Annotated in this window: 50 protein-coding genes and 1 pseudogene; 25 read left to right on the top strand and 26 right to left on the bottom strand. The window is 62.0% G+C overall.

Annotation, left to right across the window (positions count from 1 at the left end; all coding sequences use genetic code 11):
- The coding region (locus ASR47_RS02400; protein WP_150127648.1) for an integrase core domain-containing protein at positions 1–614 on the top strand (614 nt) is incomplete at its 5' end.
- On the opposite strand, the gene ASR47_RS02395 is transcribed toward ASR47_RS02400, so the two are convergent.
- A complete protein-coding gene (locus ASR47_RS02395) occupies positions 568–2,091 on the bottom strand; it encodes a TonB-dependent receptor (protein ID WP_082988683.1) in 1,524 nt (507 codons plus the stop codon). The genes ASR47_RS02400 and ASR47_RS02395 overlap by 47 nt on opposite strands.
- Positions 2,092–2,340: 249 nt before the next feature.
- Between ASR47_RS02395 and ASR47_RS02390 the strand changes: the two genes are divergently transcribed.
- The 5 genes from ASR47_RS02390 to ASR47_RS02370 all read left to right on the top strand — a co-directional run bounded on the left by ASR47_RS02390 (position 2,341) and on the right by ASR47_RS02370 (position 6,336).
- Positions 2,341–2,985: a hypothetical protein gene (locus ASR47_RS02390; RefSeq protein WP_150127647.1), complete on the top strand. Its 645-nt coding sequence runs from the start codon at positions 2,341–2,343 to the stop codon at positions 2,983–2,985.
- Positions 2,986–3,094: 109 nt separating this feature from the next.
- Positions 3,095–4,051 (top strand): 2-hydroxyacid dehydrogenase, encoded by a 957-nt coding sequence (locus ASR47_RS02385; protein ID WP_065306162.1) that lies wholly within the window; start codon positions 3,095–3,097, stop codon positions 4,049–4,051.
- A gap of 13 nt (positions 4,052–4,064) precedes the next feature.
- Entirely contained in the window at positions 4,065–5,255 is a 1,191-nt protein-coding gene (locus ASR47_RS02380; RefSeq protein WP_065306161.1) for a low temperature requirement protein A, read from the top strand.
- Positions 5,252–5,611, top strand: coding sequence for a hypothetical protein (locus ASR47_RS02375; RefSeq protein WP_150127646.1), 360 nt, complete (start codon positions 5,252–5,254; stop codon positions 5,609–5,611). The genes ASR47_RS02380 and ASR47_RS02375 overlap by 4 nt, the downstream gene beginning before the upstream one ends.
- A complete protein-coding gene (locus ASR47_RS02370) occupies positions 5,608–6,336 on the top strand; it encodes a hypothetical protein (protein ID WP_065306159.1) in 729 nt (242 codons plus the stop codon). The genes ASR47_RS02375 and ASR47_RS02370 overlap by 4 nt, the downstream gene beginning before the upstream one ends.
- A 7-nt stretch (positions 6,337–6,343) precedes the next feature.
- Here ASR47_RS02370 and ASR47_RS02365 read toward each other — a convergent pair whose 3' ends face one another.
- Both ASR47_RS02365 and ASR47_RS02360 read right to left on the bottom strand, forming a co-directional pair.
- Positions 6,344–7,441 (bottom strand): serine hydrolase domain-containing protein, encoded by a 1,098-nt coding sequence (locus ASR47_RS02365; protein ID WP_082988682.1) that lies wholly within the window; start codon positions 7,439–7,441, stop codon positions 6,344–6,346.
- 69 nt (positions 7,442–7,510) lie between these two features.
- Positions 7,511–8,410, bottom strand: a complete 900-nt coding sequence (locus ASR47_RS02360; RefSeq protein ID WP_065306157.1) for a DUF535 family protein — start codon at positions 8,408–8,410, stop codon at positions 7,511–7,513.
- A 251-nt stretch (positions 8,411–8,661) separates the two neighbouring features.
- On the opposite strand from ASR47_RS02360, the gene ASR47_RS02355 reads away from it, so the two are divergent.
- Positions 8,662–9,225: a hypothetical protein gene (locus ASR47_RS02355; protein WP_065306156.1), complete on the top strand. Its 564-nt coding sequence runs from the start codon at positions 8,662–8,664 to the stop codon at positions 9,223–9,225.
- Positions 9,226–9,236: 11 nt separating this feature from the next.
- On the opposite strand, the gene ASR47_RS02350 is transcribed toward ASR47_RS02355, so the two are convergent.
- Positions 9,237–10,256, bottom strand: coding sequence for a DNA-binding protein (locus ASR47_RS02350; protein WP_245714239.1), 1,020 nt, complete (start codon positions 10,254–10,256; stop codon positions 9,237–9,239).
- Between the two features lie 221 nt (positions 10,257–10,477).
- Between ASR47_RS02350 and ASR47_RS02345 the strand changes: the two genes are divergently transcribed.
- Together ASR47_RS02345 and ASR47_RS02340 are read left to right on the top strand one after the other, a co-directional pair.
- Entirely contained in the window at positions 10,478–11,497 is a 1,020-nt protein-coding gene (locus tag ASR47_RS02345) for a site-specific integrase (protein WP_082988680.1), read from the top strand.
- A gap of 61 nt (positions 11,498–11,558) precedes the next feature.
- Entirely contained in the window at positions 11,559–12,719 is a 1,161-nt protein-coding gene (locus ASR47_RS02340) for an acyltransferase family protein (protein WP_065306154.1), read from the top strand.
- Here ASR47_RS02340 and ASR47_RS02335 read toward each other — a convergent pair.
- The 5 genes from ASR47_RS02335 to ASR47_RS02315 form a co-directional block, all read right to left on the bottom strand.
- Positions 12,703–13,140, bottom strand: a complete 438-nt coding sequence (locus ASR47_RS02335; protein WP_065306153.1) for a PaaI family thioesterase — start codon at positions 13,138–13,140, stop codon at positions 12,703–12,705. The genes ASR47_RS02340 and ASR47_RS02335 overlap by 17 nt on opposite strands.
- Positions 13,127–13,666: a MarR family winged helix-turn-helix transcriptional regulator gene (locus tag ASR47_RS02330; protein ID WP_082988679.1), complete on the bottom strand. Its 540-nt coding sequence runs from the start codon at positions 13,664–13,666 to the stop codon at positions 13,127–13,129. The genes ASR47_RS02335 and ASR47_RS02330 overlap by 14 nt, the downstream gene beginning before the upstream one ends.
- A 75-nt stretch (positions 13,667–13,741) precedes the next feature.
- Positions 13,742–14,296, bottom strand: a complete 555-nt coding sequence (locus ASR47_RS02325) for a hypothetical protein (protein ID WP_065306152.1) — start codon at positions 14,294–14,296, stop codon at positions 13,742–13,744.
- 52 nt (positions 14,297–14,348) lie between these two features.
- A complete protein-coding gene (locus ASR47_RS02320) occupies positions 14,349–14,870 on the bottom strand; it encodes a hypothetical protein (RefSeq protein ID WP_065306151.1) in 522 nt (173 codons plus the stop codon).
- 27 nt (positions 14,871–14,897) lie between these two features.
- Positions 14,898–15,779 carry a LysR family transcriptional regulator gene (locus tag ASR47_RS02315; protein WP_065306175.1) on the bottom strand — a complete coding sequence of 294 codons (882 nt, stop codon included), beginning with the start codon at positions 15,777–15,779 and terminating at the stop codon, positions 14,898–14,900.
- A gap of 109 nt (positions 15,780–15,888) precedes the next feature.
- Here ASR47_RS02315 and ASR47_RS02310 point away from each other — a divergent pair, with 109 nt between their 5' ends.
- Positions 15,889–17,397 (top strand): MFS transporter, encoded by a 1,509-nt coding sequence (locus tag ASR47_RS02310; protein WP_065306150.1) that lies wholly within the window; start codon positions 15,889–15,891, stop codon positions 17,395–17,397.
- Here ASR47_RS02310 and ASR47_RS02305 read toward each other — a convergent pair.
- From ASR47_RS02305 to ASR47_RS02295, 3 genes are all read right to left on the bottom strand, one after another.
- Complete coding sequence (locus ASR47_RS02305; protein WP_217270519.1) at positions 17,390–18,418, bottom strand: alpha/beta fold hydrolase; 1,029 nt, start codon at positions 18,416–18,418, stop codon at positions 17,390–17,392. The two genes, ASR47_RS02310 and ASR47_RS02305, sit on opposite strands and share 8 nt — an antisense overlap.
- A 38-nt stretch (positions 18,419–18,456) precedes the next feature.
- Positions 18,457–19,890 carry an alpha/beta hydrolase gene (locus tag ASR47_RS02300; protein WP_082988676.1) on the bottom strand — a complete coding sequence of 478 codons (1,434 nt, stop codon included), beginning with the start codon at positions 19,888–19,890 and terminating at the stop codon, positions 18,457–18,459.
- Positions 19,891–19,972: 82 nt separating this feature from the next.
- Positions 19,973–21,355 carry an aminotransferase-like domain-containing protein gene (locus tag ASR47_RS02295; RefSeq protein ID WP_065306170.1) on the bottom strand — a complete coding sequence of 461 codons (1,383 nt, stop codon included), beginning with the start codon at positions 21,353–21,355 and terminating at the stop codon, positions 19,973–19,975.
- 122 nt (positions 21,356–21,477) lie between these two features.
- Here ASR47_RS02295 and ASR47_RS02290 point away from each other — a divergent pair, with 122 nt between their 5' ends.
- Positions 21,478–21,720, top strand: coding sequence for a hypothetical protein (locus tag ASR47_RS02290; RefSeq protein WP_065306149.1), 243 nt, complete (start codon positions 21,478–21,480; stop codon positions 21,718–21,720).
- A 68-nt stretch (positions 21,721–21,788) separates the two neighbouring features.
- Here ASR47_RS02290 and ASR47_RS02285 read toward each other — a convergent pair whose 3' ends face one another.
- Together ASR47_RS02285 and ASR47_RS02280 are read right to left on the bottom strand one after the other, a co-directional pair.
- Positions 21,789–22,370, bottom strand: coding sequence for a hypothetical protein (locus tag ASR47_RS02285; RefSeq protein ID WP_065306148.1), 582 nt, complete (start codon positions 22,368–22,370; stop codon positions 21,789–21,791).
- 2 nt (positions 22,371–22,372) lie between these two features.
- Positions 22,373–24,685: a heavy metal translocating P-type ATPase gene (locus tag ASR47_RS02280; RefSeq protein WP_065306147.1), complete on the bottom strand. Its 2,313-nt coding sequence runs from the start codon at positions 24,683–24,685 to the stop codon at positions 22,373–22,375.
- A gap of 97 nt (positions 24,686–24,782) precedes the next feature.
- Here ASR47_RS02280 and cadR point away from each other — a divergent pair, with 97 nt between their 5' ends.
- The gene (cadR, locus tag ASR47_RS02275; RefSeq protein WP_065306146.1) at positions 24,783–25,214 is read left to right on the top strand and encodes a Cd(II)/Pb(II)-responsive transcriptional regulator; all 432 of its coding nucleotides are present in this window, start codon (positions 24,783–24,785) and stop codon (positions 25,212–25,214) included.
- Between the two features lie 9 nt (positions 25,215–25,223).
- Here the strand turns inward: cadR and ASR47_RS02270 are convergent, their stop codons facing one another.
- The 4 genes from ASR47_RS02270 to ASR47_RS02255 all read right to left on the bottom strand — a co-directional run bounded on the left by ASR47_RS02270 (position 25,224) and on the right by ASR47_RS02255 (position 28,029).
- Complete coding sequence (locus tag ASR47_RS02270) at positions 25,224–25,607, bottom strand: hypothetical protein (protein WP_065306169.1); 384 nt, start codon at positions 25,605–25,607, stop codon at positions 25,224–25,226.
- Between the two features lie 96 nt (positions 25,608–25,703).
- A complete protein-coding gene (locus ASR47_RS02265; protein ID WP_065306145.1) occupies positions 25,704–26,255 on the bottom strand; it encodes a DUF4142 domain-containing protein in 552 nt (183 codons plus the stop codon).
- Between the two features lie 109 nt (positions 26,256–26,364).
- Complete coding sequence (locus ASR47_RS02260) at positions 26,365–27,018, bottom strand: SMI1/KNR4 family protein (RefSeq protein ID WP_065306144.1); 654 nt, start codon at positions 27,016–27,018, stop codon at positions 26,365–26,367.
- 87 nt (positions 27,019–27,105) lie between these two features.
- The gene (locus ASR47_RS02255; protein WP_065306143.1) at positions 27,106–28,029 is read right to left on the bottom strand and encodes a LysR family transcriptional regulator; all 924 of its coding nucleotides are present in this window, start codon (positions 28,027–28,029) and stop codon (positions 27,106–27,108) included.
- A gap of 102 nt (positions 28,030–28,131) precedes the next feature.
- Between ASR47_RS02255 and ASR47_RS02250 the strand changes: the two genes are divergently transcribed.
- From ASR47_RS02250 to ASR47_RS02245, 3 genes are all read left to right on the top strand, one after another.
- Entirely contained in the window at positions 28,132–29,568 is a 1,437-nt protein-coding gene (locus tag ASR47_RS02250; RefSeq protein ID WP_065306142.1) for an amidase, read from the top strand.
- A 109-nt stretch (positions 29,569–29,677) separates the two neighbouring features.
- Complete coding sequence (locus ASR47_RS27320; RefSeq protein WP_171898873.1) at positions 29,678–29,848, top strand: LbetaH domain-containing protein; 171 nt, start codon at positions 29,678–29,680, stop codon at positions 29,846–29,848.
- 11 nt (positions 29,849–29,859) lie between these two features.
- Positions 29,860–31,401 carry an FAD-dependent oxidoreductase gene (locus ASR47_RS02245; protein ID WP_065306140.1) on the top strand — a complete coding sequence of 514 codons (1,542 nt, stop codon included), beginning with the start codon at positions 29,860–29,862 and terminating at the stop codon, positions 31,399–31,401.
- Here the strand turns inward: ASR47_RS02245 and ASR47_RS02240 are convergent, their stop codons facing one another.
- The 3 genes from ASR47_RS02240 to ASR47_RS26335 form a co-directional block, all read right to left on the bottom strand.
- Positions 31,402–31,824, bottom strand: a complete 423-nt coding sequence (locus ASR47_RS02240; protein WP_082988673.1) for a DUF2061 domain-containing protein — start codon at positions 31,822–31,824, stop codon at positions 31,402–31,404.
- 1,165 nt (positions 31,825–32,989) lie between these two features.
- Positions 32,990–34,291, bottom strand: coding sequence for a hypothetical protein (locus ASR47_RS02235; RefSeq protein WP_065306139.1), 1,302 nt, complete (start codon positions 34,289–34,291; stop codon positions 32,990–32,992).
- Between the two features lie 165 nt (positions 34,292–34,456).
- A complete protein-coding gene (locus ASR47_RS26335; protein WP_245714238.1) occupies positions 34,457–34,780 on the bottom strand; it encodes a hypothetical protein in 324 nt (107 codons plus the stop codon).
- A 181-nt stretch (positions 34,781–34,961) separates the two neighbouring features.
- Here ASR47_RS26335 and ASR47_RS02230 point away from each other — a divergent pair, with 181 nt between their 5' ends.
- The 5 genes from ASR47_RS02230 to ASR47_RS02210 all read left to right on the top strand — a co-directional run bounded on the left by ASR47_RS02230 (position 34,962) and on the right by ASR47_RS02210 (position 40,053).
- Positions 34,962–35,441: a hypothetical protein gene (locus ASR47_RS02230; protein WP_065306138.1), complete on the top strand. Its 480-nt coding sequence runs from the start codon at positions 34,962–34,964 to the stop codon at positions 35,439–35,441.
- On the top strand, positions 35,390–35,728 hold the full coding sequence (locus tag ASR47_RS02225) for a hypothetical protein (protein WP_150127645.1): 339 nt from the start codon (positions 35,390–35,392) through the stop codon (positions 35,726–35,728). Before ASR47_RS02230 ends, ASR47_RS02225 begins: the two co-directional genes overlap by 52 nt.
- Before the next feature lie 114 nt (positions 35,729–35,842).
- A complete protein-coding gene (locus tag ASR47_RS02220; RefSeq protein ID WP_065306136.1) occupies positions 35,843–37,747 on the top strand; it encodes an ATP-dependent nuclease in 1,905 nt (634 codons plus the stop codon).
- Entirely contained in the window at positions 37,744–39,411 is a 1,668-nt protein-coding gene (locus tag ASR47_RS02215; protein ID WP_065306135.1) for a UvrD-helicase domain-containing protein, read from the top strand. Before ASR47_RS02220 ends, ASR47_RS02215 begins: the two co-directional genes overlap by 4 nt.
- 141 nt (positions 39,412–39,552) lie before the next feature.
- Positions 39,553–40,053, top strand: a complete 501-nt coding sequence (locus ASR47_RS02210; RefSeq protein WP_065306134.1) for a DUF488 domain-containing protein — start codon at positions 39,553–39,555, stop codon at positions 40,051–40,053.
- Here ASR47_RS02210 and ASR47_RS02205 read toward each other — a convergent pair.
- Positions 39,992–40,819, bottom strand: a complete 828-nt coding sequence (locus ASR47_RS02205) for a hypothetical protein (protein WP_065306133.1) — start codon at positions 40,817–40,819, stop codon at positions 39,992–39,994. The genes ASR47_RS02210 and ASR47_RS02205 overlap by 62 nt on opposite strands.
- A gap of 684 nt (positions 40,820–41,503) precedes the next feature.
- Here ASR47_RS02205 and ASR47_RS26330 point away from each other — a divergent pair.
- The 5 genes from ASR47_RS26330 to ASR47_RS02185 all read left to right on the top strand — a co-directional run bounded on the left by ASR47_RS26330 (position 41,504) and on the right by ASR47_RS02185 (position 46,483).
- On the top strand, positions 41,504–42,166 hold the full coding sequence (locus ASR47_RS26330; protein WP_082988671.1) for a response regulator transcription factor: 663 nt from the start codon (positions 41,504–41,506) through the stop codon (positions 42,164–42,166).
- Between the two features lie 338 nt (positions 42,167–42,504).
- Complete coding sequence (locus ASR47_RS02200; RefSeq protein ID WP_245714237.1) at positions 42,505–42,846, top strand: PepSY domain-containing protein; 342 nt, start codon at positions 42,505–42,507, stop codon at positions 42,844–42,846.
- Positions 42,843–43,313 (top strand): DUF2271 domain-containing protein, encoded by a 471-nt coding sequence (locus ASR47_RS02195; protein WP_065306131.1) that lies wholly within the window; start codon positions 42,843–42,845, stop codon positions 43,311–43,313. Before ASR47_RS02200 ends, ASR47_RS02195 begins: the two co-directional genes overlap by 4 nt.
- A gap of 10 nt (positions 43,314–43,323) precedes the next feature.
- Positions 43,324–45,543 carry a PepSY domain-containing protein gene (locus ASR47_RS02190; protein WP_065306130.1) on the top strand — a complete coding sequence of 740 codons (2,220 nt, stop codon included), beginning with the start codon at positions 43,324–43,326 and terminating at the stop codon, positions 45,541–45,543.
- The gene (locus ASR47_RS02185) at positions 45,527–46,483 is read left to right on the top strand and encodes an FAD:protein FMN transferase (protein ID WP_065306129.1); all 957 of its coding nucleotides are present in this window, start codon (positions 45,527–45,529) and stop codon (positions 46,481–46,483) included. Before ASR47_RS02190 ends, ASR47_RS02185 begins: the two co-directional genes overlap by 17 nt.
- Before the next feature lie 16 nt (positions 46,484–46,499).
- Here ASR47_RS02185 and ASR47_RS02180 read toward each other — a convergent pair whose 3' ends face one another.
- The 4 genes and pseudogenes from ASR47_RS02180 to dnaK form a co-directional block, all read right to left on the bottom strand.
- The gene (locus ASR47_RS02180) at positions 46,500–49,049 is read right to left on the bottom strand and encodes a cation-translocating P-type ATPase (RefSeq protein ID WP_150127649.1); all 2,550 of its coding nucleotides are present in this window, start codon (positions 49,047–49,049) and stop codon (positions 46,500–46,502) included.
- A 55-nt stretch (positions 49,050–49,104) separates the two neighbouring features.
- On the bottom strand, positions 49,105–49,884 hold the full coding sequence (locus tag ASR47_RS02175) for a L,D-transpeptidase (RefSeq protein WP_150127644.1): 780 nt from the start codon (positions 49,882–49,884) through the stop codon (positions 49,105–49,107).
- A 44-nt stretch (positions 49,885–49,928) separates the two neighbouring features.
- Positions 49,929–50,582, bottom strand: coding sequence for a BON domain-containing protein (locus tag ASR47_RS02170; RefSeq protein ID WP_065306127.1), 654 nt, complete (start codon positions 50,580–50,582; stop codon positions 49,929–49,931).
- A 77-nt stretch (positions 50,583–50,659) separates the two neighbouring features.
- Positions 50,660–52,151: pseudogene (dnaK, locus tag ASR47_RS02165) on the bottom strand (molecular chaperone DnaK); the annotation flags it as partial.
- Between the last annotated feature and the right edge of the window lie 168 nt (positions 52,152–52,319).

Here is a 52,319-nt window from a genome sequence, read left to right as displayed (position 1 = left end):
TCAAGGACTACGAGCCCGGCTTTTTACATATGGATATCAAGTACTTGCCGCAGATGCCTGACGAAACAGAACGCCGTTACCTGTTCGTCGCCATCGACCGCGCCACGCGCTGGGTCTTCATGGAGATCTATGCCGACCAGTCCGACAGCAGCAGCACCGACTTCCTGATCAAGCTCAACAAAGCCTGTCCGATCGCCATCGTCAAGCTGCTCACCGACAATGGCAGCCAGTTCACTGACCGCTTTAGCAGCAAGAAAAAAGACCCGGAAACGGGCGACCGGATTCCCAGCGGCAAGCACGCGTTTGACGTGCTATGCAAACAGCTGGCGATCGAACATCGCCTGATCCCGCCACGTCATCCGCAGACAAACGGCATGGTGGAACGCTTCAACGGCCGCATCAGCGAGGTCGTCAATCAGACCCGTTTCGCGTCCAGGGCCGAGCTCGAATCAACATTGCGCAATTACCTGAAAATCTATAACCATAACATCCCGCAGCGCGCTCTCAACAACGAAACGCCGATTCAGGCAATGAAGAAATGGCAGGCAAAAAAGCCAGAATTATTCGTTAAACGTGTTTATAACCAGGCGGGTCTTGACACTTATTTGCCTTGAATACGATGCTGGCTAATGGTGTCGTGGCACTTTCATCATATGCTGGGCCGGATTGCACCGCTGTACCATAAGCATAGCCAATATCCTTGATTTGCTGCCGGCGCACGCCAGCCGTCAGCAACAGCGTGTCGTCCAAAAATGCCATGGTATCGGCCAAGGCATAGCTGTTGAGGATGGTTTTTTGCGTGACGCGCGGGTCGCTCATCACACCGCCAAGATAAGGCGTCCCTGGGATAGCTGTATTGACTGGTGCGTAAATATTAGTGTTTAAGGCATCGCCAATGGCATAAGCATTCTTGGCTTCATTCCAGTGCCCAGACCAACTCGCGACCAAGGTATGCTTGACACCTGCCAGACGGACCTTGCCACGCACACCCAACTCTCCGGTTCGAATTCCCTGCTTTCTGGCATTGTCAAAACGGGAGAAAGCAGCATTGCCATTGACATCGCTCAGCGCCGGATTGGCCAGGCTGTTCGATTCGTGCGTCTTGCGCCCGCCAAACGCGGCCCAGGCCACCACATCTTTCGCCACGTCATATTCAGCGCGCGCCGTGCCGAACACGTCGCGTTCCTTGGAAAAACTCCAGGGCTGGGCAAAGTTGCGCGAGGCGTCGGGCGCCGATGGCAGGGCCGCCACGCTTGATGTCGCCACCGACGGGCGTGGCGCGTCGAGGTCGAAATTCTGGTAGCCGGCGTCGGCCGACAGGCGAAAACCGCGGCCGCGATAGTCGAGGCCGACGGCGAACATGCCGACGTCGTGGTCTTCATGCTCGATGCCGGTCTCGCCCTGGCGCTTGGCGGCGTTCACGCGCACGCCCAATTCCTGCTGTTCGCCGTAGCGGCGCGCCACGTCGATGGCGGCGTAGCTATGGCCGCCGGTTTCCACGCCGACCGTCACTTCCGTCAGCGGCGTATTGCCGGCGCGCTTGGGCATCAGGTTGATGGCGCCGCCGACGCCGCTGCCGCCAGGGGCCGCGCCATTGAGGAAAGCGCTGGCGCCACGGAAGACTTCGATCCGTTCCAGCAGTTCCGGCGATACGTACTGGCGCGGCAGCACGCCGTACAGGCCGTTATAAGCCACGTCGTCCGAGTCCAGCGCGAAGCCGCGGATCATATAGACTTCCTGGAAGTTGCCGAAACCGCGCGACATGCGCACGGCCGGATCGCTTTGCAGCAGGTCGCCCACGCTGCGCGCCTGCTGGTCGGAAATGAATTGCTGGGTATAGCTGGTGGCGCCGAACGGCGAGTCCATCATGTCGACCGAACCGAGGATGCCGATCCGCCCGCCGCGCGCCACCTGGCCACCCGCATAGGCGCGCGACAGCCCTTCGGCCGAGGCGTCGGCCGAGGCGCTGATCACCACGCTGGGCATGGTTTGCGCATCGCCGGCGGCAGGCGTTTGTGCCTGGGCAGCGGCACTGGCCAACAGGAATACGGCCAGGGCGACAGGAGTGGGAGCAAGGCGAAAGGTAGGCATGGCGGCGATTGTTTAAATGATAATGAGAATGATTATCATTATAGGATAGTCCGTGACATTGTGTGAGAGATGGTCGAAAATGTTTGATCTTTGTACAAAAAGTACAGACATGCACGCAACAGTGCCGCCGGCAGGGCGCAATATCGGCAATGAAAAGGTGCGCCAGACGATACCTTGTCGAATTTCTAATTCCCAATGGAAAGTATGCCTAGAATGGCGAACCGCGCTCTCGCGTTCCAAGGACTTCGCATGCCGCCATCCACTGTTCTTGCTCGCAGTATCAGCCTGAAAGGCGCCGCCGTGGCGCTGATCCTGGCCATGCACGGCCTGGGCCTGTATTTCCTGCTGTTGCCGGCCAGGCAGTTCCAGCACTATACGGAGGTGGCCTTCATGACCCTGATGCCGCCGCGGCCCATGCCGCGCGCGCTGCCGATGATCGTTCCCCAGCCCGTGACGGCGCCGGTACGCAGGGGCAGATCATTGCCGCCAGCTACGGTTGCCAAGCCCGGGACCCCGGGCGAGGCGATCACGGCCGTGCCGGAGGCCACCGTTCCGGAGAGCGCGCCGCCAGCACCGGCCGGCGACCTGCGCACCCGCGCCTTGCTGGCCGCCGGCGGCGTTGACAAGAGCTTGCGCGGCGAACTGAAGCAAGACAAACCCTGGCTGGCGGCGCCTGCACTGTCCGGCGACAGCAAATTCGCGGCCTTGGTCGCCAGCGCCTGGCGCGGCGGTCCTGCGGTCAAACTGGAAGACTACCTGACGGCCGACGGCCGGCCAGGCACGCGCGTGGTCACCGCCACCGGCGCCGCCTGCTACGCCATGCAGGCCAATCCGCTGGCCGGCGCCGACCCATTCAATACGGCTGGCAAGGTCAAACAAGTGCCGTGCCCATAGGGTCCGCCAGACCTTGGTGGCGGCAGGGTTTTAGGGCCGGCCAGCCCCGGGCGGGCGTCAAATATGCTAAGTTGCGTCTGGCTATGACACCGACCCATTCAGGACACCCATGCTTCCCGACATATTGATACTTGCCACCAGCCCTACGGCCGCCGTCAACGAGCAGCTGGAACGCAGTTACACCTGCCACCACGCCTGGCAGGTGGCGCCCGAACAGCGCGCCGGCTGGCTGCGCGAGCGCGCCGGCCGTATCCGCGCCGTCGTCACCACCGGCGCGCTGGGCTTGAAAAGCGAGGAGATGGCGGCCTTGCCGGCGCTGGAAATCATTGCCGTCACTGGCGTCGGCCTCGATGGCGTCGACCTCGATGCGGCCCGCGCGCGCGGCATCGCGGTCACCACCACGCCCAATGTGCTGACCGACGACGTGGCCGACGTGGCGCTGGGCCTGCTGCTGGCGACGACGCGCCATATCGCCTTGCTCGACCGCTTCGTGCGCGATGGCGGCTGGGAGCGGCGCGAGCCGGTCAAGCCGGCGTCCAGCCTGCGCGGCAAGACGGCCGGCATTTTCGGCTTTGGCCAGATCGGCCAGGCCATCGCGCTGCGCCTGGCCGCCTTTGGCGTGCAGGTGCGCTACTACCAGCCGCGCGCCAAGCCCGGCGTGCAGGCGCCGCGCGCCGCGTCCCTGCTGGCTCTGGCGCAGGAAAGCGATTACCTGATCGTCTGCGCGCCCGGCACGCCGGCCACCCGCCACGCCGTCAATGCGCAAGTGCTCGATGCGCTGGGCCCGCAAGGCACCCTGGTCAATATCGCCCGTGGCGCGCTGGTCGATGAGGCGGCGATGATCTCGGCTCTGGCCGAAGGGCGCCTCGGCGCGGCGGGCCTGGACGTGTTTGCCGACGAACCGCGCGTGCCGGCCGCCTTGCGCGCCTTGCCCAACGTGGTGCTCACGCCCCATGTCGGCAGCCTGACGGTGGAAACGCGCCATGCCATGGGCCAGCTGGTGCTCGACAATCTGCAGGCGCATTTCGCGGGCCGGCCACTGCCGACGCCCGTACCATTTAAATAAAAGAAAGAAACTGATGGAATTGAAAACATCGCTGCTGCGCACGCGGGGCAGGGCCGATAGCGGCAAGGTCAGCATGATCGAATTGTTTTTCGACCTGGTGTTCGTGTTTGCCGTCACCCAGCTGTCGCATGCGCTGCTGGAACACCTGAGCGCCCTGGGCTGGCTGCAGACGAGCTTGCTGCTGATGGCGGTCTGGTGGGTCTGGATCTATACCTCGTGGATTACCAACTGGCTCGACCCCGAACGCATGCCCGTGCGCCTGTGCCTGTTCGTGCTGATGCTGGGCGGCTTGCTGATGTCGGCCTCGATCCCCGAGGCGTTCGGCACACGCGGACTCGGCTTTGCCGGCGCCTATGTGGCGATGCAGGTGGGCCGGCCGCTGTTCGCGCTGTGGGCGGTGCGGGGCGAAGACGTGGCGCGGCGCCGCAATTTCCAGCGCATCGCCCTGTGGGCGGCATTTGCCGGCGTGTTCTGGCTGCTCGGCGGCGCGGCCGATCCTGCCGTGCGCATCTACTGGTGGGCGGCGGCGCTGCTGGTCGACCTGGCCGGACCATGGCTGCTGTTCAAGGTGCCTGGCCTGGGCAGTTCGAGCACCGGCGACTGGGATATCGATGGCAGCCATATGTCCGAGCGCTGCGGCCTGTTCGTCATTATCGCGCTGGGCGAATCCTTGCTGGTCACGGGCGCCAATTTCGCGGGCCTGGAGTGGACCGCAGCCAACTGGACCGGCTTTATCTCGGCCTTGCTGGGCAGCGTCGCCATGTGGTGGTTGTATTTTGACAAGGGCGCCGAACTGGGCCATGCCCTGATCGCCGGCTCGAAAGATCCGGGCCGCATCGCGCGCCGCGCCTACACCTACATCCATATGCTGATCATCGGCGGCATCATCGTCAGCGCCGTGGCCGACGAACTGTCGCTGCTGTATCCCGACGAAACCAGCTTTGCCGGCATCTGTGCCATGCTCGGCGGGCCGATCCTGTATTTGCTGGGCAACGCACTGTTCAAATGGGTCAGCAGCGAGCGCAGCACGCCGCCGCTGTCGCATGTGCTGGGCATCCTGATGATCATGGCGCTGATACCGATGGCTTTCGGCCGCCTGTACACGCCGCTGATCCTGGCCTGCATCACCACCGGCGTGCTGGTCCTGGTGGCGATCTGGGAATATATGGCGCTGCGCCGTCCGCCGCCGGAACTGGACCCGTGAACGATTTCCCTTATCTCTTGCAGCCGCTGCGCGTACCGGGCGGCTGGACCATCTCGGTCAACACCCTGTTCGAGGTCGAGCCCGGCCCGGACACCATGCAGTGGTTCAGCAGCGCGCTGCTGCTGTGGGGCCATTGCCGCGACAGCGGCTACTGCTTCAATTCGCATTTCGAGCCCGAGGACGATCCCGACGGCGAGTTCGTGCTCGAGTTGGGCAAGGTGAGCTACGACCGGCACGGCAAGGCCGTCAAGGGCGGCGAGGTCTTCCTCGGCGACTACCGCACGCGCAGCAAGGCTGATTTCGTGGCGCGCGTGGAGCAATTCATGGCGCGGCCGGCGCGCGGGCTGGCGGCATGACCAGGGTCAGCCTCAATTATCTGCTGCTGTCGCTGTTCATTTTGCTGTTCGGCACGACAGGCGGCGCCGCCATGACGCGCAAGCTGGCCAACCGCAATGACGAACTGGGCTGGCGCTTTTTCTGGTGGTGGCTGCCGTTCTGCCTGGCGCTTTTCCTGTGCCAGTGCCTGCTGTTTCCCAAGGCCCGCACGCGGCTGCTGTATCAGCTGCTGTTCATGGGCTCGATAGCCTGGACGCTGACGTTTTTCATGCTGTCCATCATCCTGCCCGTGTTCTGGCTCAGCCCCATGGCTGTGCAGGCCAAGGGCCTCCTGGCGGCCATCTTTGCCGCCATCTTTCTGTATAACATGGTGTTTGGCTGGCGGCTCGTCAACCGGCGCTGGGCGGACCTGGCCGCTCCCGCTTTCGAGCAGGAATTCAAGCCCAGGGAGGGCAGCGTCAACTGGGACAAGGTGGTGCGTAAAATGCGAATCGAGCCGGCGATCCTGATTCCCGGCGTGCCGGCCAGCTGGGCCGCCATCGTGTGGATCGTTTTTATTATCGGCATGATCGCCGGCCTGTTCATGAGGTCGTGCTGGCCGGCGTTCAGCGCCTTTTCGTGGTCGATTCCCCTGGTGCTGATCACCGCCTGCCTCAGCCAGGTCAGCGGCGCCGCTTTCGCGCAAGCGGTGAAAGTGCGCGCCATCGAACGAGACAGGCACATCCTGCTGCCTTCCTGCGGCTGAGCGCCGCTTATTTGGGGTGTTCCGGCGCCGCTGGCAGCGGCGCCAGGCTGCCCGGTATCAGGCTGGCCACACCCAATTGATCGACATTGGCCGAGGTATTGCTCAGCACCACCACGCCGTGTTTGCCGTCCTGCGTAAAACCGGCAAAGCTGGCGTAGCCGCCGGTCTGGCCGTTGTGCCAGACGATGGCATGGCCATTGGCCTCGTCGCGCATCCAGGCCAGGCCGACGGCCCTGCCGTCGCCCAGGCCATGCTGCGGCTGCACGGCCAGCTGGTGGGCGGCGTCCGGCTGGAGCATGAACGATTGCAGGTAGGCCACCATGTCGCGCGGGGTCGACAGCACGGCGCCGGCGCCGGCGATCGCCTGGAAATTCCAGTTCCGGGCGGGCTTGCCGTCGGCCAGGTGGCCGGGCGCCAGGCGTGCGCGCAGGCCCGGCGTCATCACGGCCGAGGTCGAGCGCATGCCCAGCGGGCCGGCGATCCGCTGTTGCAGCAAGCCGGCATAGGACAGTCCGGCCTTGGCCGCCAGCGCCGTGCCCAGCAGGCCAAAGCCCAGGTTCGAGTAGTCGAACGTGGCGCCCGGCGCGTGCGCCGGCACATGGCCGGCCAGAAAGGCGCGCAACTGCTTGTCGCCATAGTCGGCGTACGGGTCGTTCATGTCGGCCGGTGCGCCGTTATCGGGCAGGCGCGGCAGGCCCGAGTAATGGGTGGCCAGGTCCTGCAAGGTGATGGCGCGGCCATTTACGGCAGGCATCTGGTAGCCGGGCAGCAGATCGGCCACCGGCTGCGACAGCTTGACCTGCTTGGCCGCCACCGCCTGCGCCAGCAGCAGGCCGGTAAACGTCTTGGTGACGGAACCGATTTCGTAGACGGTATCGGCGTTGGGCAGGGCGTCGTTATTGCCGCGCCCAAAACCGTAGACCGCGCTGTCCTTGCCCTCGATCACGGCAATCACGATGCTGGCGTGCCGGCCATCGCGCGTGAGCAGTTCGGCGCGTTCGCGCACGGCGGGATCGAGCGTGGGGGCGGCGCCAGCCAGCGCCGAGTACAGCGGCAGTACGGCAGCGGCCACGGCACGCAGGGGCAAGCATAAAGCTGACTTCATGGACGATTCCCTCAGGGTGAAAACAAGGCATGGTAAAGCAAAATGTTTTTTATGGTAATGTTATTTCGCTTATAAGTATTGTGGGCGGGCAGGCGAATCGAGCAGCGTAGCCAGGGTGCCGCGCATGGCGGTGGTGATCATTGCCAGCAATTCACCGCGGCGGCGCGCATCGGCGCGTTTTCTGGACGCCACGGCGGCCAGGTCTGGTGGCCGGTAAGACTGGCAGGGCAGGTGGTAGTTACCATCCGCCATCGCCATCGCCTGCAGCTCACGCCAGGCCTGGTCATAGTCGGCGCCGATCTGGCGCCGACGGCGTGGATTGAGGGCGATGCGGTTGGCATTGCTGATCAGGAACAGATAATTACAGCAAAAGAAATCACCGAGGTCGCGCAGCACGGCCACCAGCAGGTTCTTGGGCCGGCAGCCATGCAGGGCGCGCGTGGCGTCGCGCACCAGTTGCGCGCCCGACTGCGCGCGTATTCCCTGCAAGGCGCCCAATTGCAGCGACACGCCATCGGCACGCGGCACAAAAAGAAAGCTGGCCAGGTACAGCGGCACCCCATCGCGCACCAGGCGCAAGCACAGTTCGCCTTCGCGGTAGCTGTCGTGAATCGCACTGAGCTGCACTTGATAGCCGCCGCCATCCTTGCCTTCCACGCTGGCCAGCACCAGCGCTTGCCGCGCCGCCTGTTCCACCAGGGGGCGTGCGCCGGCTTGCCACAGGAAGCGATAATGCCCCTCGAGCAGCGCCAGGCGGCCGTTACAGTCGAGCTGGCAGCTGGCGTAGGGACGATACAGCTTGTAGCGCAGGCAGGGATGCAGGTACGCCAGCGCCGCCATGCCCGGTGTCTGCTTCAGAAACGCCTGCCAGCGCCTGTGCTGGCGTGGATAGACCAGCGCGCCGAGGGCGGCTTTCAGGCGATGGCCGTCGGCGCTGCGGCGCAAGGCGACCTGGGTGGCGTGGATCATCGGGCAACACTCCGGTAAGCAGGCGCAGCACCATGCGCGCCAGGTTGCCAGCATGCTAGCCCGGCACGGTGAATTTCGCGTGAAGAAAGCCGCAGTTGGTGGCAGAATGCAGTGGCGCAACGCTTGCCTGCCCACATCCCGCCTTCTTTTCAGGACCTTGCACCATGTCGAACCGTGTTTATCTGTGTAGCACGAATTTCTCCACGCCGCCGCAGGAAAGTGATTGGCCGGCTTTTAGTGATGAGTCCGGCATGGAGTACGAGGCGGCCTACTGCGTCCCCTTTTTCTGGCTGTGCCTGTTCGGACCGCAGGACGTGCGCCTGGCGCCTGGCGAGGAGGGCGTGTTCGATGTGGCGCGCGACTATGCCTACCTGGCCTGTCCGCGCGACGAGGGCCTGGCGCGGCTGAAAACGCGCTCGGCCATGATGCGGCGCGCGCTGGGCGAGGAACGCCATGCGCTGTACCAGGAATGGGAGGCGCGCATCGCCCGCGAGCACTACAGCCATGTACTGGTGCGCACCCAGGAACTGGACATGATGGACGAAGAAGGGCGCTTGCAGCACGATATGCTGGCGGCGCTGGCCGACCTCGACGCGGCCTGCGCCAGCGGCACCCTGGCGATCACCGAGGCACTGGCCAACCTGGCCGGCATGCCGTATCCGGCCGAACCGCAGCGCTACAATGGCTTTGTGCTGGTCGGCTCGGCCGCCAGCGCCGAAGGCTGGCCGCCGGCCATGCCGGAACCGGCACCCAGGCTTGAGGTCAATGGCGCCGACGTCGTCGTCGAAGCGCGGCCTTGGTGGAAGTTCTGGTAGCGCCTGCTCGTCTATTTACGCGCTGCCTGGCGCTCTTCCAGCAGCGCCAGCCGCGCCGCCATGCCCGCGTGTTCGCGCAGCAAGGTGTCGCGTTCCTGTTCCAGCTGGCGCGTGCGCTGTATCCCCATCTCCGTCTTGTCTGCCAGCATCGTCAATTGCCGGTCCTGCGTGGCCAGCGCCACTTTTGATTCATTGAGCGACTGCATGGCCGCTTCCAGCCTGGCCAGCAGCGCGTCGGCCGACGCGGCCGCCTGCCCATACTGATATTCGAACTGGTCGCGCTCGGGACGCAAGGTCGCCAGTGCTTCGCGGTCCGCCGCCGCGCTGTGCTCCAGGCGCTGCTGCGCTTCCCGCAGCTGGGCCAGGCGCATGTCCTGCTGCACCAGGGTGGCCTGCTGGCCTTGCAGGCGCTGCTGCAGCTGGGCGTTGTCCTGCTCCAGCCGGCTCAGCTGCTGTTGCTGGCTTTGCCGTTCTTCGCTGCGCTGGGCCGCCGACGCTTCCTGGTAATGGTCGAACTGCGAGCGCACCTGCGCCAGCTGCCGGTTCAGCGCGGCGATTTCCTCGCCCCGGTCGGCCAGGCGCTGCGTCAGGCCCGCATTGTCGCTGTGCAGGCTGGCCAGGGTCACGGCGCGAAAATGGTGTTCCTCCTTCAGCTGGGCCAGCGCCTGCTGGGTCGCGCGCAACTCCTGCGTCAGCGCCGTCCTCACTTCCGCCAGTTTGAGCCGTTCGGCCTCGGTTTTTTTCAGCTTTTCCAATGCCGCATCAAGCTCGACACGGTTTTCCCGCATCGAGTGCTCCAGCTGCTGCGCCACGTCGCGCTGCTGCTTGTGATACACGCCGCGCATCGCTTCCATCAATTCGGCCGGCAAGCCAGCCTCGGTTTTCACGGCGCCCGCGGCTTGAAACTCTTCCTTCCAGCGCTTGAGCAGGGGCGCGATGGTGCTCTTGCTGCCAGTGCTGCCCAGCGCCTCGCGCACATTGTCGACCGTGGGATTGCGCCCATCGGCGGCCACGATTTGGGCTGCTTTCATAACATCGGAGTACAAAATGCCGGCGCGAGCCATAAAACCACCTGTGAGCGAAATTTGGTAACGTATTACATGATACGTAATACGGCATTATATTACGATATAAATTTTGAAAAAAATGCAGAAAAATAAGTCGTGATAAGATCGATTATCGTGGGTTATGCGGTGGTTTTGCATGGTATCCTGCGTATTGCCCGGTACAAATCCTCGTTTTCCCGCATTCCATGGCTCACTCCCTCCTGAAAAAATCGCCCGCCGCCGGTCCGCTCGCCGTGGCGCCAGTACACGGCGCCCTGGTTGACGCCGAACTGGCCGCGCGCCACCAGGCGTTCCTGGCCGCCGCCACCGCCGACAATACGCGCCGCGCCTACCGGTCGGCCATCCGCCACTTTCAAGCCTGGGGCGGAGCGCTGCCCGCCGACGAGTCCGCCGTGATCCGCTATTTGCTGGCCCATGCCGATACCCTGAACGCGCGCACCCTGGCCCTGCGCCTGACGGCGCTGTCGCAATGGCATGTGTACCAGGGCTTTTTTGACGCCGCGTCCACCCCTACCGTGCGCAAGACGCTGGCCGGTATCGCCCGCCTGCACGGCAAGCCGAAAAAGAAGGCCAAGGCCTTGCCTATGGCCGATCTGGAGTTGATCGTCGCGCGCCTGCACGAACTGGGCACCATCAAGGCACTGCGTGACAGCGCCTTGCTGCAGCTGGGATTTTTCGGCGGTTTCCGGCGCAGCGAGCTGGTCGCCTTGCGCGTGGAGGATGTGGCGTGGGAGCCGCAAGGCATGGTGATCACCTTGCCGCGCTCGAAAACCGACCAGTCGGGCGAGGGCGTCGTCAAGGCGGTGCCTTACGGTGACGCGGTGTGCTGTCCGGCCACGGCGCTGAAAAACTGGCTGGCGGCGGCCGCCATCGGCGCCGGTCCGCTGCTGCGCACCGTCAATCAATGGGGCCATGTGGCCGCCAGGCCGCTGCATGCGGGCAGCATCAATACGATATTGGAGGCCTGTGCCAAACTGGCGGGTCTCGACTATGTGCCCGAACTGTCGAGCCACAGCCTGCGGCGCGGCATGGCCACCAGCGCGCACCGCGCCGGCGCCGACTTCCAGGCCATCAAGCGCCAGGGCGGCTGGCGCCATGACGGAACCGTGCACGGCTATATAGAAGAGGCGGGGCGCTTCGACAGCAATGCGGCTGGCAGCCTGCTGCGAAAAAAATCATCCGCAGCGTGGCAGTCTGGTGATTGACAGTTATGCGACAAGTGTCACATACTGCGTGCACACCAATCACTCCCAAGGCGCGTACCGCATGAATGATGACTATCCAGGCAAGCGCAGCGCGCGCATTGATTTTTTGCGCGGCGTGGCCATCGCCTGCGTGCTGCTCCTGCACTTTACCCTGGCCTTTGGCCTGTTCAACAGTCCGCTCGGGGACCTGCTGGGCCGCGATGCCATCAAGGCGATCGCCTTCAACGGCAATTATGGCGTGACGATCTTCTTTGTCATCTCCGGCTACCTGATTACCGGCGGCATCCTCAGGCGCTGGGGCAGCTTGCGCAATATCGATGCGCGCAGCTTTTATGTGATGCGCGCCGCCCGTATCCTGCCCAGCCTGCTGCTTGCGCTCACCATCATCGTGGTGCTGGGCGTGCTGGACGTGCCCTTTTTCAACAATGGCGACGCCAGGCCGCCGTTGCCGGCCAGCTATTTCGGCATCGCTATTTTGTCCATCCTGACGTTCTGGCATAACCTGCTGATGCAGTCGGCCGGCTACTTTAACTATTGCCTCAACGTCTATTGGTCGCTATCGGTCGAGGAAATGTTTTATCTGTGCCTGCCACCGCTGTGCCTGTTGCTGCGCAAAACCTGGCTGCTGGCCCTGGTCTGCCTGGCGGCGGTCGTGATCGGCCCCGTCTATCGCGGCGCGCACGCCGACAACGAGCTGTATTTCATGTATGGCTACCTTGCCTGTTTCGACGCGATCGCCATCGGCTGCCTGACCGCCTTGCTGGCGCCGCGGCTTTGCTTGTCGCCGCAAGCGCGGCGCGTGTTGCGCGTGGCCTGCGCCCTGGCGCTGCCGGTGATTTATTTGCGCGGCATCGCCGGCCACGAGCTGTTCGGCTTTACGGCCATTGCCCTGGCGGCCGCCGGCATCGTGCTGGGCGCCCACGGCGAAGGGCGGCCGGGCTGGACCACGGGCAAACTGGGTGCGCCGCTGCGCTGGGCCGGGCGCCACAGTTACGAGCTGTATCTGTTCCACGTGATCGTGCTGGCGGTAATGCGCAATCTCGTCACCAGGGAGGAACTGAGCTACGCCCTGCGGCTGCCATGGCTGGCACTGTTCGTGGCGGTGTCGGCGCTGGTTGCCATGCTGGTCAGCCGCCATCTGTCCGAGCCGGCCAATCGCGCCCTGCGCGCCTGGTACGGCCGGCGCGCAGGAGTGACAGCGGCACTCAGGACGGGCGGATAATCATGCAGGTGGCGGTGGCGTGCGCATAGATCTTGCCGGCCTCGTCGCGGATGGTGCCTTCCGAAATGACCAGGTTGCGCCCCGCATTGATGACCTTGCCTTCCGCATACAGGGCCTGGTCGAACGGCAGCGGCCGGCACATCTTGATATTCAGGTCGGTCGTGCCATAGCTCTCGCCGGCCGGCAGCACCGTATGCGTGGCGCAACCGGTGACCGTGTCGAGCACGGTGGCGGCAAAACCGCCATGCACGCCGCCCATGGGGTTGGTATGCGTCTGGTTGGCGGTGGCCGTAAACACCACGCGGCCGTGCTCGATGGTGTCGACTTCCATCGGCATCACATTGGAAATACCGGGGCGCGGAAACAGGCCTTTGGCGAACGCCTGCATCAGTTCCAGGCCGGTCATCTCATTTACTTGCATGGTCTTGCTCCTTTGGGGTGGTCGATGGTGGATGGTCTTGCTCGAAGCGCAGGCCGGCCGCATGGATCAGGAAGCGCGCGACAACGGCCAGTTCCTCTTCGGTGAAGCCCTGTTTCAGCTGCGCATTCAAACTGTCGAGCACGGGCAGGGCGGCGGCCAGCACTTCGTGCCCCTTGGGCGACAAATGCAATGACCCGGCGCGCGCATCGAGCGCCGACTGGCGGCGCACGATCAGCCCGTTCTCTTCCATGCGCGACACCAGGCCCGTGACGGCCGAATTTTTCAGCTGCAGCAGCCGTCCCAGGTCCTTGAGCTGGCAGCCTTCCTCGCTTTTCAGCACAAACAGGGCCACCACCTGCGTCCCGGAATAGCCCAGTTCGCTGGCAAACACGGCATCGGCCGAGCGAAACAGGTTCTGGCGCGCCTGGCTCAGCAGGTTGAACAGGCGAGGGGGGCGCTTGCCGCCGGGGCGGGTGGGAGCAGGATCGGGAGCAGGATCGGGATCAGGGGAGGAATTATTACGCATGCGAAGTATACTACTACGTATGCGTCATAAATCAAGCGTAGCAGTGGCCGCCTGTTTCGCCAGGCGTCTTCGCGCTCAGACGGGGTAATGCGTGTCGAATGCGTGGCCGCGCAGGCGCAGCGCTTTTGCGACCGTATCGACCACCGTGTCGTTCGCACCATGCGAGACAAAATACCTGCCGTTGCGCAATGCGTCCATCGCCTGTGGCAGCGCGTACAAGTTGTCGCCGCTGTTCTGAAGGCCACCTTCCAGATAGTAACTCCACTCTGGTGCCACCTCGTCCTTGCGCGAAAAAACCAGGTCGAATTGCTTGAGCCATGTTGCAAACGCCAAGGCAATGCGATGCAGTTGCGGGAACTGCGATTTCAGCGGCGTGGCGGTAAAGCACACTTCCGCATCGGTCCACAACAGGTCTTGACGCTTGCGGGGCGTTGATACCCAAACCAGCGGCGTTGTTTTTTGATCGATCTGCTGCGCATCAGGCAGCGCCTGGGTCGCCATCGCGCGAAAATAAAACCAGATGCCGTCCGGATGTGCCTGCACGGTCATCTCGTGACCAAGCGCGCTGAACCAATCGATGACCAGGTGATGGTCCTGTTCAGATGCCAAAAAACGATAGCGTACAGCCATGGTTCGGCGCTCCCCAAAAAAATCCAACCATACTCTATAACTGATGCGCCGCTCAGCCCTGTGCGTCGCGCTCGCGGCAGGTCAGGGTGACATATTGGCCCGGCGCCAGCTTGCGCCGGCTTCCCAGGCTGGCCAGCTCGGCTTGCAGTTCGTCGCTGGTGTCGAGCAGCCTGCAGCGGTGCGCCCTGGCAAACCCTTCCAGTGGCTTGAGACTGCCATTGACCTTCACGCTCAGGCCGGCGCCGGGGCTGACGCAGCAGCCGATATGTTCCAGCATATATTCTTCTTCGATCAAAACCAGCTCATGGCCCATGAAAGGCGTGGGCTTTTTGAGCACATAGTAATCGGTGTAGTCCATCCTGGCGTCCGGTTTTTTCTCGATATAGCCTGCCTGCACATACGCCTGTATCGCCTTGCCGGCGGTGCCGACGCGTTCATTGGTGCCCTTTTTCACATGCATGGCCTGTGCCAGGCCGTTTTCCAGTGCGTCGGCGGCCGAAGCGAGGGGGACAGTACACGACAGGGTGACGGCGATGAGGCCAGTCAAAAAGCTGGTGGCGCGGGGGTGTTTCATGGTTGTATCTCCAGTTGAATGTTCGGATCAGGCGCGCGGACCGTCGCGCAGCAATTCGGCCAGCCTGGTGGTGAGCCACTGGCAGGTGGCGCTCAGTTTCTTGCCGTGCAAGGCCAGCCGCCGTACGGGCAGACGCGACAGGGCCAGGGTGGGGCAGGGCACTTCCTGCAGAAAACCCTTGTAGTTGTCGTAGTGGGCGATATTGAGCGGCAGGATCGCCCAGCCCAATTCATCGGCGACCATTTCCGCGATGCTGTAAAAACTGTCGGAATACCAGACAGCCGGACTATAAGCCTGTTCACGGTTCAGTTCGGAATCCATGATCAGCTGGCGGTGGCGCGTCAGCTCGTTGCGGCTGACCTCCTGCCCGTGCGCCATGGCATGGTTCCTGGCCACAAACACGCCTTGCGCCACGCTGCCGATATGCTGCTGTTCCAGAATCGACGCGACCGGGCCGCGGTCGAAGTGGAAAGCCACGTCGGCCTGCTGCTGCTCCACGTAATGCGCCACCTCGGACGCCGTGGCGTTGAGCATCACCAGTTCCAGCGCCGGATAGCGCGCCGCCAGCTCTTTCACCAGGGTGCCGATCGCCAGATAGGGCAGGGCTTCGTCGAGCGCCAGGGTCAGCCGCGCTTCCGGCGCCACGCTCAGCAACTGGGCGCGCAGTTGCAGCCGTTCGGCCTGGCGCAGCAGTTCGCACGCTTCCAGGTGCATCACCTTGCCCGCTTCGGTCAGCACGGCGTTGCGCCGCGAACGGTCGAACAGCTCCACGCCCAGCTCCGCTTCCAGCAGGCCAATGGCCGTGCTGACCACCGATTGCGCGCGGCCCAGCCGGCGCGCCGCGCCCGAAAACGAGCCGGCGGCGACGGCTGCCTCCAGGTAGCGCATTTGTTCCAGGGTCCATTGCATGGCATCCATCCATCTGATTTACAGATGGATTTTAACTTGAATGCCATTCCATGACGACATAAACTCGTTGCCATCACTCCACTCGACCAGCTATTCCTGAGTTACCACCATGCATACCGTACAAAAATGGCTGACCCTGGCCATCGTCTCCAGCGCCCTGTTCCTGATCGTGGTCGACATGACCGTGCTCTATACCGCCTTGCCCGCGCTGACGCACGAACTGCAGGCCTCGTCCTCGCAAAAACTGTGGATCATCAATATCTATTCCCTGGTCGTGTGCGCCTTGCTGCCCGGCCTGGGCACCCTCGGTGACCGCCTCGGCCACAAACCCGTGTTCCTCGCTGGCCTGCTGGTCTTCGGCGTCGCCTCGCTGTGCGCCGCGTTTTCGCCGGCGCCGGCCTGGCTGATCGCCTCGCGCATCCTGCTGGCCCTGGGCGCGGCCATGATGATGCCGGCCACCTTGTCCCTGATACGGCTGACCTTTGCCGACGCGCGCGAACGCTCGTTCGCCATCGGCGTGTGGGCCGCCATCGCCTCGGGCGGCGCCGCTTTCGGCCCCGTGCTGGGCGGCTTCCTGCTGGAACACTACTGGTGGGGTTCCGTGTTCCTGATCAATGTGCCGGTGGTACTGCTGACCCTGGTCATGGCCGTTGTTATCCTGCCCAAGCGGGCGGGCAATACCGACAAGCCCTGGGATATACTCGGCTCGCTGCAAGTCATGCTGGGCCTGTTGGGCGGCGTGTATGCGATCAAGGAAGCGGGCAAGGCCGCGCCGTCGTATGCCGTGGCGCTGCTGGCCCTGCTCATCGGCGCCTTCTTCATGACCATCTTTGTGCGCCGCCAGAACCGGCAAGCGCAGCCGATGATCGATTTTGCGCTGTTTCGCGCCTTGCCGTTTTCCAGCGCGGTGGCCGCCGCGATGGTGGCGTCGGCCGCACTGATCGGCATGGAACTGGCGCTCAGCCAGCATTTGCAGCTGGTACGCGCGCTGTCGCCGCTGGACGCCGGCCTGTTGCTGCTGCCTTTGCCGCTGGCCTCTGTGGTTGCCGGCCCCTTGACGGGCCTGATGCTGCCGCGCGCCGACAAGGCGCAAGTGCTGTGGGGATCGTTACTGGTGTCCGGCCTCGGCATGGCCGGCTATCTGCTGCTGCATGACGCGGCGGTGTTCTGGCAGGTGGCCAGCCTGGTGCTGCTGGGCCTGGGTCTGGGCGCCGTGATGACGGCCGCCTCGAGCGCCGTGATGCTGAATGTAGCGCCGCAGCAGGCCGGCATGGCCGCCTCGATCGAGGAAGTGTCGTTCGAGCTCGGCGGCGTGCTGGGCGTAACGATTCTGGGCACCATCATGACGGCTGTCTACAGCGCCACCCTGGTGCTGCCAGCCAGCGCCGGCGACTTGCCCAACGCCCACGACACGCTGGACGCCGCGCTGCAGGCGGCCGGGCAACTGCCGGTAGCGTTGGGGCTGCAGGTAGCGCAGCTGGCGCGCGCCGCTTTCGACCAGGCCTTTGTCGCCGTGCTGGCCACCGCCGCCGCCATCCTGCTGCTGGCCGCGGCGACGCTGCGCCAGTTGCATCTGCGCCAGCACCGGGCCGACCTGGCTGCCAGGTCGGCTATTTGATCAGCGGCACCACTTTGTCGCGCAGCAAAGTCAGTTGCGCGTCAAGCACGGCCTGGTTCGGGTCGTGTCCGGCGCGCTGGACCAGCACGAAATCCTTGTGCGGCGCGCGGATGCTGTCAAAGTACCGGCGCGCGATTGCTGGCGACGTCAGCAGGTCTTGCGTGCCCATCACGAAGTAGACCGGCAGCTTGAAGTCCGCGCCCATGGCCGGCAAATTCACCTTGGAAAACATGCCGTCGCCCTGCATGCCCATGAACTGGATATACGAGTAATCATCGGCGGCCTCGGCATCGGCCAGGGCCTCGGCGGTGGCGTACAGGGGCGCCGGCAGCCACCAGTTTTTCGGTGGCGCATCCGTTGTCAAAGCCTCATATTTGCGGTCGAAACGGCGCAGGATGCCGAAATTGCGCGGATCGGTCCATGGCGGGCTGCCCAGCGCCGTCAGTTTGTCCACCGTGGCGGTATCGCCGGCAGCCCTGGCCAGCGCCATTACCTCGCGGTACATGCCGGTGACATTGGCGCGCGCGTCGACCACCTGCGCCGTGCCGATATAGGCATGGAACAGCTCGGGCCTGGCCTTGGCCATGTAGGCGCCAAGGATGGAACCCCAGGAACTGCCCATCAGGATCATTTTCTGCTGGCCCAGGCGCTGGCGCACGTACTTTGCCACGGCGATGCCGTCGTCGCGCATCAGCTCCAGGGTCAAAGTATCGTTGTCAAGCGGACGATTCTTGCTGTAGGTCATGCCAGCGCCGCGCTGGTCCCACTGCACCAGCGTATAGTGCTGCTCCCAGCCCTGGAACATGGCGTCGGCAAACGGCGACAAGGGATTGCCGGGGCCGCCATGGATGACCAGGATTACCGGATTGCCGCAGCGCGCACCGGTGATAGTGATCCATTGCTCGATGCCATTGATGGGAACATAGCCCTGTTCGCGGACACTTTGGACCGGCGAAGCGCAGGCGGGGGCCGGTATGGCGGCTTCCGCCGCCACGGCAGCGACCTGACAAGACAGCAACATTGCAACGGCAGCGATTTTTCGCATATGTTTACCACTCTTTATAAAGTTAACGCGCAGTCCTGGACAGGCTTGCCGGCAATAAAGCGCTGCACCGACTGCTCGAAGCAGGCCGGCGCCGCCCACAGGATGAAATGGGGCGCCTGCCCGATGGTCGCCAGCGTCACCTTTCCGGCACCCGCTTGCCCGGCACCGGCTTGCCGCAAGGCAGCCACCTGCGCCTGCGCGCCCGCATACGGCGTTTTCGGGTCGAGCGTGCCCTGCAGTACCAGCACCGGCGGCAGGCTGGCCGGCAACTGGCTGAAATAGCGATCCTGAAAATAAGTGGGCAGGCCGCCGCCGAGCAGGATGCGGGGCAGGGGGCTCGTCATCAGCAACGTTGCTTCCTCGCCGTCGACATCGGCCCTTGTCAGGCCCGGGCGCAGATTGTTTTCCGCATTGCTGATCATGCTGACCAGCGGTATCGAGATTGACGACTGGGGGTAGCTGCCCAGGCTGCTTGCGGCCTGGTTCAGCAGGCCACGCACGGCGGCCAGTTCGGTGCCGCCGCCGTGGTCGAGGTCCTGCAACAACGCAGGAATGCGGGCCCGCGCAGCCGGCACGTCGAGCATGCCGCCAATAAAATGCTTCAGGTTCTTGCCGGGGATGGTGGCCAGCAGGGCAGGCTCCTGGCGCAGCTTGTCCAGCACACGCCGGTACAGCGTTTGCGCCGGTTCCCCCAGCATCGCGTGGCAGGCGGCGTCCGCATCGCACTGCGCCAGCACCTGCAGGCCGACCTCATTGACCACCTGCGAACGCTGGCTCAGGTCCCAGCGCGGGTCGTTTTGCGGCGGCACCAGCGAATCGAGGATCACGCCCCGCACCGGCAAGGCGCCCAGTTGCAGGCTGCGCAGCACCAGTTGGGTGCCGTAGGAAACGCCGTAGACATACACGGGGCGGTTGCCCTGCGTCGTGCCGACCAGGGAGCGCAAGTCCTGGGCGGCATTGCTGATGGAAAACTGGCGCGCGCGGGCGGGCGCCGTGTTCAAGTCCTTGAAACAGCTGGCCCATTCGGCGCCAGCCAGCGCCATGCCGCCGGGGCTGTCCGCCGCTTCCTCGGCCGGGCACAGCCGCGAGGAGTAACCGGTGCCGCGATGGTCGGGTATCAGCAGATCAAAACCGGCGAAGCTGCGCCGCAAGGTAGGCAGCAGGCTGTAGAACGAGGCGCCCGATTCGCCCGGGCCGCCCGCCACTAGCCAGACGCTGCCTTTGGAAATGCCCTTGGCCGGAATCTTGCGCACGAACAATTGCAGTGTTTCCTTGCCCTGGCCCTGCGCCTCGTCGCTGGCGGGCACGGCATGCATGGCGCACAAGCTGCCTGGAAGAATGTTATCGGTGCAGGCGGTGTAGTCCAGCGGCGCGGCATGCAGTCCGGCGCTGGCCAGCAGCGCAAACGGCAAGGTATACAGCAGGGTCCAGCGGTAGGGTACGGGCATCGGCGACGCTTGCAATTAAAAGTAGCCTCTAATATAACGTTTTTGTACGGCAACTGTCCATCGTGAATGAAACGCTGGACGCTCACACCACGGCGGCGCCGAACGATTCGGGGCGCCGCGCCAGCAGGTCGGACAGCCGTTGCAGGCCCGCCTGCAAGCGTCCACGGTCCTTGATGCTGCCCAGCGAGATACGGATGGCATTGAGCGATGCGCTGCCGGTGGCGAATGCGTGCGCCGGCGTGACCGCGATGCCGCAGGTGCTGGCCGCGTGCGCAAGCTGCGACGAGTTCCAGTATGCCGGCAAGTCGAGCCACACATGCAGGCCGTCGCCCGCGCCGCTGTAGCGCCCCGCCAGGATATCGCGCGCCAGCCGGTGGCGCAGGCGCGCTTCCTTGCGTACGCCTTGCATCAATCGATCAGCCGAACCGTCGGCTATCCATTGCGTGGCCAGTGCGGCCGTCAGGGGCGCGGCCATCAGCGCAAACGATCTGAGGGCAGCCAGGAAACGCTCGCGCTCGACCGGGTCGCGTATCAGCACGAAGGCGACACGCAGGCCCGGTGTCAGGCATTTCGACAGGGTCGAAAGGTAGAGAACCTGTTGCGGCGCAAACGTGGCGATCGGCGGCGGCGGGGCGGCGGCCAGCAACCAGTAGGGATCGTCCTCGACGATGCGTACATCGCAGCGCTGGGCGATACTGGCCAGCTCTTTGCGCCGGTGTGCCGGCATGGTGATGGCGGTCGGGTTCTGCAATGTGGGATTGAGGTAGACCAGGCGGGGCTTGTGCTGGCGGCATGCCTGCTCCAGCATCGCTGGCAGCATGCCGTGCTGGTCGGCCGCCACCGCCATGAGCCGGCGGCCGAATTGGGTCGCGGCGGCACGCAGGCCGGGATAACTGGCTGGCTCGGCCAGGATCACATCGCCAGGCTCGGTCAGCGCCAGGACCAGGGCGGCGATCGCCGCCTGCGCGCCGGGACAGACCACAATCTGCCGCGCATCGAGCTGGCCAAACATCGGCGCCAGCCAGGTGGCGCCAGCCTGGCGGTCGGCGTCGCTGCCGCCGCCCAGGTGGTAAGTCATCAGCAAACCATTATCTGCCCGCATCAATACCTGGGACAAACCCTGTTTCAGCATGTCGTCAAAGTCCACGCCGTCTGGCGGTGGCGGCGTATTCATCGACAGATCGAGGATGGCGTTCAGCTCGGCTTTGGGCGCCGCGACATACGTGCCCCTGGCGCCGCGGCCCTCCAGCAGGTGGCGGCGCCTGGCCTCGTCGTAGGCGCGCGTGACCGTCGTCAGGTCGACGCCCAGCCGTGCCGCCAACTGGCGCTGCGTTGGCAGGCGCTCACCGGGCGTCAGCGATCCGTCCGCCACGCCCGCCTGCAAGGCATCGGCAATCTGCAGGAAACGTGGGCCCTTGTTCGGTGCCAGGCGGGGCTGCCAGTTGGGTAAATGATCATCTTGCATGGATTTCAACTGGGACATTTTGACTCAATGTATGGAAATTGTTTTAAGGTAGTATGCCTGAGCACCTGTAGCAATACCAACAGCCGATTAAATAGTGTCAAGTGAGTCTGGAAATACGCAAAATGATGGATTGGATCCCTATCGTCCTGGTGACATTCAAGGCGCTCGTGCTGGGCACGGGCATGTTTTACGCCATCAAATGGCATTACGATCAAGGCAAGAAGAACAAGGACAAGCGCAAGGAGCAGCGCGCCGTGCTGCGCTCGGGCGGCAAGGCAGTCGCCATCTTCGCGCTGTTGCTGCTGGGCCTGGGGCTCGTCACCTACGTGGTTGTCACGCAACTCGGCCTGGAAATGACTTACTGATGATGGTAAACAAGGGGCGGCCGATATGGCCTGGCGCGCCAGCGGCAGGGTGACAGCTCAGCCCTGCCTCAGGCTTGCATCAGGCCATCGATGGCATAGGCGATGTCGTCGATGTCGATCTCGGCCATGGCCGGCAGGCTGGCTACTTGCCGCAGCAGGAATTCATAGCCGCAGGCGCGATGTTCCACATCGCGGTCCTGCCGGTCGATGAATTTGGCCACCCTGACCGCGTAATTGCCCGGCGCCAGCCTGACGTCGGCATCCATGCCCAGGCGCTCCTGCGCCGGCGGGAAGTGCAGGTAGTAATCGAGGTCGAAGGCCATCAGGCCCGACAAATCGGCCGCGATCAGCGTGCCGCTGGTGATTTTCAAGGGCAGCACCACGTCGAGCACCGTAGCGAGCAGCGGCGGCTGCGTGCTGAAGGCGCCGCCGTCGTTGAACACCAGCTGGTAGTCCCACGCCGGGATGGTGTAAATGGGCAGCAAGCAGCCCTGGGCGATGGCGGCGTCGCCCGCCTCTGGATAATCATTAAAATATTGCAGCAGATCCATGGTCTTGATCTGCCGCCGGTCGATCAGCGCGGCCAGGGTGAGCGGGTCGAACAGCACCATGCCCGGCATTTCCAGCGTGATGTTTTGATGTTGCAGCATGATTAGTCCTTTGCTGTGCGCAGCAGCCGCAAGCCGTTGGCCACCACCAGCAGGCTGGCGCCCACGTCGGCGAACACGGCCATCCACAGAGTGGCCAGGCCGCTCAGCGCCAGACCGAAGAAAACCAGCTTGATGCCGATGGCAAAACTGATATTTTGCACCAGGATGCGGCGCGTACGGCGGGAAAGGCTGATAAATTCCGGCAGCTTGCCCAGTTCATCGTCCATCAAGGCCACGTCGGCCGTTTCTATCGCCGTATCGCTGCCGGCGGCGCCCATGGCAAAACCGACCTGGGCCTGCGCCAGCGCCGGCGCATCGTTGACGCCGTCACCGAGCATGGCGACCACGCCGAACTGGCGCTGCAGTGCGACGATTTCATCGAGCTTGTTTTCCGGCAGCAGTTCGGCCTTGACCATGGTCACGCCCACCTCGCCGGCAATGCGCTGCGCCGTCAGGGCGTTGTCGCCGGTCAGCATCACGGTGGTGACACCCATCGCGCTCAAGCGGGCGATGGCGGCCGCCGCTGTTGGCCGCAGCACGTCGGCCACGGCAATGACACCCAGCGCTTCGGTGCTGCTGGCCAGCACCATGGCCGTATAGGCTTGCTGTTCCAGCCGCGCAAGCACGGCTTGCAGTGCCGGCGTCAGCAAGGTCAACTCCTGCATCAGGCGTGCATTGCCCAGGTAATAGAGCTGGCCGTCCAGCGTGCCTTGCACGCCACGGCCGTGCAGCGCGGAAAATTGCGTTACAGGCTGCAACTGACTGCCTGGCGGTCCCGCCTTGACGATGGCGGCGGCCAGCGGGTGGGCGGAGTTCGCTTCCAGGCTGGCCGCCAGCAACACAATCTCGTCGCGGCTGCGGCCATCGAAGGCCACCACGTCCGTCACGGCAGGTTTGCCGATGGTGAGAGTGCCGGTCTTGTCGACCGCGATCGCCTTGATTTGATGGCCGGTTTCCAGGAATTGCCCGCCTTTCACGAGGATGCCGCGCCGCGCCGCCGCCGTCAGGCCGCTGACCACCGTCACCGGCGTGGAAATGACCAGCGCGCACGGGCAGGCGATCACCAGCATCACCAGCGCCTTATAAACCCAGTCCATCAGCGGCTGGCCCAGCAGCAAGGTCGGCAGCAGCGCCACCAGGATGGCGCAGAGCACCACCACCGGCGTGTAATAACGGGCGAACTGGTCGACAAAGCGCTGCGTCGGCGCCTGCTTGCCCTGGGTTTCCTCGATCACCCTGACGATTTTTGCCAGGGTGCTGTTGCCGCTGTTGGCCGTGACGGTAATGTCGAGCACGCCCAGTTCGTTGATGGTGCCGGCGTAGACCAGGTCGCCGGCGACCTTGTCCACCGGCATGCTTTCACCGGTGATCGGCGCCTGGTTGACGGACGACTCGCCGTTGTTGACCACGCCATCGAGGGCGATACGTTCACCGGGTTTGACGCGCACCAGGCTGCCGACGGCCACTTGCGCCACCGGCTTGCTCAGCCAGTCATTGCCCGACTGCACCAGGGCCACATCGGGCGCCAGCTGCATCAGGCTGTGCACGGCGTTGCGCGCGCGGTTCAGCGACATGCCTTCGATCAGCTCGGCAATCGCAAACAGAAAGATTACCATGGCCGCTTCCGGCCACTGGCCGATGACCACCGCGCCGGTCACCGCCAGGCTCATCAGGAAATTGATATTCAGTGTAAAGCTTTTCAGCGCGATCCAGCCCTTTTTCAGGGTCGGCCAGCCGCCGGTGGCGATCGACAGCAACGCCACCGCGATCACCGGCGGGGAATTGTCCTGGTGCGTCGTCCATGCCAGCACTTCGGCCGCCGCGGCCGCCACGCCGGACACCAGCAGCAGGCCCTTCCGCATGCCGGACAGCTTGCCTTCGTCGGGATCGCGTACAGCGGCTGCGCCAGCTTCGACCGGCACGGCCTGCATGCCGATGCCGTGCAGCGCCGCCTCCACCGTTGCCAGCGAGGGCAGGGTATGGTGCACATCGAGCACCCGGTTCATCAGTTTGAAGTCAAGGCCAACCACGCCGTCCATGCCGGACAGCTTGTTGCGGATCAGCCGCTCCTCCACCGGGCAATCCATATTGGCGATGCGGTACCTGGCCGTGTGCGCGCCCGCCAGTGGCGTGCTGGGCAGCTCGAACGGCGCCGCTGGCGCGGCGACCTCGGCATGGCTGTGGGAACAGCAGCCGCCATGGGAGTGACCGGGTGATGGTTGCTCGCCATGATCGTGGCCATGATCGTGGCCATGATCGTGCGCGTGATCGTTCGATGGCGCGGGCGTGGGGGCGTGGTGGTGATCGTGCGGCATCGCATCATCCTTCAGGGATTCGTGTATGCTTGCATTAGAAACCCTGTAGTCGCTACAGGGTCAAGCAGAATTTACACGATACAAGAAAAGGACTGCCATGCGTATCGGAGAACTGGCCAGGCGCACCCATTGCGACGTTGAAACGGTGCGTTATTATGAAAAAGCGGGGCTGCTGCAGGAGCCCGGCCGCAACGGCGCCGGCTACCGCGAGTACAAGGCCGAGCACCAGGAACGGCTGCAGTTCATTCGCCACTGCCGTTCCCTGCAGATCGGCCTGGCCGATATCCGTGCCTTGCTGGAATTTAAGAACAACCCGGCCGAAGGCTGCCAGAGCGTCAATCAGCTGCTGGATCATCATATCGAGCGCATTGCCGAGCAGATGGCCAACCTGCAGACCTTGCAGCAGCAACTGGTCAGCCTGCGCCACCAGTGCGACCAGCCCACGCCGTCACAGGACTGTGCGATTCTGCAAAACCTGTCGGAGGCGGCCAGCGGCAACGATTGCGCCTGTCACACGGAACTGCATTGATCGTGCAACTCAGGCGCATTGCGGCAAGGTCCAGCCTTCGTAGCCCATGTCGGTGGGGTAGATCGCGCGCTCATTGCCCCAGCGCGCAAAATCCTGCAAGCCGTCCTCATGCAGGTCGAGCACCCATTCGGTGCTTTCGAGCATGTCTCCCTGTTTGTCGTACACACGGAAAAACGATTGCGTGCTCAGCGAGCGCACGATATTCGATACCGTACCGCTGCCGTAAGCGGGCGCATAGGTGTTGATCACGCATTTGCCGCTGGGACTCCAGGCTTGGGCATACAGCTTGGCGTGTTCGGCGGCGTTAATCTTGACGGACAGCCAGACGGCCATCAGCATGGCCAGCAGCAGGCCAGCGACGATCAGCAGGCTTTTCTTGAGGATGGGAGACATGAAAGACATTGAAAACGGGATGCCCGCATTGTAAGCCATGCGGACACTGGCTGCTCGCTCGCCAGCGCAGTGCCACGCATCTTTTTACCTTGTTTTTCACTTGCCGACGCTGGAATGCAGCGCGTTGGCCATGTCCAGGTGATGTTGCAGCGCTGGCAAGGTCTTGGCGGCAAACGCCTTGATATCGGGGTCGGTGGCTTTCTGGCTGGCGTCGGTAAACAGCTTGACGGCCTCCTTGTGCGCCGCCACGCCGATCTTGGCTGCGTATTCCTGATCGAACTGCTTGCCTTCCAGGCGGTTGAGCTTGGCGATATCGGCCTTGTGGCGGGCGCTGGGCTCGTCGCTGACCGTGATCTGCTTGCTTGCCGCCAATTGTTTGAGCTCATCGGCCACCTTGGTGTGGTCCGTCACCATGGAGTCGGCGAATTGCTTTACTTCCGCATTGCTGCTTTTGGTTTGCGCCACTTTGCTGGCGGCAATTTCAGTGCTGCCCGAATCGGCCGCCTTGATCATGAAAGTTTTGTCGTAGGCGCCCGGCGCGTTGGCAGCGATACTGTTGATGGCCATGCCGCTCATCACGGCAATGGCCGCGCCGATGGCGATGCTTTTCATGGTAGGCGTGCGGGAACTGGTGGTGGTCAGGCGCATGGGGACTCCTTTCGATATGGGTTGTGCAATATTGTCAAAAGCGCTGGCTAAAATATTAAGCCAGTCGCACAGCCATACCCATAGGACGCACGCGATAGTCGAGGTAGGACTAGTCCTGTACGCTGGCGCACAATTCAATCTCCAGGCGCCGGAACAGCGGACCGATGTCCGCATCGTCGCGCCAGCCGGGCAAACCGATATCGAGATATTCCGCAGTGGCCTCCAGATGCGAGGGGAGACTCGCGTATTGTTCGAGGTTGCTGATCACTTCGTTCTTGTCCGGATACAGGCTGGCGATATAGGCGTCAAACGACGGCGCCAGGACCATCAGCCCGGCCGGCGCGCGTGGGCCGGTCCAGGCCGGCAGCTCGCGGATATGCGCCAGGACCCGGCCCTGGCCTTCATCGCTGAGGTCCAGAAACAGCATGGAGTCGCCGCCATCGCGGGCGAACGGCAGGATTTTGTCCGGCATGTCCATGTGCTTGCGCGCGGCGCGGATCTCGCCAACCAGGGTTTCATCGCAAAAATCGCCTTCGTCGGCGTTGAAGATGCCAGGAAACGACATCTGTTCGACGCCGCCGCGGCCATCGGGCACGTCGCAGTAATAATCGATCTCGCCGCCATTGGCCACCTGCAAAAATGCCAGGAAGCTGGCCGGCAGCGTGGCCTTCAATTCGGTTTCGATGGCGGCGATCTGGGCCGGTGTGGGCGCCGGCATGGCTTGGTCGATGGCGATATGGCGATAGCGGGTGTAGTAGCTCATGGTTAATCTGGCGGCAAGTCAAAACCGCCAGTGTAAGCAAATACGCCGCCAGGCGGCGTTCCTTTACACGGCAGGCAATCTTGCAGGCTACCAAACAGAGTCCTGGCCATAGCCGTGCAGGGCAGCCATGACCTGCCCGCGCAGCCAGCGGTGTCCGGGGTCCAGGTGCATGCGCTCATGCCAGACCATGGCCATCTCGTAATCGGGCAGCGGCAGGGGCGCTTCCCAGGTGCGCAATGCGGTCAAGGCATTTTTCAGCAGCCGTGACGGCAGCAGCGCCACCATCTCGGACTGCGCCAGCAAGGGCGGCACGAACAGGAAATGCGGCACCGACAGCACCACCTTGCGCTGCCGGCCCTGCAGGGCCAGCGCCGTATCGACGGCCGTGCGGTAGCCGCCGCCATTGGGCGAGACCACCACGAACTCCAGGGCGCAGAAACGGTCGAGATCGGGCGTCGTCTGCAACAGCGGATGGTCGCGCCGGCCTGCGAGCACATAGTGCTCGGTAAATAACACGCGGTGGCGCAATCCCGGGGGCGCTTCTTCCTGCGCCAGGAAGCCCAGGTCGACCTGGGCATTTTCCAGTTGGCTGGCCATGCGCGCCGGCACCGCTTCCAGCACGGCCATGCGCGAACGCGGCGCCGCCGCGCGCAGCCCGGGCAGCAAGGGAAGAAGGATGGCGTATTCGGTGGCGTCGGCGGCCGCCAGCTTCCATTCCACGTCGGCCGTCAACGGTTCGAACGCGCTTGCCGGCTGCAGCAGCTGTTCGAGCTGGGCCAGTGCCGCCTGCAACGGCGCCAGCAAGTCCAGCGCGCGCGCCGTCGGCAACATGCCACGCGGGCCGGGCAGCAGCAGCGGGTCGTCAAATGCGGCGCGCAGCTTGCCCAGCTGCACACTGACGGACGGCTGGCTCAGATGCAGGCGCGCGGCGGCGCGCGTCACATTGCGTTCGACCAGCAAGGCGTCCAGGGTCAGCAGCAGATTCAAATCGAGCTTGCGCAAATTGTGCATGACTATACCTGCTATCTTTGTTATTCATTTCCACTATCATACTGCAAGCTCTACAGTTGCTGCTGTGCATGCAAGCACTTCATCGACTACAGGAGCAATCTGATGCAACTCCATGAATATGTTCAATATGATGGCCTGGGGCTGGCCGAACTGCTACGCCAGGGCCAGGTCAGTGCCGCACAACTGCAGGCTTGCGCGCTGCAGGCACTGGAGGCCGTCAATCCGCGTATCAACGCGGTGATCGAACACTGGCCGGCCGATTCCTTGCCGATTAACGCCGACGCGCCATTTGCCGGCGTGCCCTTTTTGATCAAGGATATCGCCGTCGCCATGGCCGGCAAGAAAATGGAAATGGGCAGCCGCCTGGCGGCCGGCCATGTCTCCAGCGAAGATTCTTTCCTGATGACTCAGTTTCGCCACGCCGGCCTGGTCACCATCGGCCGCACCACCACGCCCGAAATGGCGTTCGCCACCACCACCGAAGCGGTGCTGTACGGCGCCACGCGCAATCCGTGGGATGTGTCGCTGAGCGCGGGCGGCTCCAGCGGTGGCGCCGCAGCGGCCGTGGCGGCCGGCGTCGTGCCGCTGGCCCATGCCACCGATGCGGCCGGCTCCATCCGCGTGCCGGCGGCCTCCACCGGCCTGTTCGGCCTGAAACCGAGCCGTGGCCGCGTCTCGAACGGCCCTGCCATGGATGAAATTTTCAGCGGCCTGGGCGTGCAACTGGGCGTCAGCCGCAGCGTGCGCGACAGCGCCGCCTTGCTCGATGCGGTGCAGGCCGTGATGCCGAGCGAACCGTACAACACGGCGGCACCCGGCCACAATTGGCTGTCGCAGGTCGGCATGGCGCCCGGCCGCTTGCGCATCGGCGTGATGCGCGACGCGCTCGATGGCCAGCGCCCAGATGTGGAAACCGGCAAGGCGCTGGACGACAGCGTGCGGCTGCTGGAATCGCTGGGCCACCACGTGGAAGAGGCCGCGCCAGGCCTGGGCGTATCGTGGGAAACGTTTGTGCTGGCCAATGCGCGCATCTGGTGTGCCAACCTGGTGGGCTGGATCGATGGCCTGTCGCAGGAATCAGGCCGCGCCATCTCGCTGGCCACGCTGGAGCCGGCAACCCTGGCTTGCTACCACTATGGCCAGGCGGTCTCGGCGGTTGAGTTCGTTGCCGCGCTCGACGTGCGCAATACCGTCACGCGCCAGGCCGGCGCGTTCTTCGCGCAATGCGATGTGCTGCTGTCGCCGACCTTGCCATCGCTGCCGTGGCCGCTGGGGCGCTATGCGGAAAACGAAACGTCGGTGGACGGCCTGGCCTGGACGGCGCGCCTGTTCCAGCACTCGCCCTACACGCCGCTGGCCAATGTGGCGGGGCTGCCGGCCATGTCGGTACCGCTGGCCATGTCCGGCGATGGTTTGCCGATCGGCATGCAGTTCATGGCTGGACTTGGCCGGGAAGGGTGCTTGTTGCGATTGGCAGCACAGCTGGAACGGGCCGCACCGTGGGCGCATCGGCGTCCGGCCGTGTGGGCAGGGGCTTAACACGATTGGCTTAATGTCAAGCCTGTTTCCATCGACGCAGATCAAGCGCGTCATGCGGGTCACCTTCTTATAATGATCTGGTCGACAATCTGCCGCCCGCGTCCCGATAATGACTGAGCAGAAATTCAGCTACCTGGTCGAGCGCCTCTACCGCGCGGGACTGCGCATGAGCGCGGCCACCAGCGCGCAGGAAAAGCTGCTGGCCAGGCGCTGGCTGGCGCGCTGGAATACGGCGCTCCGGCGCGAACACGCCAGGCGGCAACAGCGCGCCGAACCGTGAAAGGACATGCCATGGCAGCAAACTCGACATCCGCATCAACTTCGATCTGGCAGGCCAGCACGCAGGTGATGCCAACCGGTCCGCTGCCAGCCGACGCCAGCGCCGACGTCTGCGTGATCGGGGCCGGCATCGCCGGCCTCAGTACCGCCTATCTGCTGTCGCGCCAGGGCCTGAAGGTCATCGTCATCGACGCCACCGGCATCGGCGCCGGCGAAACCGGCCGCACCACGGCGCATTTTTTCCCGCCCGATGAATGGTATGCCAATATCGAGGACGATTTCGGCCCCGACCAGGCGGCGCTGGTGGCCAGCAGTTTTGCCAGCGCCATCGATATGGTCGAGGACATCGTGCGCAAGGAAGCCATCGATTGCGAGTTCGAGCGCCTGGACGGCTACCTGTACGCCTTGCCCGGCAACGGCTTTCGCGACTTCGACAAGGAATTGGCGGCCGCCCTGCGCGCTGGCGTGCCGGCCCAATGGTGCGACCGCGTGCCGGGCCTGCCGTTCGATACCGGGCCCGGCATCCGCTATCGCGGCCAGGCGCAATTTCATCCATTGAAGTATCTCAATGGCCTGGCGCAGGCCATTGTCAAGTACGGTGGCAAGGTCCATGGTGCCACCCGGGCGCTCAAGCTGGCCGGCGACAACAATATGCAGATGGTGTCGACCGAGCACGGCGAGATTGGCGCCAGGTCGGTGGTGGTGGCCAGCAATACCCCGTTCAACAACCGCCTGGTGATGCATACCAAGCAGGCGGGCTACATGACGTATGTGATCGGCATGGCCGTGCCGCAAGGCAGCCTGCCGCGCATCCTGCTGTGGGATACCGGCGACCCCTATTATTATGTGCGTCTGTCCGGCAGCGGCGCCCCCGCAGGCCATGAAGTACTGATCGTCGGCGGCGCTGACCATAAAGTGGGCCAAGAGGCGCAACCAGCCAGCCACCATGCCGGTATCGAGCGCTGGGCGCGCGAACATTTTCCGATGGCCGGTAGCGTGCTGTACCGCTGGTCCGGCGAGGTCATGGAGCCGGCCGACGGCCCGGCATTTCTCGGCCGCAATCCCATGGACAATGACAATGTCTACATCATTACCGGCGACTCCGGCAACGGCATGACGCACGCCACCATCGGCGCCATGCTGGTGCGCGATCTGATACTGGGCCGCGCCAATCCCTGGAGCAAGCTGTATGCGCCATCCCGCAAGGTAATACACGGCGTGTCGGACTTTATCGGCGAGCAGGTCAATACCCTGGCGCAATACCGCGACTGGGCCAGGGGCAGCGAACTGCGCTCACTGGCACAGTTGCAGCCAGGCCAGGGCGCCATCGTGCGCCAGGGCTTGCGCAAGCTGGCCGTGTATCGCAACGAACTGGGCGGGCTGCACGTCTTGTCGGCCGCGTGTGCCCACCTGGGCTGCGTGGTGCATTTCAACCAGCTCGAACGTTCCTGGGATTGTCCTTGCCACGGTTCACGCTTCGATATCGATGGCAAGGTCCTGCACGGACCGGCCGCCACGCCACTTGAACCGTCCAGCCTGACGCCACCAGCCTGATCACAGCGGCGCCAGGCGCAGTGCATCGCGCTGCACCAGGCGGCTGCGCAGCCGTTCCCACAGGCCGTCATGGAAAGGCAGCGCGATGACATTACAGATTGGCTCGACCACCGCCAGCAGACCGCCGAAGGCCGCCGAACCCGTGGCACCGTACATCACGGAAAACGCCACGCCCATGTGCATCATGGTCTGGCTCAGCTTTTCGCCGGCCAGCGCCGCCACCCCCATGTGCCTGTGCGCCTGGCGCTGGCGTATCGCATGCCACAGCTTTTCGTGCAGCGGCAGCAGTGCCACATTGATCACCGGCTCGATAATCGCCGCCAGTCCGCCGAGAGCGAGCGAACCGGTCAGCAAGTAAGCGAGGCCGAATGCGATCGACATATGGGTGATGACCTGGCTGAATGTTTTGATGGCGGTAAACAAGGGAGGCTCCTTTCTGAACTGGCTGATCCTTGACTTGCATAGTAATGATTCTCATTTGCAAATGGAAGTAAATTCTTTCAATTGGAGCGGTAGAGTTTGGCTATGGCTGTTTTTGCTCAATGGGGAGGGGCAGGGAAGCACGGCCGAGACTTCCCTGCCATGGGGGGAATCACAAGCGATGGCGGCTGGCTGTTACGTCATTTGAGCAAGGGGATGCAGGTCACCGATGTTGCGGCCGCGTTTGCGCACACCGACGGTTCAAGCCAGGCGCATAACCGGTCACCGGCGATGTCGGCAAAACCATCATGCCGTGGCCGCTGGCCATCATCGCTTGTAACGGATGACCGATGATCAATCGCTGCCCGCAGCACGGCCGCACTTGGAAACGCCGGCATGCGCGTACCGCGGATTGCGGCCCGTATCGCCGCCACGGCGTAGTTCACCCCAGAGGCAAGTTCCGGTGCGGATTCTGCAGGGGCGGTGTGCGCCCCATGGGGCGCACTACGATCGCGAAACGACCGACCCCAGCATTTTCGCTGTTCGGGGTGAGCGCGAAATGCCTTGATCGGCTTAATTTAACGGCATTGGGCGCGGACGCCGACATCATCACCATCGAGGACGCGCGATGCGAACAGGATTCGTATTCCCGACGTCAGAGCGTCCCGGCCCAGCGGCTGTGCATCAACCCTGACACCACCACGCTAGAGCGTGCTGTCGGCGCAGACCAACAGGTGGCAGCGGCGCACACTTTATGGCGCACTGGGCAGCATGGATAGTGCGTAGTTCAAAGCAGGGCCAGCCACGCACGTCAAAAAGTGTGCGTAGTCAGCGAGTGGCAAAATCGCATTTGCGATTGGGAAATTGAAGAACTGAGAATTTTTCAGTGCTGGCATAACTCTTCGCATAATTTATATTATGTAAAATTAGATACAGAGCAGAACACCGTTTTCTACATCATCATCACAACGTAAAATCACCCAGTACGCCGACATCATTCTGAGGTGTTTTGCGACATCATCATGGGGTTTTTACGAAATCGACTGAAAAGTTACTACTAGATGTCGCGCGGTTTCTCCGCTCTGGTATGTTATCAATATCTGGTATTTGCCGACGGTGCAGCTCCCTAAGCAAAATCAATCCTCAGGCTTTGAAGCGGTGACATTTACTAACGACCGAGGCCAGGGGCGCTATCGTCGCCTCCCGCCGCTAGCGCAAGGTTAGGAAACATGTACTGTGTCGTAAACTCGACCGAATCCGCTAACTTAATACGATGATTCACATAGTCGACGAACATGAAGATGGGCAACGTCGGCAATGGCGTAGGAAGGTCTTGCGCCAGTCTGAGCATGGTCACGATTCCACCGTAAAGCTGAATACAGAAAATAAGTTCGATACTGCCTTCTGGTATCTGCACGGCGGTCAACGCGCAGAAATGATTGTGCTTGGGGGTAGTAGCAAACATCTTGACCAGAAATTCATCCGGTGCCATTTCATCGAGTCTATGCAAAGTGCTGAAGACCTCTGGCTCTCCGGTCAGTATGCTGGCCTTGATTTTGTCGAAGCACACATGTCGTACATAATCTTCGCCAAAAACACGTGCGCTCAAATTGACGCCAATTTTCGCCATGACGCGCTCGCGCAGCCCGACCTGCATCTGTAACCTCACGCCGACTGCGGCGCCGAAGATAGGCGTACCCTTCCTTGCCTGACTTGCTGACGCCTGCATTTCACCCAGGTGTTTGCGCAGCAGGGTCAGGAATTCGGCTTCAGGCATCTGGGCTTCTAGACGAATGACGATTTGCCCTTCCGGCCGGCGAAAGATACGCGATCGGGGATCTGCAGGCTCGGTGTTGGATTCAACGTCCCGCCAAATACACGGTTCCGGCACATTCAGTTTGATTTCGTGGCCATCTGCCTCGTACCGCTCTCCTGTCCATCGGGAGGTCATGATGGCATATTGTGGCCGATCCAACGTAGCGGTTTTCGTGACCACGTACACTACATCAAGTGCGAGCAACGAGGACAACTGTTCCACGAATGCAGTCATGTCCGCCATATAGCCGCATTGACCCTGCAACTGGTTGTCTACCAACGCATACTGGGGAAGAATAACAATTTCTCCGCGCGGCCTCATCGCTGCTTCGGCGAGGGTGCCGTTGGGCAGGAAAACCCGTATCGATGACGGCCTGAACTTCGGCGTGTCGTCCCCTTTCCTTTTTCTGCCGCGTGGCTGAACGAGGATTCGAGTAAATGATTCAGCAGAGTTACGCATGAACTCCGCCTCCATCGGTGAGAACCTCTCCGTATTGCACTGCTTGCAAACAAGATCGTGGAGAATAAATTGACCGTCATCACCACCCAGCCCGGCACAGAAAATGTGTTCTTTGGAAAATGGTCCGGTACCACCGCAATAGATGCACGAATTGGCTTTATCTAGAGGCGAGGTGGTGTTGATCATCGAAAGCATCAGGCATCCTTCTGGTCGATTTAAGAAACGTTGTGGGTTCCAGATTAAAGCAAGCGATTGTCAGGCGCCGCAAGGCCGAACAGTCTTCCGCCCTGCTGTATTCTTGCGAACTGATCGGTGGCCTCCACATAGCGCAGATTTTAGAACATCTTAACGTAGGCCAAGTTATCGTTGCTTTTCTGACTGAGATACAAGGGAGCCAGCAAGGGCTTTGGTTGTGGCTGCAGAATTTGGATTCTTGAGAGCAGCTGATGCCTTCGCTTCCATGTCTTTGCCAGTGACCTTTTGTGTACCTGATTGCGCTAAGGCGCTTCCCGCCAAGCTTCGTTGCAGCGCCGACGTTCCCGAATTTCCGAGGATGCGACCTGCCGCCGATGAAATCTTACCGCCAGTAACTTTGCTTGCCATGATTTTCTCCTCGTTAAGTTTAAAAACTTCATATAGAAATAAAAAATCAAACTCAAGTATAGGTGGTGTTAGTTTTTTCAAGCATTTTCTTCTCGATGGCCAATTTACCCCAAACTTTCTCAAAAACGCCAAAAAAAATTTCTCTCAAAATTAACCTAACCTTTGTCGATTTTACTTACCTTAATCCATTTAAGGTAAATAACGTGTTTTGACAGGTATAAATATACCTGTTAATGTACTCATATCGATTTCAGGACACCGCATGCCACGCCCACCCTTTTCCCTCACGGATGACCAGGCCCGCGCGATTTCCTCCGGCGTCGCCCAGCTGGAGCTGGACTATCCGATCGATCCCCAAAATCACCGCCCTTTCGTACGTGCTTTTATCCGGCTGGCGCACTCGGCAACTGGCCGCTTCTACAGCCCCTCCGTTTACCGGCGGTTGCTGGGGGCCTACGCGGAACACCGGCGGCCGTCGACGTCCACGCTCGCCGCCGAAAAGGCCGCGCTGGCCGCTGAAACCACACCGGTTGAATCGGTCTCCGAGACAGCCGCACCGCTTGCGATGTCATCTACCCTGCCCACTCTGATCGCCGACGCGATCGCCGAGGCGATGGCCCAAAATCGCCGCGTGGACGGGGCCGCCACGGCCCAGGCGGCCTTTACGCTGACCGTCTCCGCGAAACCGAGGTGGAACTGCGTACCGAGCGGGCCAACGCCGCGCAGCTACAGGCGGCACTGAGCCAGTCCTGGCAAAGGGCTGTCAAACAGGAAGAGGAAGTTGAGAAATTACGTGGCATTGTGGCCGCGCAAAGCGAAGCGATCACCGAGCTGACTGCCAAGGTGAGCGACCTCAGGAAGTTCGCGCTGGTGGCCATCGACGACGCTCGTGGCGAGATACGGACTTGGAAGGATCGGGCAGCCTATCTGGAAGGACAGCGTCAGCTCGACAGCCGGCTGCTGGAGACGTTCCGCCAGAAGGCTTATCGCAGCGGCACCGATATTCCCGATGTCCTCAAAAAGACATGACAGGCCGTGTGTGTGACGAATGGAGAGAATTGAAGCATCACTTTCCCTCAATACTCTCTATCTGACACGCAACCCGACAAAAACAACTCCTCCAATCTAGCGAGCCTTCCAGCCATGAACCTGCACCACATTCGCCTGTCGAATTTCCAATCCTTCGGCCCAGACCCCGTCAGCTTCACTGTCCCCGAGTTGTGCTACCTCATTGGCCCCAATGGCTCGGGAAAAACCGCCGCGCTGCAAGCGCTCTGCCGGCTCTTTGCGTTCGATCCGGCCCTGCGCCGTATCAAGAAATCCGATTTTCATGTCCCGCACGACGAAGCCGAAGTACCTGCCGAGCGCAAACTCTGGATTGAGGTCGATTTCGTGTTCCCGGAATTGGAAGACGGTGACGAGAGCAACGGCGTCGCGCCCAATTTCGGGCACATGCGTCTTGATGAGGCCGATGGTCTGGTGCGCGTGCGCTTCCGGCTGGAAGCGACTCTCTCTGACGCAGGTGAAATCGATGAGTCGCTGGTGTACGTCCTCGACGTGAAGGAGGATGGCACCATCGCAAGTACCGCCCAGGTACCCAAGGCCGAGCGTAACGAAATTCACGTCCACTATCTGCCGGCTCGCCGTGATCCGGCGGACCATATCGCTTACGGTGCAAACGCGCTGCTGGGCAGGATGCTGCGGGCGGTCACCTGGGACGACGAGCGGGCCAACATCAAGGAACTGACAGACCAAATCACCGAGCGCCTGTCGAGCAACCCGTCCATCAGCGCTTTTAGCGAGTGTCTTTCCGACACGTGGACGTCGCTGCACAAGGGGAGTTATTTTGCCGACCCGAAGATCACTTTCGCCGCGTCCGAAGTGGAAGCCTTACTTCGCCATCTTTCGATCTCCTTCTCCCCTGCGCACGACGATCGCGTCGCTGATTTCTCGCGGCTAAGCGACGGCCAGAAGTCCATGCTGTACCTGTCCCTGGTGGTGTCATCCCACGCCATCGGTCGCAAGGTGCTGAAAGGAGAAGACACCAGTTTCGATGTCGAGAAACTGCGTCCCCCGGTCTTCACCATCATCGCTATCGAAGAGCCTGAGAACAGCTTGTCACCTCATTTTCTCGGCCGTATCGTCAACACCTTGGCCCAGATCACCAGTGACGGTGATGCCCAGGCGCTGATCGCGACCCATGCGCCCTCGATGTTGCGGCGCGTACCGCCGGAAAACATCCGGTACCTTCGCTTAAACGCCGTGCGCACGACCCAAGTGCGCTCTATACGTTTGCCAGAGGCGCAGGACGAAGCGCACAAATTCGTCCGGGAGGCGGTACAGGCATTCCCTGAGATCTATTTTTCGCGGCTGGTCGTACTTGGTGAAGGCGACAGCGAGGAAATCGTCCTGCCGAAGTTGCTGCGCGCAAAAGGGGCGCCCGTCGATGAATCGGGCGTAACGGTGGCGCCGCTCGGCGGGCGCCATGTCAACCACTTCTGGCGTCTGCTGTCCGAGCTCCAGATCCCCTACCTCACGTTGCTGGATCTGGATCTAGCCAGGTTCCGCGGTGGCTGGGGCCGGATCAAGTATGTGAACGATCAATTCGGAAAGTACGAGCCGGCCAAGCAATTGCCCGCTGATTTCTTCATACCCGAGTGGAACGATGACGCGGAAAAAGTGCTCACCTTTTTCAATTATTTCGAGCAGTTGGAACAACGTGGCGTTTTCTTCTCCTCGCCGATGGACCTTGACTTTGCGCTGCTTGCAGCCTTCCCCGTTCCATACGGCGCAACGCTGGAAGACCCTGACGCCGATACCCTCAAGGCCGTGCTGGGCAAGAGTCACCACGGTGCACAGCAGTATGCGCAAGTGCAGTTACAGCTATTTGGCACTTACCACAGCTTGTTCAAAGTCGGTAGCAAACCTGCCGCGCACATCGAGGCAATGGCACATATCACCGATGCAGCGATGCTGGCGGCAATGCCGCCTTCGTTGGCGCGGCTTGCCGACGCAGTGATTGCACGCCTGGCGGAGCTGCCGGAATGATTGCGCCCGATGCATGGGCGCCGGCCGACGGACTGACACTGGAACCGAACGCCTTGCGCGCGGCAAGGGAGCGCCAGGCGAACCTGGCGCTGACCGCGGGGCCCGGTGCAGGCAAAACGGAAATGCTAGCGCAACGGGCAGACTTCCTGCTGCGCACTGGCACGTGCCGTTATCCCAAGCGCATCCTGGCCATATCGTTCAAGGTGGACGCCAGCACCAACCTCAAAGAGCGCGTCAAGCGACGCTGCGGCGCCGCATTAGGGCGCCGGTTTGACAGTCATACCTTCCACGCCTTTGCCAAGCGCATTATCGACCGGTTTCGTCCGGTGCTCACCGGCGCCGACGCCCTCGATCCTGGATATCATATCGGGAACAATCGCGTCGCGCGTTCGCAAATCACGTTCCAAGACCTCCTCCCCCTCGCCATTAAGATATTGCGGCAGTCCCAAAGTGCCCGCAATGCCATCCGCCAGACCTATACGGACGTGTTTCTCGATGAGTTCCAGGATTGCACGGGTGATCAGTACGAGCTGATCAAAGTGGCGTTCAAAGGGACGGCGATCCGCATGACTGCGGTCGGTGACGTCAAGCAGAAAATCATGGGCTGGGCGGGTGCGTTGGAGGGGATTTTTCAACTCTACGCGCGTGACTTTGCGGCGGTGCCGCTGAACATGTACCGCAACTTCCGCTCGCAGCCCAAGCTCCTGCGCATGCAGAACGACATCATTCGGGTCTTGGATCCGGCATCCGTAATGCCTCCAGAGCAGCTGACCGGTGAAGGGGGTGAAGTATTTGCCTGGCGTTTTCCCGATAGCCGCCAAGAGGCCGAGTATCTGGCCAACCTGATCGCGGGCTGGACCCAAGGTGGCAAGCTCCCCTATTCCGAGGTGGCGGTACTGGTTTCCAAACTGCCAGATCAATATGCCTTCGACTTGATGGAGGCGCTCACGCGTTTGGGCATCCCGTATCGCAACGAAACGCAGCTGCAGGACTTGTCGGCGGAACCGGTAGCCCGGTTGATTGTCGATTTCCTCGCTTGCTTGTACGGGCAGCGCGAGCCGAAGGCCTGGACACGGCTGTCAGAGCAGTTGCTGCCATATGACGATGACGACCTGCAGTCCGCCAAGCGACGCGCCTTTCATCAATTTGTGAAGAAGCAGAGGAAAGAAGTCGCGGTGGCGCAGTTGCTAGGTGCCCCTTACGATGGTTGGTGGGAGCACGCGAAGCAATTTCTTAGTGCGGTTGGGCTGGAGACGTTGGTGGCCCTGTCTCCGGACTATGAAACACACGCTCGGCTGAGAGAGATCATCCAGCAGATCAAGACTAAGATTGAGGAGTTGCTCCAACTGGAACCGTTGTTACCATCGGCACTGAATCGTTTTGCTGACGATCAGGCGGTGCGTTTGTTGACGATCCACAAAAGCAAGGGCCTGGAATTTGATTCGGTGATCATGCTCGGGATCGAGGAGCAAGCGTTCTTTGGCAATCTGGCCGACGAACGTTGTGTGTTCTTCGTCGGCGTCTCGCGGGCAAAGCGTCGGCTGGTGCTGACCTACGCCGATCAACGGTCCAAACCGCCGAACTACCAGAAGCGGTGGGATGTCGTCCGTCGCCCGCATAATGAGTTCCTGGGGTACGCGCTCCCCTTCCTGGCACCTATATAGTGCAGCAGAGCCGGCGTGGGCGCCAAGCCGGGAGACTGGCGAACTGGCGCGGTGAACCGGCACACGCGCGGCGCTGAGGCGGCCGTTGGAACGGCCCATCGCAAGAAATCGTGTAAACTGCGGCCTCACAAGGAATTCATTATGAGTATTTTTACAATCGGCTACGAAGGGTTGGATATCGACCAGTTCATCAAGCTGCTGAAACTGGGCAAGGTCGATATGGTGATCGATATTCGCGAACTGCCGTTGTCGCGTAAGCGCGGTTTTTCAAAGAACGGGCTGCGGGAAATCTTGCAGGCCAATGGCCTGGGCTATTGTCATATCGCCGCGCTGGGGTGCCCCAAACCGATCCGTAACCAGTATCGGGAAGACGGCGACTGGTCGCGCTACAAACGAGACTTCAAGCGCTACCTCACCAGTCAACGCGCCGTGGTGGCGGAATTATCCGAAATCGCACAGGAAAGTCATTGCGCGCTGCTTTGCTTTGAGGCCGACTACCAGATGTGCCATCGATCCATGGTGGCCGACGCAGTCCACCAGGACTGCGGCCTGCAGATCAACCATCTGCAAGCGGCAGCCCTTAAAACAAACAACCCTGCGCAGCGTCACCTGGCGCTGGCTTATGCGGATAAATCAGGCTGATAATGAGCCACTGGTGCTGAAACCGATGGATATTTCCCATCATGAACATCAAATCGCGTGCAGCGAAATCCTGTTCCAGCTTTGCCCGGAAAGGCGTTTCCCAGGAGTCCCCATGCGACTTGCGGCAGTTTCGGAACAGCATGGCCACTTCCCAGTCTACGATCTTGTGACGGTAACCGCGTTCGCCGTCCGGCGTGTCACATAGATAGTGGTAGTGAAAATCGAACGGCATCTTTTCCAGCTGCTTGAGTTGCTTGCGCTGTTCGTCTTCTGAAAACAAGTTGCCCTGACTCTGCTCCTGCGACAGCTTGGTCAATTCCTCATCGGTCCACTCTGGATTGTCGACCGCCGTGATCTCCAGTCTTTCAATGCGCTTTGGACGCAGTAATGCCAGACTGACGTGCTGCGTTTGCCTGGCCTGTTCCAGTGCGTCAAAGCTGCCGAACGTGGGGATCTTCTCCCACCAAGGACGGCGAAACGCCCACCCCTTATCCGGTGGTATCGTTTCGCCGATCTGGATCGTATCAACAAATACCTTGTGGCTTTCAGGACGATGATCGGCCGGCGATTTTTCAACGCGTAGCGTCACCCATTGCCACTTCTGAAACTGCTGATTTTCAGCGATCATGCGAAACGGCACGGGGTAAAGGCGGCGCATCTGGCCATGCTCGTTGATGCCGGCGACGCACGAAGTCTCGGTATGTTTGACGCTGGGCGACGGATAGGTTTTAGCCAAGATCAGGATACGCTCCAGTTTGCTCGCCATGCGCCCGCCTTCCCCGAATAGATATTTGGAAATTAGTGTTATTTTTCTTTTATCATATATCTTTTTTAACACCTTGTGCAGGGGGGGTAGACCAGCCGCAGCGCTGTATTCCATTCTGGACGATCTTAGGCGACTAGCGTTTACCACTATGACGTCCGGCGACCACTGCGGTAAAAAAGTACAGAGCGTCGCCGTGGCACGCGGTAGGATTGTCAGATGGGTACCGCCGCTACGAACATCGGCAATTTGGGTAGATCGAGTGCGCTCTCGGCCAGCAGCGCTACCCGGCCACTCGCGTCGGGGTGCAATGCCAATAGTCAGACGAACACTATCAAACTCAACGCCGCCGGCAGCGCAAGCCACGCTGAGCCTCGGCCGGTCATATGCATCGACTTGGCCAACGCTTTCAAGCTACCAGCACGTGCTGCGGGCAACCGTCCGCCGGCAGTTATGCGCCACCAGATGCGGTACAGAAGCACTCCCCCCAGCAAAGCTCCGATGCTGATGTGCGCGCTACGTGCAAACACACGTGCTTTACCCTTCGGGAACAAGTTTATTGTTTGACCTAGGCACCATAATGTGAAATGAGTCCTGCACGATATCTAATTACATTTATGCAAAGAATTGACTGCAGTGTATCCTGAAACACCAGCAAGTAAATTTACCGATGCGAAGGAAAATGAGGTGCGTTTGTTGTTGATAGAGGATGATTCACTGATTGGCGAAATTATTGAGGATCACTTGCACGATGAATGTTATGCCGTTGACTGGTTGCGCGATGGACAAGGTGCGGCACTGGCTCTCCGTACCTGCACCTATGATCTCGTCCTGCTAGACCTTAATCTACCCGGAAAAGCGGGAATTGACCTCTTGCTCGCGACGCGCTTAAGTGGGCAGGATTTGCCGGTCATGATCATATCCGGAGATCATTCGAAGTCGGCCTGTATCGAAGCCCTAAACGCAGGAGCGGACGATTATTTGGTCAAACCGTTTGATCTGGGCGAACTTAATGCTCGGATACGTGCATTACTACGCCGAGGGCGAAGCCGAAAAAGTTCAACAGTCTCCCACGGCTCATTGACCCTAAACTTGACTAGCCATGAGGCAACCTTCAGTGGCCATCTTGTTAAATTACCACCTCGTCAATTTTCAGTGCTGCGAGCATTGCTAGACGAACCTGGGTCCGTAGTGACCAAACGACAAATTGAGGAAAAGTTGTACTGCTGGGGTACTGAAGTACAAAGCAATACGGTTGATGCGCATATTTATCAGCTACGTAAAAAATTTGGGGCCGGATTTATACAGACTCTGCGCGGAGTTGGCTACAAGGTTAGATTACCTTCATAGTCTCGTCCGTAGTTGGTGCCGGCGTATTCGATGCTCCGCAAACCGCCCATACCGTGGCATCGAGCATTCTTCGTGGCGCGCACTGGAACTATTTCTACTATCTCGCGCCATAAATTTGGCAACTTGACCCAGAAAATGGGCCCGACATGACCAGGAGGCAAGCGCCGTAGCACATATTGCCGCATGTTTACACAAAAAATTGATCTCACGATGGTTGACCCGCAAATACCCGGATTTTTCATCGCGCGATGCCGTTCGGGTAAGTATGATGTCAGCATGAACTGCCATGCTCAGGTGGTTATCAAGGAGAGCAAGCGATGTTCTTAGCGCGTACATGCATGGCGCTGTCTGCCCTGGTTTTCAGCAATGCGGTCCATGCGGATGTCCACTGCACGGATCCGATTGCCGACTGGAAACCTCGCGAGCAATTGCAGCGGGAAGCCGAACAGCGCGGCTGGACTGTCCAGCGCATCAAGATCGATGATGGCTGCTACGAGCTCAGAGCCATTGATCGCAACGGCAACAAAGTCAAGGCCAAATACTCCCCGGCGTCGCTGCGCATGCGCAGCCTGGCGGTGGACTTCGGCAACAACGGCGACGCCTCCGACTACCTCGGTCCTGTACCACAGGCTCCCGTCAGGCGGCCTGTAGGTCCGACATTCCAAGGGGAAAAGAAATGAAATACATCACAGCCTGCGCCTGCCTTGCAGGTGCATTGGCGCTGCCCGGTCTCGTCCAGGCACGCCCGGTCACACTCACCGCGCAACTGAAGAACTACGCCGGCAACGGCGCGTACCTGGCGGTATATGTCACGGATGCCGCCGGCAAGTACAAGAAAACGTTATGGGTCGCTGGAAAGAAAACCAAGTATTACAAGCACCTGAGCGACTGGGCCCGCGGTAGCGGCCTGAACGCGCGCGAATTTGACGGGATCAGCGGAGCAAGCGTCGGCAGCGGCAAAACCCTCAAGGTGACGGTCGAACTGGCCGATACCCTGATTGATGCAGGCTACGAGATCCGGGTTGACAGCGCGGCAGAGGACGGGCGCGACAATCCGGCCGACGTGCGCACGCCACTGAGCAAACAGGGTGCAGGCAAACCCGTCGGTGGACGCGGCTACGTCAAGTCCTTCATTTACGACATGTAGCCACCGACGCATGTTACGACAGATCCATTCGCTCGCTGGCCTGATCAGCGCACTGCTGGTCATGCTCATCGGTTTGACGGGCGCCGTGCTGTCGATCAACCCCGCGCTCGAGCGGCTGGCGACCAGCGTGCCGGCGGGCGTCAGCGTTGCCGAACTCGCGGGCCGGGTGGCGCGCCACTATCCGGGAGCCGAGCAGATCCAGCGCACGGCCTCCGGAACCATCATCGTCTACTACAGCGCCGGCGACGTCTCGGGCGTCGACCGGGTCGACCCGACCAGCGGCATGGCGATCGCGCCCTATGCGCCGCCGGCATACGCGCGCTGGTTCAAGGAGTTACACAGGTCACTCTTCCTCGACACGCCAGGCAGCGCCGCGGTCGGCATCACCGCCCTGCTGATGCTGATGCTGTCGGTCTCCGGGATTTTCCTGCTGCTCAAGCGGGTGGGCGGTTGGCGCCAGCTGGCACGTCCACTGCATGGCAACCGCAGCCAGCGCTGGCACGCTGCGGTGGCCCGTTTTGCTGTCGCCGGCCTGCTGTTGTCCGCAGTGACCGGCAGCTACATGTCGGCGGCGACCTTCACCCTCATTGCCGATGGCAGCCAGGACGAACCCGATATCCCCGCCACCACCTCCGGCGGCACCCCGCTGCCCGCTGCCCGCTTGCCAGCCTTGCTGGCAACCAGTCTGGCCGATCTGCGCGAACTGTCCTTTCCGCTTGCCGGTGACAGCAGCGCCGTCTACACCTTGCGCACCCGGCAAGGCGACGCCTATGTCGACCAGTCCAGCGGCGCGCTGCTGGCCTTCCGCGCCCACAGCAATGTCCGGGAAGCCTTTGAACTGATCTACCAGTTGCATACAGGCGAAGGCCTGTGGTGGCTGGGTCTGGCGCTCGGCCTGAGTGCGCTCGGCGCGCCCTGGCTGGCGGTGACGGGCATCGCCGTATGGTGGCAGCGGCAGCGGGCCAAACCGCGCATCGCCAACAACGCGGCTCCGGCTTCGGCCGACAGCGTGATCCTGGTGGGGAGCGAAAATAACAGCACCTGGGGCTTTGCTCGCGCGCTGCACGATGCCTTGCGACAGGCCGGACAACGCGTGCACACGGCGCCGATGAACCAGTTCTCGTCCCGCCACGGCGCCGCGCGCCAGGTGTTCATCCTGACGGCGACGTATGGCGATGGCGACGCTCCCGCCTCCGCCCGGCACTTTCTGGCCAATTTGGCCGGTATTTCCCCCAACCAGGCGGCAAGTTACGCCGTGCTCGGTTTCGGCGACCGCCAGTTCCCAACGTTCTGCCAGTTCGCACAGGACGTCGACGCGGCGATGGCGGCACGCGGATGGCGCCGGTCGCTTGAGCTGGCCCTGATCGACCGCCAGTCGCCCCAGGAATTCGCGCGCTGGGGGAGCCAGGTCGGCGCGCTGATGGGCCACGAGCTCGTACTCGACTATGCGCCGGCACATCCGCACACGCATGCGCTGCAATTGCGCGAGCGCATCGCCTACGGCGAGGAGGAGCACGATCCCACCGTGGTGCTGCGCTTTATAGCCGCCCCGCCGCCGGCCAGCGCCGGTTGGCTGAAAAGCCGGCTTGCCTCCCACCGACTGCCCCGCTTTGAGGCCGGCGACCTCGCTGGTGTCATGGCGCCCGGCAGTTCCATGCCGCGCTTTTATTCGCTGGCGAGCGGATCGGGTGACGGCGTGCTGGAAATTTGCGTGCGCAAGCAGCCTGGGGGCGTGTGTTCAAGCTACCTGCACAACTTGCTTCCGGGGGACCGCATCGAGGCCTTTATCCAGCCCAACCCCCAATTTCGTCCGGCCCTGGGCAAGGCGCCCGTCATCCTGATCGGTGCCGGTACCGGGATCGGGCCACTGGCCGGTTTCATCCGCAACAATACGGGCCAACATCCGATGTACCTGTACTGGGGCGGGCGCCATCCCGACTCCGATTTTCTGTATGAGCCTGAACTGCGCAACTATCTGGCCGACCGCCGGCTGACGCAGCTGCACACGGCCTTCTCAAGAGTCACGAACGGCGCCCACGTGCAGACCCGGCTGATGGAGGATGCCGACAATATGCGCCGCCTGATCGCCGACGATGGCCAGGTGCTCGTCTGCGGCAGCCGCGCCATGGCCGCCAGCGTGAGGCAGGCCATGGACCAGATACTCGCACCACTCAAGCTCGATGTAGCGGCGCTGAGGGAAAAAGGAAGGTATCGTGAAGACGTCTTCTGAACCCGCGCTGCGGCGCTACAGCCTGCATGGCGAAACCATGGGCAGCCGCTATACGGCCGTATTCTATGCGGCCGGACAAGCGGACCTGGCCGCCATCGGCGCCAGCCTGTACGCCGCAGTCGACAGGGTCGACCGGCAGATGTCGACCTGGAATTTCGCCTCGGACCTGTGCCGCCTGAACGCGGCGCCGGAAAACACCTGGATTCCTGTGCCGCAGGAGCTGGCGCAGGTGCTCGCTGCGGGGCTGCAGGTCAGCGGCGAATCGGGCGGCGCCTTCGACATGGCGGTTGGCCAGCTGGTGGAGGACTGGGGATTCGGTCCGTCGCAATGCGCGCCATCGCCGCAGATCGCGGCCCGGCATGGCAAAACGTACTGTCCGGCCGCCGAGGCATTGGAGGTGGACCTGGCGGCTCTGCAGGTGCGCAAGCGCGCGCCGCTGACGCTCGACCTGTCGGGCATCGCCAAGGGTTTTGGCGTCGACCAGCTGGCGCATTGCCTCGATGGCTGGTCCATCGCCAGCTACCTGGTCGGCATCGACGGCGAAATGCGCGCGCGCTCGACCAGACCCGATGGCCAGGCCTGGAGCGTGGCGATAGAAAAGCCGACACATGGCATCCGTGAAATCGGTGGCGTGATGGAATTGCACGACGTGGCCATCGCCACCTCGGGCGACTATCGCCGCTGGGTCGAGATCGACGGCACGCGCCATGCGCACACCATGCATCCGGCCTTGCACCAACCGGTAGCGAACCGTCTCGCCGCCGTGAGCGTGCTGTCCCCCAGCTGTATGCTGGCCGACGCCTGGGCCACGGCGCTCATGGTCCTGGGCGAGATCGACGGTGTCGCGCTGGCCATGAAACGCGGCATGGATGTACTGTTCGTCCTGCGTCACGGCACCTTGCTCGAAGAAATTCTGCTCATCGACGGCAAGATGGTCTGATCTACATTGCCGTGCATCACTGCGCCAGCGCCGCGCGGCGCGGCCATCGCCATGCCGATAGCCCCCACTTGACGCACTCGAACCAGGCGACGCCGAGCACGGCGACGAAGGCGCACTGCATCAGCAGCGCCATGTCCGGCAGCGCGAAGGCAAACAACTCGCGGATGGGCGCCACGCCCAGCACCAACAACAGCAACAGCGAGGCCGCCATGCTGATCCAGGCGAACGCCCGGTTCGACTTGATCCCCCTCCTCCATGACGGCTGGCTCCATTGGCGGTTGACATAGATCAGTCCCAGGTTCGACAGCACCAGGCTGAGGAAGGTCGTCGTGCGTGCCACTTCGTCGGAATGGCCGGCCCAGCGCACCAGCACGTGGAAGCCGACCAGCATGGCCAACAGCCCTGCCCCCTGCAGCAAGCCGCGCAGCAGTATTTCACGGTCGAACAGATGCATGTCCGGCCTTCTGGGTTTGCTCGTCATGGCATCGGCTTCGATCGGCTCGGCCTCGAACACGATCGAGCAGGCGGGGTCGATCACCATTTGCAAAAACAGTATGTGCACGGGCATCAGGAGCATGGGCCAGCCCAGCAGCACGGGCAGGATGGACAGGCCAACGATGGGCACATGCACCGCGACGATGAAGACGATGGCCTTGCGCAGATTGGCAAACAGGCGGCGGCCATGTTGCACCGCCAGCAATAACGAAGAAAAATCATCCTTGAGCAAGACCAGCGCTGCCGCCTCGCGCGCGACGTCGGTGCCACGGGCGCCCATGGCCACGCCGATGTTGGCCGCCTTTAATGCGGGCGCGTCGTTGACGCCGTCGCCGGTCATGGCGACGATATCGCCACGGCTGCGGAAAGCTTGCACCAGGCGCAACTTTTGTTCCGGCGCGATGCGGCAAAAGACGTCGGTATCGGCCAGGCGCGCCTGCAGTGCCGTGTCGTCCAGCGCGGCCAGGTCCATGCCGGACATCACACCGCTGGCCATGCCGGCGATACCGGCCTGCCGCGCGATCGCCAGTGCCGTGGCGGGATGGTCGCCCGTGATCATCACCACGCGGATGCCCGCCGCGTGACATTGCGTCACCGCATCGGGCACTTCCGGGCGTACCGGGTCATGCAATCCAATCAATCCCAGGAATTCAAAATCAAAGACGTGCTGGTTGTCAGGCAGGGGCGGCGCGGCAAACGTGGCGCGGGCGACGCCGATCACGCGCAAACCGTCGTTCGCCATGGCCTGCACCTGGGCCACGATGGCGGCGGCGCGCGCCGGCGCCAGATGGCACAGATCGATGATGGCCTCGGGCGCACCCTTCGCCGCCACCAGGAACTCGGAACGGTCCGGCGATTGCCACACCCGCGACATGGCCAGCATCTGCCGCGACAGCGGATAATCGTCGATCAGCTGCCAGTCGGCATGCAGGTGCTCCGTATTGGCCAGCAAGCGGGCGCCGGTCTGGCCGATGGCCGACTCCATCGGATCAAACGCCCGACGATGGCTTGCCAGGACGGCATATTCGAGCAAGCCGTGCAGCTCTTCCTGCAAGGCGGCGGCAGGATTGCCCTGACAATCATGGGAGGAGGTCTCCGAGCAGAGCCGGGCCACGTCCATGCGGTTGGCCGTCAGCGTACCCGTCTTGTCGACGCACAGCACCGTCGTCGCACCGAGCAATTCGATCGCAGGTATGCTGCGCGCCAGGATGCTTTCGCGCCCCAGGCGCCAGGCGCCCAAACCCAGGAAAAGCGTCAGTATCACCGGCAATTCTTCAGGCAGGATCGCCATGGCCAGCGTGAGACCTGCCAGCAGTCCTTGCAAGGCGTCGCCGCGCAGCCACCAATACGCCAATGCCAGGCCGGCGGCGAGACACAAGCCGCCGATGGCGACATGCCTGACGACGCGCCGCGTTTCCCGTTGAATCGGCGTCAGCTCGCTCCCCATGGTGGCCAGCGAGGCGCCGATGCGGCCAAGCGCGCTGTGCGGGCCGGTGGCGACCACCAGGCCGCTGGCCGTGCCTTGCGTGATCAGGGTGCCGGAATACACCAGACTGTCCGGACTGCCGCCGGCATCGGAGGCGCCATGCTTGATGACCGGCACGGACTCGCCCGTGAGCATGGACTCGTCGGCCGTCAAATTCGATGCGCTGAGCAGTTCCATATCGGCGGGCACGCGGTCGCCCTCGGCCAGCAGCACCAGGTCGCCCAGCACCAGGTCCCTGCCAGCGATGCGCTGCTGTTTCCCGTCGCGTATCACCAGGGCGCGCGGACAGGAGAGGTCGCTTAGGGCGTTCAGCGAGCGTTCCGTGCGCCTGCGCTGAAAAAAAGTGATGCCCATGACGATGCAGACAAAGCCCAGCAGCATCAGCGCTTCATTGCGGTCGCCCAGCAGCATGTAGATGACGCCGCAGGCGACCAGCAGCAAGAACATCGGTTCGGAAACGACATCGAGCAGCAGGCGCCCGGCGCTCAAGGGACGCGAGGCGGGCAAGGCATTCGGCCCGTTTTCCAGCAAGCGCTGCGCAGCCTGCGCGGCTGTCAGCCCTTCACTACCCTGCGGCTCCGACATGGCATTCATCCTTTTCCTGAGAGGCAGCGTGTAGTGGCTAGTCGTGATTGCGGCATTAGGGTTTGGGCGCGGGCGACCATACAGGCCGCACTTCCGTCAGCGAATCGACGATGACCATATACTGCCCCGGCCATTCAATGATATCGCGATCCGCTTGGAGCACCCACAAATGGCGGCCGTCCTTGACGGCTTGTTCATAGACTACATCGAGCAAACCGTGTGAATCGAGAAAAACATTCAATGTGGCTGGAATGCGAATGCAGCCCTCGGAAGCAACATTTCCCAAGCGAGCTTCCAGCACATCCGGATCGGTAGCGTGCATTTGCAAGCGCATCTGGCTGATGGCGCCCGTGCCCCAGCCGCGCTGTGCCTGTTGCCAACCGAAATCGAAGACGCGCATGCCGCGCTGTCCATAGCCACGAATGTGATTGTCGTTGAGCGTGCCTTCGGAGCGAAAGTCGGGATTTTCCAAGGTATGTGGAAACACCCCCAACGGCGTCAAGAAATGATTATAGCTTCCCACCTTGCCAGTCGAGACGGCCGTGGCGCCGATGAACGACCATGCATCTTGCTCTGTATGCAAGATCACAAAGGCGGCCTGTACTTGCGGGCTGCGGTCCACCAGCAGCAAAGTCTGTGCTAACGTATCGGTGAGATTGGCATCGGCCAGCGCTTGTTTCAACAGCGCCACATAGCGCGCCTGGTCGGCCGTTGGCACCTCCAGCCGATGATCGACTTCGCGCGCGAATTGCGCGCGCCACTCGTCGGCGCTCATCAGATCGAGTGTTGCCGCGACCACCGCTAGCGGCCAGAGCGGCACGCCCAGGAACAACATCGTAGACCACAAGAATGCTATGCGACCGGCATGCCATCCTGACGTCATATCGCCAGCGTAATGTTATCGATCACCATGCTCACGCCGTGTGTTCCCCAAGCCGCGTGCTGGGCCAGTTCCCTTTCGGACCAATTGCGCACCGTACCCGAAAGTGTTACCTTATTACCAGATACCTCAACGAAGATATGCCGCGCATCCGCCAAGGCGCCACGTTTGAGGGCCGCCTCAATGGCATCCTGTACGGCGCTGGCCGACACCTGTTGCAAGATGCCGATGGAGTCACTCACCCCTGTCACCCCCATCAGATAACGTACCGCCGCCGTAGCCGCCTTGCGCTGGTAATCCCATTCGACACTACCGCTCAGTGTCACCCAACCGCCCTCCACCATCACTTTAATGCTCCCGTCCGTGACATTGCTCATCCACGACAGCACATTCTCGACTGTTCGTGCAATATCGGCGTCACTGCGTACGCTGGCGCCTGGCAGACGCACTGACAGTTCGACTGCCAGCGCCCTCACGCCGCTGACGCGCTGCACGGCCCGTTCTGCTTCCCACTTTTCGGCAAAGCTGCCCACCGTACCAGCCAAGGTGACTACACCATCGCGCACCTCGACGCCGATTTGCGCCGCATCCACCGACGGATCCCAAGTCAGCTCTTCAAGAACATCCAATTGCAGTTGTGTATCGGTTTTCATTTTGTTCTTTCATTTGTTTAGAGGATATGTCAGATTACTCTGCTTTTCGAAGGCCGATTCCGGCCCAAATCCAGCGCTTACCTTGTTTCGGTGAAGTCTGCATCGACGACGTCGTCGCTTTGCTTGCTGGTCGCTGATGCAGGCCCGCCGTCGTGCGGTGCCTGATGCTGGGAACGAGTAAATTCCTCCAGCTTGCTCGCTGCCGTCGACAGTGCCGCGATCTTTGCTTCCAACTCCGCTTGCGTGCCATGTTGAAGTATGGTTTCGAGCGCTGTGAGCGCCGCTTCAACGCTACCGCGCTCACCCGCCGACATCTTGTCGCCATGCGCGAGCAAGGACTTGCGGGTCGTGTGGATTAGCGCATCGGCCGCATTGCGCGTCTCGGCAAGTGCCTTGAGCTTCTTGTCATCCTCGGCGTTGATTTCTGCGTCGTTGACCATCTTCTGGATCTCCGCCTCCGTCAGGCCAGAGTTCGCCTTGATCGTGATCTTGTTTTCCTTGCCGGAGGCCTTGTCCCTGGCACCCACGTGCAAGATGCCGTTGGCATCAATGTCGAACGACACATCGATCTGTGGCGTGCCGCGTGCTGCCGGCGGGATTCCTTCCAGATTGAATTCCCCTAGCGCCTTATTGCCGGCTGCGATCTCTCGTTCGCCCTGGTAGACCTTGATGGTCACCGCAGGCTGGTTATCGTCAGCGGTCGAGAACACCTGGCTGAACTTGGTCGGAATTGTGGTGTTTTTGTGGATCATCTTAGTCATTACACCACCCATGGTCTCGATGCCCAGCGACAAGGGCGTGACGTCAAGCAGCAGCAAATCCTTGCGCTCGCCCGACAACACCGAGCCTTGCAAGGCCGCGCCGACGGCAACGGCTTCGTCAGGGTTGACGTCCTTGCGCGGCTCCTTGCCGAAGAATTCCTTGACCTTTTCCTGTACCTTGGGCATGCGCGTCATACCACCGACGAGGATGATGTCGTCGATATCGGCGACCTTCACACCAGCATCCTTGATGGCGACGCGGCACGGTTCGATGGTCGCAGCGATCAACTCCTCGACCAGTGACTCAAGCTTGGCGCGAGTGATCTTCAGGTTCAAGTGCACTGGAGCACCGTTTGCCATCGCGATGTATGGCTCATTGATTTCGGTCTGCTGCGCTGAAGACAATTCGATCTTCGCGCGCTCGGCCGATGCCTTAATACGCTGCAGAGCGATCGGATCCTTTTTTAAGTCCAGCCCGTTGATCTTCTGAAATTCGCCAATGATATAGTCAATGATGCGCTGGTCGAAATCCTCACCACCGAGGAAGGTATCACCGTTGGTTGACAAAACTTCGAATTGCTTTTCCCCCTCGACATTGGCGATTTCGATAATCGACACATCGAAGGTGCCGCCGCCCAGGTCATAGACGGCGATCTTGCGGTCGCCTTTGTTGCTCTTGTCCAGGCCGAACGCAAGCGCCGCCGCAGTCGGTTCATTGATGATGCGTTTGACGTCCAGGCCGGCGATGCGTCCTGCGTCCTGCGTCCTTGGTCGCCTGGCGTTGCGCATCGTTAAAATAGGCCGGTATCTGAGCCAGATCGAGTATCGTGAAAGCTTGGGTTTAACGAGTGCGTATTTCGGTGAACGCGCCCACCCATTCCGGTCTATCGTGCCCACTTGCGCATGAGATGGTGTTACGCGGTTAAATTGTAGTCGGTGCGGTCACGATGGGTCGATATTTCTCTCCTTTTTGGCT

This window comes from Janthinobacterium psychrotolerans, assembly GCF_001677885.1.
In the GTDB taxonomy this organism is placed as follows: domain Bacteria; phylum Pseudomonadota; class Gammaproteobacteria; order Burkholderiales; family Burkholderiaceae_D; genus Janthinobacterium; species Janthinobacterium psychrotolerans.
This window is presented reverse-complemented; position numbering and strand designations above follow the sequence as displayed.

Bases quoted from the DNA above. Each gene is read 5' to 3' on its own strand.
- ASR47_RS02395 (WP_082988683.1), bottom strand. From the start codon at position 2,091: ATGCCTACCTTTCGCCTTGCTCCCACTCCTGTCGCCCTGGCCGTATTC.
- ASR47_RS02390 (WP_150127647.1), top strand. From the start codon at position 2,341: ATGCCGCCATCCACTGTTCTTGCTCGCAGTATCAGCCTGAAAGGCGCC.
- ASR47_RS02385 (WP_065306162.1), top strand. From the start codon at position 3,095: ATGCTTCCCGACATATTGATACTTGCCACCAGCCCTACGGCCGCCGTC.
- ASR47_RS02380 (WP_065306161.1), top strand. From the start codon at position 4,065: ATGGAATTGAAAACATCGCTGCTGCGCACGCGGGGCAGGGCCGATAGC.
- ASR47_RS02370 (WP_065306159.1), top strand. From the start codon at position 5,608: ATGACCAGGGTCAGCCTCAATTATCTGCTGCTGTCGCTGTTCATTTTG.
- ASR47_RS02365 (WP_082988682.1), bottom strand. From the start codon at position 7,441: ATGAAGTCAGCTTTATGCTTGCCCCTGCGTGCCGTGGCCGCTGCCGTA.
- ASR47_RS02360 (WP_065306157.1), bottom strand. From the start codon at position 8,410: ATGATCCACGCCACCCAGGTCGCCTTGCGCCGCAGCGCCGACGGCCAT.
- ASR47_RS02355 (WP_065306156.1), top strand. From the start codon at position 8,662: ATGGAGTACGAGGCGGCCTACTGCGTCCCCTTTTTCTGGCTGTGCCTG.
- ASR47_RS02350 (WP_245714239.1), bottom strand. From the start codon at position 10,256: ATGAAAGCAGCCCAAATCGTGGCCGCCGATGGGCGCAATCCCACGGTC.
- ASR47_RS02345 (WP_082988680.1), top strand. From the start codon at position 10,478: ATGGCTCACTCCCTCCTGAAAAAATCGCCCGCCGCCGGTCCGCTCGCC.
- ASR47_RS02340 (WP_065306154.1), top strand. From the start codon at position 11,559: ATGAATGATGACTATCCAGGCAAGCGCAGCGCGCGCATTGATTTTTTG.
- ASR47_RS02335 (WP_065306153.1), bottom strand. From the start codon at position 13,140: ATGCAAGTAAATGAGATGACCGGCCTGGAACTGATGCAGGCGTTCGCC.
- ASR47_RS02330 (WP_082988679.1), bottom strand. From the start codon at position 13,666: ATGCGTAATAATTCCTCCCCTGATCCCGATCCTGCTCCCGATCCTGCT.
- ASR47_RS02325 (WP_065306152.1), bottom strand. From the start codon at position 14,296: ATGGCTGTACGCTATCGTTTTTTGGCATCTGAACAGGACCATCACCTG.
- ASR47_RS02320 (WP_065306151.1), bottom strand. From the start codon at position 14,870: ATGAAACACCCCCGCGCCACCAGCTTTTTGACTGGCCTCATCGCCGTC.
- ASR47_RS02315 (WP_065306175.1), bottom strand. From the start codon at position 15,779: ATGCAATGGACCCTGGAACAAATGCGCTACCTGGAGGCAGCCGTCGCC.
- ASR47_RS02310 (WP_065306150.1), top strand. From the start codon at position 15,889: ATGCATACCGTACAAAAATGGCTGACCCTGGCCATCGTCTCCAGCGCC.
- ASR47_RS02305 (WP_217270519.1), bottom strand. From the start codon at position 18,418: ATGTTGCTGTCTTGTCAGGTCGCTGCCGTGGCGGCGGAAGCCGCCATA.
- ASR47_RS02300 (WP_082988676.1), bottom strand. From the start codon at position 19,890: ATGCCCGTACCCTACCGCTGGACCCTGCTGTATACCTTGCCGTTTGCG.
- ASR47_RS02295 (WP_065306170.1), bottom strand. From the start codon at position 21,355: ATGCAAGATGATCATTTACCCAACTGGCAGCCCCGCCTGGCACCGAAC.
- ASR47_RS02290 (WP_065306149.1), top strand. From the start codon at position 21,478: ATGATGGATTGGATCCCTATCGTCCTGGTGACATTCAAGGCGCTCGTG.
- ASR47_RS02285 (WP_065306148.1), bottom strand. From the start codon at position 22,370: ATGCTGCAACATCAAAACATCACGCTGGAAATGCCGGGCATGGTGCTG.
- ASR47_RS02280 (WP_065306147.1), bottom strand. From the start codon at position 24,685: ATGCCGCACGATCACCACCACGCCCCCACGCCCGCGCCATCGAACGAT.
- cadR (WP_065306146.1), top strand. From the start codon at position 24,783: ATGCGTATCGGAGAACTGGCCAGGCGCACCCATTGCGACGTTGAAACG.
- ASR47_RS02270 (WP_065306169.1), bottom strand. From the start codon at position 25,607: ATGTCTCCCATCCTCAAGAAAAGCCTGCTGATCGTCGCTGGCCTGCTG.
- ASR47_RS02265 (WP_065306145.1), bottom strand. From the start codon at position 26,255: ATGCGCCTGACCACCACCAGTTCCCGCACGCCTACCATGAAAAGCATC.
- ASR47_RS02260 (WP_065306144.1), bottom strand. From the start codon at position 27,018: ATGAGCTACTACACCCGCTATCGCCATATCGCCATCGACCAAGCCATG.
- ASR47_RS02255 (WP_065306143.1), bottom strand. From the start codon at position 28,029: ATGCACAATTTGCGCAAGCTCGATTTGAATCTGCTGCTGACCCTGGAC.
- ASR47_RS02250 (WP_065306142.1), top strand. From the start codon at position 28,132: ATGCAACTCCATGAATATGTTCAATATGATGGCCTGGGGCTGGCCGAA.
- ASR47_RS27320 (WP_171898873.1), top strand. From the start codon at position 29,678: ATGACTGAGCAGAAATTCAGCTACCTGGTCGAGCGCCTCTACCGCGCG.
- ASR47_RS02245 (WP_065306140.1), top strand. From the start codon at position 29,860: ATGGCAGCAAACTCGACATCCGCATCAACTTCGATCTGGCAGGCCAGC.
- ASR47_RS02235 (WP_065306139.1), bottom strand. From the start codon at position 34,291: ATGCTTTCGATGATCAACACCACCTCGCCTCTAGATAAAGCCAATTCG.
- ASR47_RS02230 (WP_065306138.1), top strand. From the start codon at position 34,962: ATGCCACGCCCACCCTTTTCCCTCACGGATGACCAGGCCCGCGCGATT.
- ASR47_RS02220 (WP_065306136.1), top strand. From the start codon at position 35,843: ATGAACCTGCACCACATTCGCCTGTCGAATTTCCAATCCTTCGGCCCA.
- ASR47_RS02215 (WP_065306135.1), top strand. From the start codon at position 37,744: ATGATTGCGCCCGATGCATGGGCGCCGGCCGACGGACTGACACTGGAA.
- ASR47_RS02210 (WP_065306134.1), top strand. From the start codon at position 39,553: ATGAGTATTTTTACAATCGGCTACGAAGGGTTGGATATCGACCAGTTC.
- ASR47_RS02205 (WP_065306133.1), bottom strand. From the start codon at position 40,819: ATGGCGAGCAAACTGGAGCGTATCCTGATCTTGGCTAAAACCTATCCG.
- ASR47_RS02200 (WP_245714237.1), top strand. From the start codon at position 42,505: ATGGCGCTGTCTGCCCTGGTTTTCAGCAATGCGGTCCATGCGGATGTC.
- ASR47_RS02195 (WP_065306131.1), top strand. From the start codon at position 42,843: ATGAAATACATCACAGCCTGCGCCTGCCTTGCAGGTGCATTGGCGCTG.
- ASR47_RS02190 (WP_065306130.1), top strand. From the start codon at position 43,324: ATGTTACGACAGATCCATTCGCTCGCTGGCCTGATCAGCGCACTGCTG.
- ASR47_RS02180 (WP_150127649.1), bottom strand. From the start codon at position 49,049: ATGTCGGAGCCGCAGGGTAGTGAAGGGCTGACAGCCGCGCAGGCTGCG.
- ASR47_RS02175 (WP_150127644.1), bottom strand. From the start codon at position 49,884: ATGTTGTTCCTGGGCGTGCCGCTCTGGCCGCTAGCGGTGGTCGCGGCA.
- ASR47_RS02170 (WP_065306127.1), bottom strand. From the start codon at position 50,582: ATGAAAACCGATACACAACTGCAATTGGATGTTCTTGAAGAGCTGACT.